The organism is Streptomyces sp. NPDC104106 (genome assembly GCF_055584345.1).
Map to the genome: position 1 here is coordinate 359,154 of NZ_JBVJMF010000005.1, position 57,051 is coordinate 416,204.

Annotated in this window: 51 protein-coding genes (1 of these 51 cut by a window edge); 23 read left to right on the forward strand and 28 right to left on the reverse strand. The window is 72.3% G+C overall.

Annotation, left to right across the window (positions count from 1 at the left end; translation table 11 throughout):
- Nucleotides 1–214 precede the first annotated feature (214 nt).
- Entirely contained in the window at nt 215–1,786 is a 1,572-nt protein-coding gene (locus tag ACZ60X_RS15245; protein ID WP_469598161.1) for a hypothetical protein, read from the forward strand.
- A 47-nt stretch (nt 1,787–1,833) separates the two neighbouring features.
- On the opposite strand, the gene ACZ60X_RS15250 is transcribed toward ACZ60X_RS15245, so the two are convergent.
- From ACZ60X_RS15250 to ACZ60X_RS15270, 5 genes are all read right to left on the reverse strand, one after another.
- Complete coding sequence (locus ACZ60X_RS15250) at nt 1,834–4,422, reverse strand: SpoIIE family protein phosphatase (protein ID WP_469598164.1); 2,589 nt, start codon at nt 4,420–4,422, stop codon at nt 1,834–1,836.
- A 354-nt stretch (nt 4,423–4,776) separates the two neighbouring features.
- Entirely contained in the window at nt 4,777–5,190 is a 414-nt protein-coding gene (locus ACZ60X_RS15255; protein ID WP_469598167.1) for an ATP-binding protein, read from the reverse strand.
- A 177-nt stretch (nt 5,191–5,367) separates the two neighbouring features.
- Nucleotides 5,368–5,805, reverse strand: a complete 438-nt coding sequence (locus ACZ60X_RS15260) for a (deoxy)nucleoside triphosphate pyrophosphohydrolase (RefSeq protein WP_469598170.1) — start codon at nt 5,803–5,805, stop codon at nt 5,368–5,370.
- A gap of 30 nt (nt 5,806–5,835) precedes the next feature.
- Nucleotides 5,836–6,036 (reverse strand): SPOR domain-containing protein, encoded by a 201-nt coding sequence (locus ACZ60X_RS15265; RefSeq protein ID WP_469598173.1) that lies wholly within the window; start codon nt 6,034–6,036, stop codon nt 5,836–5,838.
- A 431-nt stretch (nt 6,037–6,467) separates the two neighbouring features.
- The gene (locus tag ACZ60X_RS15270; RefSeq protein WP_469598176.1) at nt 6,468–7,220 is read right to left on the reverse strand and encodes a GntR family transcriptional regulator; all 753 of its coding nucleotides are present in this window, start codon (nt 7,218–7,220) and stop codon (nt 6,468–6,470) included.
- 379 nt (nt 7,221–7,599) lie between these two features.
- On the opposite strand from ACZ60X_RS15270, the gene ACZ60X_RS15275 reads away from it, so the two are divergent.
- A complete protein-coding gene (locus ACZ60X_RS15275; protein ID WP_469598178.1) occupies nt 7,600–8,820 on the forward strand; it encodes a serpin family protein in 1,221 nt (406 codons plus the stop codon).
- On the opposite strand, the gene ACZ60X_RS15280 is transcribed toward ACZ60X_RS15275, so the two are convergent.
- The gene (locus tag ACZ60X_RS15280) at nt 8,783–9,223 is read right to left on the reverse strand and encodes a MarR family winged helix-turn-helix transcriptional regulator (protein ID WP_469598435.1); all 441 of its coding nucleotides are present in this window, start codon (nt 9,221–9,223) and stop codon (nt 8,783–8,785) included. The two genes, ACZ60X_RS15275 and ACZ60X_RS15280, sit on opposite strands and share 38 nt — an antisense overlap.
- A 135-nt stretch (nt 9,224–9,358) precedes the next feature.
- Here ACZ60X_RS15280 and ACZ60X_RS15285 point away from each other — a divergent pair, with 135 nt between their 5' ends.
- Nucleotides 9,359–10,339, forward strand: a complete 981-nt coding sequence (locus tag ACZ60X_RS15285; protein WP_469598180.1) for an SMP-30/gluconolactonase/LRE family protein — start codon at nt 9,359–9,361, stop codon at nt 10,337–10,339.
- Nucleotides 10,340–10,379: 40 nt separating this feature from the next.
- Nucleotides 10,380–10,961 carry a Uma2 family endonuclease gene (locus tag ACZ60X_RS15290; protein WP_469598182.1) on the forward strand — a complete coding sequence of 194 codons (582 nt, stop codon included), beginning with the start codon at nt 10,380–10,382 and terminating at the stop codon, nt 10,959–10,961.
- Between the two features lie 84 nt (nt 10,962–11,045).
- On the opposite strand, the gene ychF is transcribed toward ACZ60X_RS15290, so the two are convergent.
- Nucleotides 11,046–12,134, reverse strand: coding sequence for a redox-regulated ATPase YchF (gene ychF / locus ACZ60X_RS15295; RefSeq protein WP_469598184.1), 1,089 nt, complete (start codon nt 12,132–12,134; stop codon nt 11,046–11,048).
- Between the two features lie 198 nt (nt 12,135–12,332).
- On the opposite strand from ychF, the gene ACZ60X_RS15300 reads away from it, so the two are divergent.
- On the forward strand, nt 12,333–12,872 hold the full coding sequence (locus ACZ60X_RS15300) for a DUF6542 domain-containing protein (protein WP_469598186.1): 540 nt from the start codon (nt 12,333–12,335) through the stop codon (nt 12,870–12,872).
- Between the two features lie 282 nt (nt 12,873–13,154).
- On the opposite strand, the gene ppgK is transcribed toward ACZ60X_RS15300, so the two are convergent.
- Together ppgK and ACZ60X_RS15310 are read right to left on the reverse strand one after the other, a co-directional pair.
- Nucleotides 13,155–13,913 (reverse strand): polyphosphate--glucose phosphotransferase, encoded by a 759-nt coding sequence (gene ppgK / locus ACZ60X_RS15305; protein ID WP_469598189.1) that lies wholly within the window; start codon nt 13,911–13,913, stop codon nt 13,155–13,157.
- Nucleotides 13,914–13,952: 39 nt separating this feature from the next.
- A complete protein-coding gene (locus ACZ60X_RS15310; protein WP_469598191.1) occupies nt 13,953–14,969 on the reverse strand; it encodes a 4-hydroxy-3-methylbut-2-enyl diphosphate reductase in 1,017 nt (338 codons plus the stop codon).
- Nucleotides 14,970–15,075: 106 nt separating this feature from the next.
- Here ACZ60X_RS15310 and ACZ60X_RS15315 point away from each other — a divergent pair, with 106 nt between their 5' ends.
- The 3 genes from ACZ60X_RS15315 to ACZ60X_RS15325 all read left to right on the forward strand — a co-directional run bounded on the left by ACZ60X_RS15315 (nt 15,076) and on the right by ACZ60X_RS15325 (nt 17,984).
- The gene (locus ACZ60X_RS15315) at nt 15,076–16,449 is read left to right on the forward strand and encodes an APC family permease (protein WP_469598193.1); all 1,374 of its coding nucleotides are present in this window, start codon (nt 15,076–15,078) and stop codon (nt 16,447–16,449) included.
- 81 nt (nt 16,450–16,530) lie between these two features.
- Nucleotides 16,531–17,739: an exodeoxyribonuclease VII large subunit gene (gene xseA, locus ACZ60X_RS15320; protein WP_469598195.1), complete on the forward strand. Its 1,209-nt coding sequence runs from the start codon at nt 16,531–16,533 to the stop codon at nt 17,737–17,739.
- Nucleotides 17,736–17,984: an exodeoxyribonuclease VII small subunit gene (locus tag ACZ60X_RS15325; RefSeq protein WP_469598197.1), complete on the forward strand. Its 249-nt coding sequence runs from the start codon at nt 17,736–17,738 to the stop codon at nt 17,982–17,984. Before xseA ends, ACZ60X_RS15325 begins: the two co-directional genes overlap by 4 nt.
- A 221-nt stretch (nt 17,985–18,205) precedes the next feature.
- On the opposite strand, the gene ACZ60X_RS15330 is transcribed toward ACZ60X_RS15325, so the two are convergent.
- Nucleotides 18,206–18,730, reverse strand: a complete 525-nt coding sequence (locus tag ACZ60X_RS15330; protein ID WP_469598199.1) for a DUF4245 domain-containing protein — start codon at nt 18,728–18,730, stop codon at nt 18,206–18,208.
- A gap of 127 nt (nt 18,731–18,857) precedes the next feature.
- Here ACZ60X_RS15330 and glpX point away from each other — a divergent pair, with 127 nt between their 5' ends.
- On the forward strand, nt 18,858–19,892 hold the full coding sequence (gene glpX / locus ACZ60X_RS15335; RefSeq protein WP_469598201.1) for a class II fructose-bisphosphatase: 1,035 nt from the start codon (nt 18,858–18,860) through the stop codon (nt 19,890–19,892).
- Between the two features lie 356 nt (nt 19,893–20,248).
- On the opposite strand, the gene ACZ60X_RS15340 is transcribed toward glpX, so the two are convergent.
- On the reverse strand, nt 20,249–20,626 hold the full coding sequence (locus tag ACZ60X_RS15340) for a WhiB family transcriptional regulator (protein ID WP_469598203.1): 378 nt from the start codon (nt 20,624–20,626) through the stop codon (nt 20,249–20,251).
- Nucleotides 20,627–20,800: 174 nt separating this feature from the next.
- Nucleotides 20,801–21,535 (reverse strand): DUF1707 SHOCT-like domain-containing protein, encoded by a 735-nt coding sequence (locus tag ACZ60X_RS15345; protein ID WP_469598206.1) that lies wholly within the window; start codon nt 21,533–21,535, stop codon nt 20,801–20,803.
- 168 nt (nt 21,536–21,703) lie between these two features.
- Here ACZ60X_RS15345 and ACZ60X_RS15350 point away from each other — a divergent pair, with 168 nt between their 5' ends.
- From ACZ60X_RS15350 to ACZ60X_RS15365, 4 genes are all read left to right on the forward strand, one after another.
- A complete protein-coding gene (locus ACZ60X_RS15350) occupies nt 21,704–23,374 on the forward strand; it encodes a fumarate hydratase (protein ID WP_469598208.1) in 1,671 nt (556 codons plus the stop codon).
- 109 nt (nt 23,375–23,483) lie between these two features.
- Complete coding sequence (locus ACZ60X_RS15355) at nt 23,484–24,869, forward strand: class II fumarate hydratase (RefSeq protein WP_469598211.1); 1,386 nt, start codon at nt 23,484–23,486, stop codon at nt 24,867–24,869.
- Between the two features lie 84 nt (nt 24,870–24,953).
- Nucleotides 24,954–25,643: a cytidylyl-2-hydroxypropylphosphonate hydrolase gene (gene fomD / locus ACZ60X_RS15360; protein WP_469598213.1), complete on the forward strand. Its 690-nt coding sequence runs from the start codon at nt 24,954–24,956 to the stop codon at nt 25,641–25,643.
- A 297-nt stretch (nt 25,644–25,940) separates the two neighbouring features.
- Nucleotides 25,941–28,181: a SpoIIE family protein phosphatase gene (locus ACZ60X_RS15365; RefSeq protein ID WP_469598216.1), complete on the forward strand. Its 2,241-nt coding sequence runs from the start codon at nt 25,941–25,943 to the stop codon at nt 28,179–28,181.
- 65 nt (nt 28,182–28,246) lie between these two features.
- Here the strand turns inward: ACZ60X_RS15365 and ACZ60X_RS15370 are convergent, their stop codons facing one another.
- Nucleotides 28,247–30,595, reverse strand: a complete 2,349-nt coding sequence (locus ACZ60X_RS15370) for a transglycosylase domain-containing protein (protein WP_469598219.1) — start codon at nt 30,593–30,595, stop codon at nt 28,247–28,249.
- A 255-nt stretch (nt 30,596–30,850) separates the two neighbouring features.
- On the opposite strand from ACZ60X_RS15370, the gene ACZ60X_RS15375 reads away from it, so the two are divergent.
- From ACZ60X_RS15375 to ACZ60X_RS15385, 3 genes are read left to right on the forward strand one after another with little or no spacing between them, the layout of a single operon-like run.
- Nucleotides 30,851–31,375, forward strand: a complete 525-nt coding sequence (locus tag ACZ60X_RS15375) for a PadR family transcriptional regulator (RefSeq protein WP_469598221.1) — start codon at nt 30,851–30,853, stop codon at nt 31,373–31,375.
- Nucleotides 31,372–32,061 carry an ABC transporter ATP-binding protein gene (locus ACZ60X_RS15380; RefSeq protein WP_469598223.1) on the forward strand — a complete coding sequence of 230 codons (690 nt, stop codon included), beginning with the start codon at nt 31,372–31,374 and terminating at the stop codon, nt 32,059–32,061. The genes ACZ60X_RS15375 and ACZ60X_RS15380 overlap by 4 nt, the downstream gene beginning before the upstream one ends.
- On the forward strand, nt 32,058–34,391 hold the full coding sequence (locus tag ACZ60X_RS15385; protein ID WP_469598226.1) for an FtsX-like permease family protein: 2,334 nt from the start codon (nt 32,058–32,060) through the stop codon (nt 34,389–34,391). The genes ACZ60X_RS15380 and ACZ60X_RS15385 overlap by 4 nt, the downstream gene beginning before the upstream one ends.
- 38 nt (nt 34,392–34,429) lie before the next feature.
- On the opposite strand, the gene ACZ60X_RS15390 is transcribed toward ACZ60X_RS15385, so the two are convergent.
- The gene (locus tag ACZ60X_RS15390) at nt 34,430–35,422 is read right to left on the reverse strand and encodes a LysR substrate-binding domain-containing protein (RefSeq protein WP_469598437.1); all 993 of its coding nucleotides are present in this window, start codon (nt 35,420–35,422) and stop codon (nt 34,430–34,432) included.
- Nucleotides 35,423–35,563: 141 nt separating this feature from the next.
- Between ACZ60X_RS15390 and ACZ60X_RS15395 the strand changes: the two genes are divergently transcribed.
- The 5 genes from ACZ60X_RS15395 to ACZ60X_RS15415 all read left to right on the forward strand — a co-directional run bounded on the left by ACZ60X_RS15395 (nt 35,564) and on the right by ACZ60X_RS15415 (nt 42,076).
- Nucleotides 35,564–36,118: a peroxiredoxin gene (locus tag ACZ60X_RS15395; RefSeq protein ID WP_469598229.1), complete on the forward strand. Its 555-nt coding sequence runs from the start codon at nt 35,564–35,566 to the stop codon at nt 36,116–36,118.
- Between the two features lie 3 nt (nt 36,119–36,121).
- The gene (locus tag ACZ60X_RS15400) at nt 36,122–36,664 is read left to right on the forward strand and encodes an alkyl hydroperoxide reductase (protein WP_469598230.1); all 543 of its coding nucleotides are present in this window, start codon (nt 36,122–36,124) and stop codon (nt 36,662–36,664) included.
- Between the two features lie 321 nt (nt 36,665–36,985).
- Nucleotides 36,986–37,528 carry a hypothetical protein gene (locus ACZ60X_RS15405; RefSeq protein ID WP_469598231.1) on the forward strand — a complete coding sequence of 181 codons (543 nt, stop codon included), beginning with the start codon at nt 36,986–36,988 and terminating at the stop codon, nt 37,526–37,528.
- A 176-nt stretch (nt 37,529–37,704) separates the two neighbouring features.
- Nucleotides 37,705–41,676, forward strand: coding sequence for an SGNH/GDSL hydrolase family protein (locus ACZ60X_RS15410; protein WP_469598232.1), 3,972 nt, complete (start codon nt 37,705–37,707; stop codon nt 41,674–41,676).
- A 76-nt stretch (nt 41,677–41,752) separates the two neighbouring features.
- On the forward strand, nt 41,753–42,076 hold the full coding sequence (locus tag ACZ60X_RS15415) for a hypothetical protein (protein WP_469598235.1): 324 nt from the start codon (nt 41,753–41,755) through the stop codon (nt 42,074–42,076).
- Here ACZ60X_RS15415 and ACZ60X_RS15420 read toward each other — a convergent pair.
- The 6 genes from ACZ60X_RS15420 to ACZ60X_RS15445 all read right to left on the reverse strand — a co-directional run bounded on the left by ACZ60X_RS15420 (nt 42,066) and on the right by ACZ60X_RS15445 (nt 50,111).
- Entirely contained in the window at nt 42,066–43,445 is a 1,380-nt protein-coding gene (locus ACZ60X_RS15420; RefSeq protein ID WP_469598240.1) for an AI-2E family transporter, read from the reverse strand. The genes ACZ60X_RS15415 and ACZ60X_RS15420 overlap by 11 nt on opposite strands.
- A 141-nt stretch (nt 43,446–43,586) precedes the next feature.
- Nucleotides 43,587–44,288: an aggregation-promoting factor C-terminal-like domain-containing protein gene (locus ACZ60X_RS15425; protein WP_469598242.1), complete on the reverse strand. Its 702-nt coding sequence runs from the start codon at nt 44,286–44,288 to the stop codon at nt 43,587–43,589.
- A 401-nt stretch (nt 44,289–44,689) separates the two neighbouring features.
- Nucleotides 44,690–46,015 (reverse strand): PhoH family protein, encoded by a 1,326-nt coding sequence (locus ACZ60X_RS15430; protein ID WP_469598245.1) that lies wholly within the window; start codon nt 46,013–46,015, stop codon nt 44,690–44,692.
- A gap of 371 nt (nt 46,016–46,386) precedes the next feature.
- Nucleotides 46,387–47,160: an isoprenyl transferase gene (locus tag ACZ60X_RS15435; protein ID WP_469598247.1), complete on the reverse strand. Its 774-nt coding sequence runs from the start codon at nt 47,158–47,160 to the stop codon at nt 46,387–46,389.
- A gap of 733 nt (nt 47,161–47,893) precedes the next feature.
- Nucleotides 47,894–48,676, reverse strand: a complete 783-nt coding sequence (locus tag ACZ60X_RS15440) for a methyltransferase domain-containing protein (RefSeq protein WP_469598250.1) — start codon at nt 48,674–48,676, stop codon at nt 47,894–47,896.
- A 424-nt stretch (nt 48,677–49,100) separates the two neighbouring features.
- Nucleotides 49,101–50,111 carry an LLM class flavin-dependent oxidoreductase gene (locus ACZ60X_RS15445; RefSeq protein ID WP_469598253.1) on the reverse strand — a complete coding sequence of 337 codons (1,011 nt, stop codon included), beginning with the start codon at nt 50,109–50,111 and terminating at the stop codon, nt 49,101–49,103.
- Between ACZ60X_RS15445 and ACZ60X_RS15450 the strand changes: the two genes are divergently transcribed.
- Complete coding sequence (locus ACZ60X_RS15450) at nt 50,082–50,456, forward strand: DUF192 domain-containing protein (protein WP_469598256.1); 375 nt, start codon at nt 50,082–50,084, stop codon at nt 50,454–50,456. The two genes, ACZ60X_RS15445 and ACZ60X_RS15450, sit on opposite strands and share 30 nt — an antisense overlap.
- 233 nt (nt 50,457–50,689) lie before the next feature.
- Here ACZ60X_RS15450 and ACZ60X_RS15455 read toward each other — a convergent pair whose 3' ends face one another.
- Entirely contained in the window at nt 50,690–51,082 is a 393-nt protein-coding gene (locus tag ACZ60X_RS15455) for a peptidoglycan-binding domain-containing protein (RefSeq protein ID WP_469598259.1), read from the reverse strand.
- Nucleotides 51,083–51,285: 203 nt separating this feature from the next.
- A complete protein-coding gene (locus tag ACZ60X_RS15460) occupies nt 51,286–52,410 on the reverse strand; it encodes a YeiH family protein (RefSeq protein WP_469598261.1) in 1,125 nt (374 codons plus the stop codon).
- A 95-nt stretch (nt 52,411–52,505) separates the two neighbouring features.
- On the opposite strand from ACZ60X_RS15460, the gene ACZ60X_RS15465 reads away from it, so the two are divergent.
- Nucleotides 52,506–53,471 carry a LysR family transcriptional regulator gene (locus tag ACZ60X_RS15465; RefSeq protein WP_469598263.1) on the forward strand — a complete coding sequence of 322 codons (966 nt, stop codon included), beginning with the start codon at nt 52,506–52,508 and terminating at the stop codon, nt 53,469–53,471.
- Nucleotides 53,472–53,678: 207 nt separating this feature from the next.
- Here the strand turns inward: ACZ60X_RS15465 and ACZ60X_RS15470 are convergent, their stop codons facing one another.
- The 6 genes from ACZ60X_RS15470 to ACZ60X_RS15495 form a co-directional block, all read right to left on the reverse strand.
- Complete coding sequence (locus ACZ60X_RS15470) at nt 53,679–54,290, reverse strand: OmpA family protein (protein ID WP_469598265.1); 612 nt, start codon at nt 54,288–54,290, stop codon at nt 53,679–53,681.
- 7 nt (nt 54,291–54,297) lie between these two features.
- A complete protein-coding gene (locus ACZ60X_RS15475; protein WP_469598267.1) occupies nt 54,298–54,882 on the reverse strand; it encodes a hypothetical protein in 585 nt (194 codons plus the stop codon).
- Nucleotides 54,883–54,926: 44 nt separating this feature from the next.
- Nucleotides 54,927–55,529 carry a pilus assembly protein TadG-related protein gene (locus ACZ60X_RS15480; protein ID WP_469598439.1) on the reverse strand — a complete coding sequence of 201 codons (603 nt, stop codon included), beginning with the start codon at nt 55,527–55,529 and terminating at the stop codon, nt 54,927–54,929.
- Nucleotides 55,526–55,723 (reverse strand): Flp family type IVb pilin, encoded by a 198-nt coding sequence (locus ACZ60X_RS15485; RefSeq protein WP_469598269.1) that lies wholly within the window; start codon nt 55,721–55,723, stop codon nt 55,526–55,528. Before ACZ60X_RS15485 ends, ACZ60X_RS15480 begins: the two co-directional genes overlap by 4 nt.
- Nucleotides 55,724–55,833: 110 nt before the next feature.
- A complete protein-coding gene (locus tag ACZ60X_RS15490) occupies nt 55,834–56,577 on the reverse strand; it encodes a response regulator (protein WP_469598272.1) in 744 nt (247 codons plus the stop codon).
- A protein-coding gene (locus ACZ60X_RS15495; protein WP_469598274.1) for a sensor histidine kinase crosses the window boundary here: on the reverse strand, nt 56,574–57,051 show its final stretch. The gene runs 965 nt beyond the window's last position; the window shows 478 of its 1,443 coding nt (coding positions 966–1,443); its start codon lies beyond the right edge, outside the window; it ends in the stop codon at nt 56,574–56,576. The genes ACZ60X_RS15490 and ACZ60X_RS15495 overlap by 4 nt, the downstream gene beginning before the upstream one ends.

Here is a 57,051-nt window from a genome sequence, read left to right on the forward strand (position 1 = left end):
TCACCAGGCGCCCGCGGACCAGCCGTATCGCCGGAGGCGGCCGGCTGGGGCGGCAGGGCGTCCTCCTCGCCGGGGGCGGTCGGCCGCTGCCGTCCGGCGGGCAGCCGTATGTGCCGCCCGGTCTCGCTGTCCATTTTCGGCCCCCTCTTCCCTGGTCCCCCGCCCGTATCCGTCCCGCTCGCGCGGTCGCCTACCTGCCCATACGCTCCGAAATGTGACGTCCTCCCTGATCCGGGGCCGGCCCCCGCGCGCCACCGCGCACATACGGGTGCGGGTGGCGCACGCCCTGCTGGGCGCCGTGGCCGGGGGCGGGTGGCTGGTGTTGCAGGTGATGACGGTCGCGGCGGGAGAACCGGTTCCCCTGGCGGCGGACGGGGCCGTCGCGACCGCCGCCGCGCCGCAGCAGGGCGGCACGTCCACGGCCGACCTCGTGCTGCCGCTCGTCGCCGGGGTCGCGGCGCTGGTGCTGGCCGGTTACGGCTGGCTGCGCCGCACGCAGCGCGCCCGCACCCGTACGACGCCGGGGATCGTCTCCGCCGCCCCCGCCGTGCCCACCGCGGCGGACGTCGAGCGCCAGGCCCGCACCGCGCTGGTCATGGCCGACGACTGCGTCCGTACGAGCAGGGAGGAACTCTCCTTCGTGCACCAGCGGTTGGCCCGCCCGGACATCGGGGTCTTCGCGCACGCGCTGCGGGCCGCCGAGACGGAGCTGTCGGCCGCGTGCGCGATCTGGCGGCGCTACGAGCAGGGGGTGCCCGCGGACCCGGCGGCCCGGCGGCAGGCGCTGGTCGGGGTGATCGGCCGGTGCGCGGAGGCGGGGCGCCGGCTGGACTCCGAGGCGGCGGAACTGGACCTGCTGCGCGGGCTGGAGGGGCCGGGGCTGCGCGAGGCGCTGGCGGCCGCGGAGGAACGCTTCCGGGAGCTGGCCGCGCGGACCGTCACCGCGCAGGAGACCCTGTCGGCGCTGCGCGACCGCTACGCGCGCGCCGCCGTCGCCCCGGTCACCGGCTACGTCGAACAGGCCAAGGACCGGCTGGTGTTCGCCACCGTGCGGCTCAACGAGGCCCGACAGAGCGCCGATCGGGACGACGGCGAGCGGGCCGCCCGGCAACTGCGCACGGCTGAGGGGGCCGTGGCGCAGGCCGGGGTCCTCATATCCGGGGTGGAACAGCTGGCCGCGCGGCTGCGGGAGGCGGCCGAGCTGCTGCCGGCCGCGCTGACCGGCACGGAGGCGGAGCTGGCGGCGGTCCGGCGGGAAGGCGGGCGCGCGTCGCTGACCAGCGGCGAGCTGCACGCCCGGCTGGCCCACGCGGACACCGTGCTGGCCGCCGTACGCGAGGAGCTGACGACGGGCCCGTACGACCCGCTGGACGCCCTGCGCCGGATCGCGCGGGCGGTGGAACGGCTGGACGACGGTCGCGAGGGCGTGGTGTCCGTGGCGGCCCTGCTGGTGGCGCGCTGCTCGGTGGCCGGGGCGGAGGAGTTCATCGGGGTGCACCGGGCGGCGGTGGGCCCGGAGGCCCGCGTACGGCTGGCGGAGGCGGTACGCGAGCTGGGCGCGGGGCGTGCGGGGGCGGCCGACACGGCGGCCCGGGAGGCCCGGGAACGGGCCGAACAGGACGTCCGCTCCCACGGCATCCCCTACCCCCCTGGCGCCGAAGCCGTTCCGGGCCTGGCGGGCGCGGTCCTGGGCGGCCTGCTGCTCGCGGAGGAGGACGACGCGGGCCCGCCGGCCGGCTACGGCGGCCCGGGGACCAGATCCCGCCGCCGCCTGCCCGAACCCTGACGGCCCCGCCCCGTACCCCGCTCACCGGTGGGCCTGGCCGCCCTCGGTCAGAAGAGGCTCAGCAGGGCTTCGGCCGGGTCGGTCAGGTCCGCTTCGCCGCCGGGCAGGGGAAGTTCGAACCACACCGTCTTGCCCCGGGGCGTCCGGCGCGAGCCCCATGCCGCGCTGAGCAGCCCCACCAGCTGCAGTCCCCGGCCGCCTTCGTCCGTGTCCCGGGCGCGCCGGCGCCGGGGCTGGACCAGGCCGGAGTCCCAGACCTCGCACACCAGTGTCCGGTCCAGCAGCAGCCGTAGCCTGATCTCCCCCTCGCCGTACCGCAGCGCGTTGGTGACCAGCTCGCTGACGAGCAGTTCCGTCGTGTCGACCAGCGCCTGAAGGTCCCAGCTCAGCAGCTGTCCGCGCGTGTACTCCCGCGCCCGCCCGACACTCTTCGGCTCGCGCGGCAGCGTCCAGTCCCCGACGGACTCGGCCGGCAGCCCCTGCACGCGCGCCATCAGCAGCGCGATGTCGTCCTCGCCGTGGTGCGTGTCGAGTGTGCTGAGGACGTGGTCGCACACGTCCTCCAGCTGCGGCGCCGGATCGCTGAGCGCGCCGACGAACGCGTGCAGCCCCTCGTCCAGGGGATGGTGACGCGACTCGACCAGTCCGTCCGTGTAGAGGGCGAGCAGGGCTCCCTCCGGGAGTTCCACCTCGACCTCCTCGAACGGCTCGCCGCCCACGCCGAGCGGCATGCCGGGCGGTACGTCCAGCATCAGCGCCTGCTCGCCGGGCTCGACCAGCACCGGTGGCAGATGGCCGGCGTTGGCGAACGTACAGCGTCTGGTGACCGAGTCGTACACCGCGTACACGCACGTCGCGAGGTACACCTCGGACAGGTCGGCGTCGCGCGGCTGGCGTGCCGTGCGGCCGGCCTGCTGCAGCCCGCCCGGTGTGCCGAGCCCCCGCGCGATCTCGTCCAGCGCCGAGAGCACCTCGGCCGGTTCGAGGTCCAGCAGCGCCAACGTCCGTACGGCGGTGCGCAGTTCACCCATGGCCACGGCCGCGCGCAGGCCGCGGCCCATGACGTCGCCGACCACCAACGCCGTACGGTGGCCGGGCAGTTCGATCACGTCGAACCAGTCGCCGCCCACCTCGGTCGCCGCGTTGCCGGGCAGGTAGCGGCAGGCGATGTCCAGCCCGGAGGCCTCAGGGTCGCCGGGCGGCAGCAGGGACCGTTGCAGTATCAGCGCCCGTTCGTGCTCCCGGCGGTACAGGCGCGCGTTGTCGATGCAGACCGCCGCGCGCGCGGCCAGCTCGACCGCCAGGTCCCGGTCCCGGTCGCCGAACGGCTCGCTGCCCTTGGTCCGGGCGAACTGCGCGAGTCCTACGACGGTGTCGTGCGCGACCATCGGCACGGCCAGCGTGGACTGCACGAGTCCGCCGTCCTCGGCCGGCACGTGCTGCGGCCGGGCGGTGCGCAGGGCGTCGGCGCAGGGCGAGGCGAAGGGGAAGTGGTGGACGGCGCCCAGCTCGACGCGTTCGCCGCTGACGCCGAGGGGGGCGCCGGAGACGGCGCTGGCGAAGGCGACGCGGCGCAGCTCGGCGCTGCCGTCGGCGCGGCCGGGCGGGGTCTCGTCGCCGGTCAGCAGCCCCTGGTAGAGGTCGACGGTGGCGAGGTCGCAGAAGCCCGGCACGACGACGTCGAGCAGTTCACGGGCGGTGGTCTCCAGGTCCAGCGAATTCCCTATGCGGGCGCCGGCCTCGTTGAGCAGGGCGAGGTTGCGCCGGGCGGCGGCGGCCTCGCGGGCGGCGGCCCGGCGGGCGGTGATGTCGGTGCCGAGCCAGGCGACGCCGATGGGCCGGCCGCTGCCGCCGTGCACCCGGTAGAGGTTGACCGACCAGTGCCGGCGCTCGGCGGAGTCCGGGACGTATCCCGTGACATGCATGTCCGTGATGGACTGCCCGGTCTCCAGCACCCGGCGCAGGGTGGCCGAAACCCGCTCCGCCTCGGGGCGCGGCAGATAGTCGTGAACTCCCTTGCCGCGGTGGTCGTCCGGGCTCCCGCCGAAGACGGAGGCGAACCGCTCGTTGGCCCTTCGGACCCTCAACTCGGTGTCGATCAACAGGAATCCGAACGGCGACTGGCCGAATATCGCCTGGGACGCGGCGAGGTCGGTCTCGATGCTGCGCAGTGTGCGGACGTCCACGACGATGCACACGGCGGCCTTCTCGCCCTCGGCGGTCCGGGTGGGCATGACGTAGACCTCGGCCAGCCCCTCCTCGCCGCGCGTGCCGTCGGGTCCGTCCGGCATGCGGAAGGGCACGACCCCGGTCCACTCGCGCCCGTCGAGGATCTCGGCCATCTTGCGCTGGCCGCGCTCGCGCAGGTCGGGGTCGACGAAGGCCTCTATGGGGTCCATGCCGACGGCGCGTTCGGCGGGGATGCCGAAGAGCTGCTCGGCACGCAGGCTCCACTGGTCGACCAGCCCGCCGGGACTGATGGAGAAGGACGCTACCCGGATGTAGTCGTAGATGGAACCGGGCGGACTGCTCTGCCACATGGCGTCGCCGGGCACCGCGGCGGCCTCCGCGGCCTGGTTCCTCGCGCCGTCCGACGGGTCCTCGGACTCCGTGGCCTTCGCTGGTATCTCGCTCACGCGAACCGTCCCCTCCAGCTCACCGCGTCCGGCACCGGTCACCGGGGGCGGCTGCCCGCAGTATCCAGCACTACGGCGCCGCACGACACGGTGTTCACGATCACAGCATGGTCCAGGTGCTTTTCGGACCAGTCCGTGACAACACTTCCACTCTTCTAACCAGGGAACACGCCGCCGAATCACACACCCGGGGAGGGGCTGCGCGCGCGGGGCGCACGCGGTGCGTCCCGAAGCCGCGCGTACTCCCCGCGCCCCCTGCGATGCTCCCCCGTCATCCGGCCCCGGCGGTCCTTCAGTCCCCCCGTCTCGTGCGGCCGCGACCCGTCGGACCGTCAGCCGCGGCCCGCCGTTCCGTCATCCTGGCAACGTCAGTTCGAACCAGACGGTCTTTCCGCTCACGCCGGGGCGCGTGCCCCAGCGCCGCGAGGACCCGGCGACCAGCTGCAGGCCGCGCCCGCCCTCGTCCTCGGGGTGCGCGACGCGTTCGCGCGGCAGCTCCGGGAGCGGGTCGGAGACCTCCACCAGCAGCGTCCCGGCGCCGTCGAGCCCGGCGGGGCGCACGAGTCGCACGCCGATGGGCCCGGTGGCGTGCCGCAGCGAGTTGGTCACCAACTCGCTGACCAGCAGCGCGGCCAGATCGGCGACGCAGTCGAGGTCCCAGCCGTGCAACTGGCCGCGGACCGCGGCGCGTGCGGTGCGCACGGCGCCGGCTTCCGCAGGAAAGGTCCACTCGGCGCAGTCACCATCGGTGTCGATCACGCCGATCACTTCCCAGGCCAGTGAGCTTCACCCATGTCCGGATTCGTGGGATTAATGGGCACATACCCGGTATCTGGCGGGCAGTACCGCGCGCCGGGGCGCACAGTGGCACGAACGGCGTACGCGGCGCCGCGCGGGCACCGTCATGGGCGTACGCGCGGTTCGGTGCATACCCGCGTACGCGGTTCAGCGCGCGGCGGCGCAGAGGTGGGGCGCGACCGCGCGCACGGCGGGGACGTCCTGGTCCAGCCAGGCGACGTCCCACAGCTCGCCAGGGGTCAGCCAGCGCAGTGCGTCATGGTCCTGCAGCGGCCGGGGCGCGGACGAGCCGGCGCGCAGGCGGGCGGTCCAGACACGCAGGACGTACGGCGCCCTGAGCGGCCACTCCCCCGGTACGCGCTCGACCGGCTCGGCGTCGACGCCGAGTTCCTCGCGCAGCTCGCGCACCAGGGCGTCCTCGGGGCGCTCGCCGGGCTCGACCTTGCCGCCGGGCAGCTCCCAGCGCCCGGCCAGATCGGCGGGCGCGCTGCGGCGTGCGGCGAGCAGCCGGCCGCCGTCGAGCAGGGCGGCTCCCACCACCACGATCCGGTCCGTACGGGGCGACAAGGGCGTGCTGGACGTCATGCGACGGAGCCTACGGCAGGCCGCCGGGGGTCAGTTGCGCGCGCCGTCCCCGTTCTGGCCGATGCGCTCGACCCAGTAGAGCTGTCGGTGGCCCCGGTCGTCGAGGCTGTCGGCGATCTTCTGGGCCTCGGCGCGCGTCGCGTACCGGCCCACGCGGTACCGATTGCCGTTGTCGTCCTGCCGTATCACGATCCAGGGCAGCGAGACCGTCCCCTCACTCACGGCCCCCACCGCCCCCGACACTCCGCGTCGCACCGCACCGCCCTCCCCCACTCTCGGCTGCGCTCGGGCGGGGGAACCCCCATCCCGCCCCGGGCTCCCGCCGAGCCCTGTCTAAGGAAACCGCAATCCGCATATGCCCGAGCGTACGCCCAACCTTTACGGAGCGAACACGGCTTTTCACAAAGAGGTACGCAACCAGCCAGAACACAGGGGGCGCACGCACGCGAATGCGCCGTCGTGAGAGCCGCGGTCGTGCGGCGGGGGAATATCCGAGTGACCCGTGACCACCTGGGAAAACGGCCGGATCGCGGCGGCGGGGCGCGGCCCGGAGCCGGGCGCGCGAGCAGTGGCCCGCTGCCACGGGGCGCCAAGGGTGTGCGCTACCTCACCCCGAGGGGCACGCACCCCGGCTCGGAAACCATTGCCGGCGAAGGCGCCGGTCACTTCACGGGCAGGTGGTACGCCACCCGGTACCGGTCGGCCGGGATCACCACGTCGGCGGTCTCCACGGGCCGGCCGGAGGCGTAGTAGGTGCGCTGGATGACCAGGACCACATGACCGGGGACACCGCCGAGCACATGCAGCTCCTCGGCGAGGCCGGGGCGGGCGCCGACCTCCTCGGTGACGTTGTCCACGATGACGTCGATGGCCCGCATGCGCTCGGCCACGCCCATCCCGCCGAGGGGCCCCTCCTCGGGCAGCATCACCGGGGTGCGGCCGGTCAGGGCGAGGGGCTCCCAGGAGGTGGAGAGCATCATCGGCTCACCGGCCTCCCGGAACAGGTACCGGGTGCGCATGACCCGGTCGCCGGCCTGGATCGCCAGCCGCTCGGCGATGGCGGCCCCGGCCCGGGCCTGCTCGCTGCTGGACTCCCAGGTGCCGCGCACGGAGGCGTCGGCCTGCTCCTGCCGGAAGGGCGTGGCGCCACCGGCCGGGCGGTATCCGGAGCGGGCCACCCGGCGGGGCACCGGCCGCTCGCGCACGTACGTCCCCGAGCCGGAGCGGCCCTCGACCAGGCCCTCGGCCATCAGCACCTTGCGGGCCTCCAGCGCGACGGTGTCCGAGACGCCGTACTCCTCGCGAATGCGGGCCTGGGAGGGCAGCCGGGTGTGGGGCGGCAGCGAACCGTCGACGATCTTCTTGCGGAGATCACCCGCGACGCGCAGGTAGGCCGGCTGCTCACCGAAAGTCACTGGCCGCTCCCATCAGGTTGTACAGACAGCAACAGCGTGGCAACGGTGGGTTGTGCCGTGCAAGTAAAGGCCAGAGAATCACTCGATGTGATGACATGCGGCACGGGCGGGCTTTACCCAGGCACTTTCTCCCCCGTATGACCGCGCTCACACCTGCGCCGGGCCGGCCCGTCACCGCCACGCGGGCGCGGGGCCGGGGCACCGGTACCGATACGGTGCCTCTGGCGGGGCGATCACGGAAGGCTTCGGGGCCGGGGCGGACACACACGGGGGCGCAATGACGACGACGGGCGAGGCCCTGACGTCGCGTCGGGTCGGTGCGCGGCCCGCCCGTGCGGTGAGGTGAACGACGCGTGGGAGAACGACGAGTGAGCGACGAGTGAGCAAGGTGAGCGCCGAGACGGTCCGCCGGGTGAACGGGCTGACCGCCCGCTGGGCGCAGGCCCTGCCCGAGGGAACGGTCTTCTCCACGCCCGGTGTCTGGCCCCTGCTGGCCTTCCTGGCCGACGGCGCGGCGGGCCCCGCGCGCGCGGAGCTGAGCGAGGCGCTGGGCGTGCCGGCCGGCCAGGCGGCCGGTGCCGCGCGGGAGTTGCTGGGAGCGCTCGTGTCGGTGTCCGGTCTGGACGCGGCGCTCGGCCTGTGGTCGCACCAGGGGCCGGCCCTGCGCGAGGCGTGGCGGGCCGGGCTGCCGGCCGGGACCTACGGGGTGTTCGGGGACGACCTGGTCACCGCGCAGGAGCGGCTGGACCGGTGGGCCGCCGAGCGCACCGGCGGGCTGGTCGAGCGCATGCCCGTGACGCTGACCCGGGACGCGCGGCTGGTGCTGGCCAGCGCCCTCGCACTGCGGACGACCTGGCGCCAGCCCTTCGACGAGCAGCCGCTGCGACCGGACGCGGGCCCGTGGCGGGGCCGTACGCTGCGCGGTCTGCACCGGCGCGGCCCGCGCCCGGACCGGGTGGGTGTGACGGGCACACCGGACGGCTTCGTCACGGCGCTGACGGTGCCGGGGGACAACGGCATCGACGTCCACCTGGTGCTCGGCGAGGAACGGATGTCCCCCGGTCAGGTCCTCGCGGCCGGCGTGGGCATCGTGGAGCGGGCGCTGCCGCTCACCGCCGGCGGCGCCCTGCCGCACGGCCATGTCGGGCCGGGCCTGTACGTGGAGCAGCAGCCGTCCGTCGCCCCGCAGCCGGTGTCGCTGGACGTGCGGACGGTGGCGTACGAGGTGCGCGCCGATCACGATCTGCTGGCGCTCGCCCCGCTGTTCGGGCTGACGACGGCGTCGGACCCGGATCACGGCCACTTCCCCGGGATCAGCGACGTCCCGCTCGCCGTCGGCCAGGCCCGCCAGTCGACGCTGGCCCAGTTCGGGGCGCTGGGCTTCAAGGCGGCGGCGGTGACGGCGGTCGCGGAGGTGTACGGCAGCGCACCCCCGCAGTACCGCTGCGAGTCGACGGTCGTCCGGGCCGTCTTCGACCGCCCCTTCGGCTTCCTCGCCGTCGACCGCGAGTCCCGGCTGGTGCTGGTGGCGGGCTGGGTGACGGAGCCGGCGCCGGAGCGGGTCACGAGCTTCCCGGGCGCTGTTCCTCCAGGACTCTGACGCAGCGGGCGAGCAGCCCGGTCAGCGTCTCGCGCTCGGCGTCGGTGAACTCCGCGCCCAGCGCCCGCTCGACGCGTACGGCGGCCGCGTCGGCCTCGGTCATGACGGCACGGCCCTCGTCGGTGAGCCGGGTCTCCAGGACGTTCTTGTGCCACTCGTGCGGACTGCGGGTGATCAGATCGCGGTCCTGGAGGTTCTTCAGGACCGTGTTCATGGTCGGCGGGGTGACCCCGCACAGCCGGGCCAGGGCGGCGGCCGAGATGCCCGGGTGCTCGTCGAGGTGGAGGAGCGCGGCGTACTGGGCGACGGTCAGCCCCGCCGGCTTCAGGACCGCCGACTTCGTCGCGGCGAGGGCCTGCTCGGCCCGCTTGAGATGGGAACCGAGGCGCTCGGACGCGGGCATGGAGGTCACCGGCCCAGATTAATGCCTGGTCGACGATGAAGCCTCTTACGCCAATTAATCCTCTCCCATTGATTAGATCTCTAATGTAGATTCGCCTCCGTCAGACCGTGAGCAACCGAACTGAGAGGCACTGCCGTGTCCCGTTCGTTCCACCGCCGTACCTTCCTGACCGCCGCGGCCGCCGGGGCCCTGGCGGTGGCGGCGCCGAAGGCGGTCGCCGCCCCCGCCGGTCCCCGCGTCTCCACCGCCTTCACGCTGCCCGACGACCGGGCCTACCCCGAGGGCATCGCGCTCGACCCGCGCACGGGCGACGCGTACGTCGGCTCCTTCACGACCGGCGCGGTCTACCGGGCCGCCGCCGGCAGCCGCGCGGCCGAGGTCTTCCTGCCGGCCGGCGCCGACGGCCGTACGACGGCCAACGGCCTGAAGGCCGACCGCGCCGGCCGCCTGTGGGTGATCGACCACACCACCGGCATCGATGTCTACGACCTGCGCGACCGCTCCCTGCTGACCCGCTTCGCGGTGCCGCAGGGCGAGACGCGCTTCCTGAACGACCTCGTGATCACCGCGGACGGCACGGTGTACGCCACCGACAGCGTGCGCCCCGTGGTCTACCGGATCACGCCCGCCGAGGTGAGCCGAGGCGCCCGCGTGCCCCTCACCGCCGCCTACGACCTGAGCGGGGCGGTCCCTGTCCACTCGCCGGACGCCTACACCCTGAACGGCATCGCCGCCGACCCCACCGGTCGCCTGCTGTTCGTGGTCGACATGACCGGCGGCGGCCTGTACCGGGTCGACGTCCGTGACGGCGCGGTACGGCAAGTCGCCCTGCACGGCGGCGACATGAAGCACGGCGACGGCCTGCTGCTGTCCCACCGCACCCTGTGGGCCGCCCAGAACGCGACCGACACCCTCAGCCGCTGGCACCTGTCCCCGGACGGCACCGAGGCCCGCCTCGTCCGCACCCTGACCACCCCGGACCTCCAGATCCCCACCACCCTGGCCCGCACCCCCCACGGCCTCCTCGTCGTCCGCTCCCAGTTCGACAAGGGCGGCCCCATGGGACCGGGGGTGCCGACCCCGCCGTTCACGGTGGCGCGGGTGACGGGGATGTGATCTCGTGGCCCGGCCCCGGCCCGGTCGCTACGGTTGAGCCATGGCCGCACTGCCCGACTGGATGCGCCCGCCGCGCGAGGAGGGCTGGCTCGCGGAGGACCTGGACCGCCTCCCCGAGGCTCCCCGCCACACCGAGCTGATCGACGGAGCGCTTGTCTTCGTGGTGTCGCCGCAGCGAGCCTGGCACGGCCGCCTCATCACCGCCCTGACCACTTCACTCATGCGGCAGGCACCCGCAGGCTTCGAGGTCGAGCGGGAGATGACCATCCGGCTCGATACCCGCAACCGCCCTGAGCCGGACCTGCTCCTGGCCACGATTCCCTACGATCCCGACCGCACGGCATACGCACCGGAGGACGTCCAGCTCGTCATCGAGGTCGTCTCCCCCGAGTCCGCCCACCGTGACCGCACGGTCAAGGTCCGCAAGTACGCCGAGGCCGGCATCCCGCACTACTGGTGCATCGAGGAGGATCGCGGCGCCCCCGTCGTCCACGTCCACGAACTGGACGAACCGCCCCGCGCCTACGTGGCCGCCGGCGTCTTCCGCGGCACCCTGAAGCGCCCGGTGCCCTTCGAGATCGCCCTCGACCTCGACAAGCTCCTCCCCCGGCAGAACACGTGACGAAAGGGGCCGGCCCCGACACGGGCCCGGCCCCTTCTCACGCTTACCGCCCGTACGGCGACCCGTCGGTCAGACGCCGATCGGTCAGACGTTGAAGCGGAACTCCACCACGTCCCCGTCCCGCATCACGTAGTCCTTGCCCTCCATGCGGGCCTTGCCCTTGGCGCGGGCCTCGGCCACGGAGCCGGTTTCGACCAGGTCGTCGAAGGAGATGACCTCGGCCTTGATGAAGCCCTTCTGGAAGTCGGTGTGGATCACGCCGGCCGCCTCGGGAGCCGTGGCGCCCTTCTTGATCGTCCAGGCGCGCGACTCCTTGGGGCCGGCGGTCAGGTAGGTCTGCAGGCCGAGGGTGTCGAAGCCGACGCGGGCGAGGGTGGCGAGGCCGGGTTCCTCCTGGCCCACGGACTGCAGGAGCTCCAGGGCCTCCTCCTCGTCCAGCTCCGCGAGGTCCGCCTCCAGCTTGGCGTTGAGGAAGATCGCCTCGGCGGGGGCGACGAGGGCGCGCTGCTCGTCCTTGAAGGCCTCGTCCGTCAGCTCGTCCTCGTCGACGTTGAAGACGTAGAGGAAGGGCTTCGTGGTGAGCAGGTGCAGGTCGTGGAGGGGTGCCGCGCGCTCCGTGCCCTGGACGATCCCGTGGGAGAAGAGGGTGTCACCCTTCTCCAGGATCTCCTTGGCCTCCTCGACCGCCTTGACCTTCGGCGCGACGTCCTTCTTGATCCGCGACTCCTTCTGGAGCCGGGGCAGGACCTTCTCGATCGTCTGCAGGTCGGCGAGGATCAGCTCGGTGTTGATCGTCTCGATGTCGTCCTTCGGCGAGACCTTGCCGTCGACGTGGACGACGTTCTCGTCCTTGAAGGCCCGGATGACCTGGCAGATCGCGTCCGACTCGCGGATGTTCGCGAGGAACTTGTTGCCGAGGCCCTCGCCCTCGGAGGCACCGCGCACGATGCCGGCGATGTCGACGAAGTCGACCGTGGCCGGGAGGATGCGCTCGGAGCCGAAGATCGAGGCCAGCTTGGCCAGCCGGCCGTCGGGCACCCCGACCACGCCGACGTTCGGCTCGATCGTGGCGAACGGGTAGTTGGCCGCCAGCACGTCGTTCTTGGTCAGGGCGTTGAACAGGGTCGACTTGCCGACATTGGGCAGGCCGACGATTCCGATCGTGAGCGACACGTTGCGACTTCCCGTTGATGAGTGGGCGGTGAGTGGGCCAGGGGGCGGTGCCAGGGGCCGGAGACCGACACTGACCGATCCACCAGTTTACGGCGTCCCCGCCCTCCGCCTCCCGGGAGCGTCGGACGCCCGGCCAAGCTGCGCCCAACGGCGTGTCTGATGGCCGATTCAGCACATAAACAGACCTAAGTTGGTCCAGTGGAGCAACACGGATCGCGACCCCCGAACGACGGACCGCGACGCGGCACGCCGCCGCACGCGCAGCTGCCCCCGCAGGCCCGCCGCCGGCCCGCGTCCGGGGCGGAACGCGGCGCGCGGCAGGCCCGGGTCGCCCGCCCGACCCCCTCGGGCCCCCGGCTGCCGAACCCCCGGCTCACCGGGCTCGGCAGCGGGCTGTTCTGCACGGTCGTGATGTTCCTGCTCGGCTGCCTGGTCCAGCTGCTGTTCGGCGCGTCCATGACGGCGTACGCCGTGCTGTTCCTGCCGGTGTGCGTGCTGACCGCGCTGTGGGTGCGCGACGGGGATGTGCTGACCGCCCCCGTCGTCCTGCCGATCGCGTTCACCGTCGGGCTGCTCCCGGTCGCCGACGGCAAGGGCGGGCTGCTCGCCCGGCTGATGGGGGTGTTCACCGGCCTCGCCACGCAGGCCGGCTGGCTGTACGGGGGGACGCTCGTCGCCGGGGTGGTCGTGCTCGTACGGCGCGTGCGGTGGGTACGGCGGCGCCGGCGCAGAGCCTGAGCGACCGAGCCCCTGAACACGAGCCCCGAGCCACCGGACCAGGGCCGCCCACTCGGCCCCGAACGGGCCGGCCCCCGCCCCGCTGGGCAGCCGGCCCGGCAGCCCTGGGCCGGCCCCCGCGTCGACGGGACCCCCGGCTGCGAGCCCTGACCGAACGGCCGACCACCCAAGGCCCGCTCTTCCGGTACCCGGTGCCCACGGCTCTCCTGAGCACCAGGCCCTCGGCGGCCGTTTCCACCGGGCCCCCGCTCCGGCGCACCGGCTCGCTCTCCGCTCCTGCGCTCAGGCCTCCGGCACCCCCTGCTCCGCCGCTCTCATCGCCGCCCCCACGATCCCCGCGTTGTTCTGCAGCTGGGCGGGGACGATCTCGGCTCTGATGCCGTCGATGAAGTGCAGGAACTTGTCCGCCTTGCGGCTGACGCCGCCGCCGATGATGAACAGCTCGGGCGAGAAGAGCATCTCCACATGCGCCAGGTACTTCCGGACGCGACGCGCCCAGTGCTCCCAGCTGAGGTCGCCGTCCTCCTTGGCCTTGCTGGAGGCGCGCTTCTCGGCGTCGTGGCCGTTCAGCTCCAGGTGGCCCAGCTCGGTGTTCGGCACGAGGACGCCGTCCACGAAGACGGCGCTGCCGATGCCCGTGCCGAACGTGAGCAGGACGACCGTGCCCTTGCGGTCGCGGCCGGCGCCGAAGCGCATCTCGGCGACGCCCGCCGCGTCCGCGTCGTTGACCACCGTCACCGGCAGACCGCCCAGCCGGCCGCCGAACAGCACGCGCGCGTCCGTGTCGATCCAGGTCTTGTCGACGTTCGCCGCCGTACGGACCACGGCGCCGCCCGTGACCACCCCGGGGAAGGTCAGGCCGACCGGGCCCGTCCAGCCGAAGTGGTCCACGACCTGCTTGACCCCGTCGGCCACGCCGTCCGGAGTCGCCGGATGCGGGGTGAGCACCTTGTGGCGCTCCAGCGCCAGGTCACCCTTGTCGAGGTCCACAGGGGCGCCCTTGATCCCGGATCCGCCGATGTCCACGCCGAAGATCTGCATGGCACCACGTTACGACGGGCCACTGACAGTCACGCCCGGTCAGGCCTCGGCCGCACCGCTCCCGCCGCGCTCGGCGACCAGGGCGGTCGCCTCTTCGCGCAGATCACGGCGGAGTTCCTTGGGCAGCGAGAAGGTGATGGACTCCTCGGCCGCCCTCACCAGCTCCACGTCGCCGTAGCCGCGCCCGGCGAGCCACTCCAGCACCTGCTCGACCAGCACCTCGGGCACGGAGGCGCCGGAGGTGACGCCGACGGTCGTCACGCCCTCCAGCCAGGACTCGTCGATCTCGTCGGCGAAGTCCACGAGGTAGGCGTCGCGGGCACCGGCCAGCTTCGCGACCTCGACCAGCCGCTTGGAGTTGGAGGAGTTGCGCGAGCCGACGACGATGACCAGTTCCGCCTCGGCGCCCATCTGCTTCACGGCGAGCTGGCGGTTCTGCGTGGCGTAGCAGATGTCGTCGCTGGGCGGCGAGACGAGCCCGGGGAACTTGGTCTTCAGGGCGTCGACGGTCTCCATGGTCTCGTCGACGGAGAGGGTCGTCTGGGACAGCCAGACGACCTTCGACGGGTCACGGACCTCGACCTTGGCGACGTCCTCGGGGCCGTCCACGAGCTGGATGTGGTCGGGGGCCTCACCGGAGGTGCCGATGACCTCCTCGTGCCCCTCGTGGCCGATCAGGAGGATGTCGTAGTCCTCCTTGGCGTACCGGACGGCCTCCTTGTGGACCTTGGTGACCAGTGGGCAGGTGGCGTCGATGGTGGCGAGCCGGCCCCGCGCGGCCTCCTCGTGCACGACCGGGGCGACGCCGTGGGCCGAGAACATCACGATGTTGCCGGGCGGCACCTCCTCGGTCCGCTCGACGAAGACCGCGCCCTTGTTCTCCAGGGTCTGCACGACGTACTTGTTGTGGACGATCTCGTGCCGGACGTAGATCGGCGCCCCGTACTGTTCGAGGGCCTTCTCGACGGCGATCACGGCGCGGTCCACACCCGCGCAGTAACCACGAGGTGCGGCGAGCAGGACACGGCGGCCAGTCGAAGAGGTCATGCGTCCCATCGTAAAGCCCGTGTCCGGCCGTCCACGGCGGCGTGCGAGCGCGCTCGGCCGCGTTCGGGTGCGCGGGGATCGCGTGCCCGCCGCCGTGCGGGGAAGACTGGTGGGCATGTCCGACACCGGGACGACGGCCGCCTCCACCGACGAGCGGCACCGGCTGCGGCGCAGCCTCGGCTTCCGGGACCTGGTGGTCTACGGGCTGCTGTTCATCGCCCCCATGGCGCCGGTGGGCGTGTTCGGCACGCTGGACGCCCGCTCGCACGGCGCGGTCGCGCTGGTGTACGTGGTGGCGACGGTGGCCATGGGGTTCACCGCCTTCAGTTACGCGCAGATGGTGCGGGTCGTGCCGCAGGCGGGCTCGGTGTTCGCCTACGCGCGCGTGGGGCTCGGACGAGGGGCCGGGTTCGTCGCGGGCTGGATGGCCATGCTGGACTACGTCCTCATCCCGGCCGTCGCCTACCTCTTCTCCGGCATCGCGATGAACGCGCTGGTCCCCGAGGTGTCCCGCTGGGTGTGGACGGCGCTCGCGGTCGTCGTCACGACCCTGCTGAACCTGTGGGGCGTACGGGCCGCCGCGCGCGTGGGCTTCCTCGTGCTGGCGCTGGAGATCGTCGTCCTGGTGGTGTTCGTGGTGGCGGCGGTCGTCGTCCTGGCACGGGACGGGGCGACGCGGCCACCGCTGTCACCGCTGTCGGGCGACGGCACGCAGGGCCCGTTCGTGTTGTCCGCGGTGATCGGCGCGGTGTCCGTCGCCGTGCTGTCGTACCTGGGCTTCGACGCGATCGCGGCGTTCGCCGAGGAGGTCACGGGCGGCTCGGCGAAGGTGGCGCGGGCGCTGCTGTTCTGTCTGGCGCTGGCCGGTGTGCTGTTCGTGGCGCAGACGTACCTGGTGGCGCTGCTGGAGCCGACGACGTCGGCGCGGCTGGCCGCCGACCCCGCCCTGCAGGGCTCCGCCTTCTACGACGCCGTCGACGCCTCCGTCGGGCGCTGGCTGCACGACCTGGTGGCCGCGAGCAAGGCGATCGGGGCGGCGTTCGCCGCGCTGGCGGGGCAGGCGGCCGCGGGTCGGCTGCTCTTCGCGATGGGCCGGGACCGGCGTCTGCCGCGCGCGTTGTCGCGCACGGCAGGCGGGGTGCCGCGGGTCGCCCTGCTGTGCGCCGCGGTGATCACGCTCCTGGCGGCGGGCTGGGCGGCCCGGCGCGCCGACGGTCTGGACAAGCTGGTCTCGGTGGTCGACATCGGCGCGCTGACCGCCTTCACGCTGCTGCACGCGAGCGTGGTGGGCCGTTTCGCGTTGCGGCGACCGGGCCGGGAGCCGGTGAGCTGGTGGCGGCATGTGCTGGTGCCGGTGGTGGGGGCGGCGATCACGGTCGCGGTGATCGTGGAGGCGAGCGGGGTGGCCCAGGTGGTGGGCGGGGTGTGGCTGGTGATCGGGCTGCTGGTGCTGGCGGGGCAGCGGGGGCGGACCGGCGTTCCCGCGTAGCCGCCTCGCGGCGGCCCGCACCCCTTCCCGCGAACGGCGCTTCGCGGCCCGGTGTCGGAGGGGACCGTTACTCTCGACCGCATGGCTGCCCGCACCTCTCCCGAAGCCCCCCTGCCCGTCGGCGAGGTCTCCCGGCTCATCGGGGGGTGGATCGACCGGCTCGGCGCGGTGTGGGTCGAGGGGCAGATCACCCAGTTGTCGCGGCGGCCGGGCGCCGGAGTCGTGTTCCTGACGCTGCGGGACCCGTCGTACGACATCTCCGTGAGCGTGACCTGTTACCGGCAGGTGTTCGACGCCGTCGCCGACGTGGTCGGGGAGGGGGCCCGCGTCGTCGTCCTGGCCAAGCCGGAGTGGTACGCCCCGCGGGGCCAGCTGTCCCTGCGCGCCGCCGAGATCAGGCCGGTCGGCGTCGGGGAGCTGCTGGCCCGGCTGGAGCAGCTGAAGAAGGCGCTCGCGGCCGAGGGCCTGTTCGCGCCGGAGCGCAAGAAGCCGCTGCCCTTTCTGCCGCAGCTGATCGGGCTGGTCTGCGGGCGCGCCTCCGCCGCGGAGCGGGACGTGCTGGAGAACGCCCGGCATCGCTGGCCCGCCGTCCGCTTCGAGGTGCGCAACGTCCCTGTGCAGGGGGTGCACGCGGTGCCGCAGGTCGTGCAGGCCGTCAAGGAGCTGGACGAGGTCGCGGAGGTCGACGTGATCATCGTCGCGCGCGGCGGCGGCAGCGTGGAGGACCTGCTGCCCTTCTCGGACGAGCAGCTGGTGCGGGCGGTCGCGCAGTGCCGTACGCCCGTCGTCTCGGCCATCGGGCACGAACCCGACACCCCGCTGCTGGACTACGTCGCGGACCTGCGCGCGTCCACCCCGACCGACGCGGCGAAGAAGGTCGTGCCGGACGTGGGCGAGGAGCTGGAGCGGGTGCGGATGCTGCGCGACCGGGCCCGGCGGTGCGCGCACGCGTACCTGGAGCGGGAGGAGCGCGGGCTGGCGCATGCGCTGGCCAGGCCCGCCATGGAGGATCCGCACCGGGTGATCGACGAGCGCGCGGACCATGTCGCGTCGCTGGCCGAGCGGTCCCGGCGCTGCCTGGGGCATCTGCTGGACCGCGCGGACTCGGAGCTGACGCACACACGCGCGCGCGTGGTGGCCCTCTCCCCCGCGGCCACGCTCCGGCGCGGCTACGCGGTGCTCCAGAAGGCCGACGGGCACGTGGTGCGCGATCCGGGCGAGGTGACGGGCGGCGAGGCGCTGCGGGCCCGTGTGGCCGAGGGTGAATTCACAGTGAAGGTGGGCGAATGACGGACAAGGTGGAAGAGGCGCTCTCCTACGAGCAGGCGCGGGACGAGCTGATCGAGGTCGTACGGCGCCTGGAGGCGGGCGGTACGTCGCTGGAGGAGTCCCTGGCGCTGTGGGAGCGCGGCGAGGAGCTGGCGAAGGTGTGCCGGCGCTGGCTGGAGGGGGCGCGGGCCCGGCTGGACGCGGCACTCGCCGAGGAGGAGGGGGAGGAGCCCTCAGCCGACGGCGCGGCGGAGGGCTCCGCGTAGGGGCGAGCGGCCCCGGCGCGGGGGCGGATATGCACGAGGGGCGTCAAGCCTCTCGTTCCTGACCGTTCCCGGGGCCGGGCCGTACGAGCCTGCTCACCTTCCCGCAGGCCAGGACACCCCTCTGAGGATCGCTGGCATCGGCAAGCCGGACCCGGACGCCTGGTACCCGCGCTCGCCGCGCGGCGTACGAGGACGTCGTCGGTGCGCGGGGACCGGGCAGGTCACGTGGTCTTCAGCGCCGCCGCCATCTTCGCCATCTCGTCGAAGGACGCCGTACCGGCCACGACCGTCGTGGAGCCGTGCGTGCCGTCCAGGACGAGGGCGTTGTAGCGGCCGCCGGTGTAGCGGGTCCAGGTGCGGCCGCCGATCGTCTCGGTCTGCTTCGTCGCGGACGCGCCCTGGCTGGCGTCGTCGATGAAGTCGGCGGGCTTCTGCGTGGACTGTTCCAGCTGCACGTACTGGCCGTCGGGGGTCTGGTAGCCCAGGTGCCAGCGCTGCTTGTCGGCGTCGTAACGCACCGAGGTCGCCTTCCACGTGCCCGGCAGCCCCTCGGGCGCCGCGACCGGGTAGCTCGCCGCGCGGCGGGCGCCGACCAGCTCGACCCGGTAGTCGACCCGCTTGAGGTCGGGAGCGTGGTCGTCGTGCGGGATCGAGAGGAAGTACACGACCAGCGCCGCCACGCCCACCACGGCCAGCGAGAGGATCATGTCCCGGGCCGTCTTCTGCTTGCCTTTGGAACCTGCCACGCCCTCTATCGTCGCAGGTGCCCCATGCGCTCATCCGTGGGGCCCCCTGCTCATTTTGTCTGCCTAACGATAGAGTCGTGGCCAACACCCTCATCCGGCCGTCGTCGTATCAGAAAGGTGCGCTCCGATGACCGAAAATCATCATCTTCCGTCCGAGCTCGATGTTCCCTCCGAGGCTCCCGACCGCAACCTCGCCCTGGAACTCGTCCGGGTGACCGAAGCCGCCGCCATGGCCGCGGGCCGCTGGGTGGGGCGTGGCGACAAGAACGGCGCCGACGGTGCCGCGGTGCGGGCCATGCGGACCCTCGTGTCCACCGTGTCGATGAACGGCGTGGTCGTCATCGGCGAGGGCGAGAAGGACGAGGCGCCGATGCTCTTCAACGGGGAGCACGTCGGCGACGGCACCGGCCCCGAGGTCGACATCGCGGTCGACCCGATCGACGGCACCACGCTGACGGCCAAGGGCATGCCGAACGCGATCGCCGTCCTCGCCGCCGCCGAACGCGGCGCCATGTTCGACCCGTCCGCGGTGTTCTACATGGACAAGCTGGTCACCGGCCCCGAGGCCGCGGACTTCGTCGACATCAACGCGCCCGTCGCCGTGAACATCCGGCGCATCGCCAAGGCCAAGCGGTCCACGCCCGAGGACGTCACCGTCGTCATCCTCGACAGGCCGCGGCACGAGGGCCTGATCAAGGAGGTCCGGGAGGCCGGTGCGCGCATCAAGCTGATCTCCGACGGCGATGTCGCGGGCTCGGTCTACGCGCTGCGCGAGGGCACCGGCGTCGACCTGCTGCTCGGCATCGGCGGCACGCCGGAGGGCATCATCTCGGCCTGCGCCGTGAAGTGCCTCGGCGGCACGATCCAGGGCAAGCTGTGGCCGAAGGACGACGCGGAGCGGCAGCGGGCGATCGACGCCGGGCACGATCTGGACCGCGTGCTGACGACGGACGACCTGGTCTCGGGCGAGAACGTGTTCTTCGTCGCGACCGGGATCACCGACGGCGAGCTGCTGCGGGGTGTGCGGTACCGGTCGGAGACCGCGCTGACCGAGTCGATCGTGATGCGGTCGAAGTCCGGGACCGTGCGCAGGATCGACTCCGAGCACCGGCTGAGCAAGCTGCGGGCGTACAGCGCGATCGACTTCGACAAGGCCAAGTAGGTCCGGGACGCGGGGGCGCCCGCTCGAAGGGCGGCCCTGCGCGTCCATCGGCGCGTGCGGATCGTCCGTGCCGGCCGCGCAGTTCCCCACGGGGCGCCCGCTCGAAAGGCGGGCCTGCGCGTCCATCGGCGCGTGCGGATCGTCCGTGCCGGCCGCGCAGTTCCCCTCGCCCCCTCCGCAGCACCCCGCGACACAGCCGTACGGCGGGCACAGCCGGCGGGGCCCTCCGGGCCGTCGGCAGCCTGCCGGCCCGGCGGCGGTCTCCCGCCGGCCGGCACAGCTCGGCGTCGCCGCCACGGCCCGCCCACGCGGCGCACCGCGCGGCGAACACAGCCCGGTGCGGGTGGGCGCTCCCGCTAGCCCGCCATCCGGTTCGCCGCTGTCACCCTCGCCGCCTTCTTCAACTCCATCTCCCTGCGCCGGCGCCTCGCCAGGACCACGCGGCGCTCGGCCGCCGTGAGACCGCCCCAGACGCCGTAGGGCTCGGGCTGCAGCAGGGCGTGTTCGCGGCACTCGACCATCACCGGACAGCGGGCGCACACGCGCTTGGCCGCCTCCTCGCGGGACAGCCGAGCCGCGGTCGGCTCCTTCGACGGCGCGAAGAACAGCCCGGCCTCGTCGCGCCGGCACACCGCCTCCGTGTGCCATGGTGCGTCTTGATCCCTGTCTCGCACGGGCACCCGCTGGGCCGGAACGGCAGCTACCTGCAGGGACGAATGCGGCGGTTGCAGCACGGTCTACTCCTGACGACGGCTTCGCGAGCGAGAGACGATGCAGCAAGGCCTACCCGCTGTGCGCGCGCCTATGCACTGCGTTTCCAACCGCGGGCGCACGACGGCTCGTTCGCGCCCCCGGGGTCGCGGTGCCGACGGACCGACCCGTTCCGCTTAGCGGCGGATTCGCGGCCGTCAACGGTCCAGGTGTTTGCGCAGCTTCCTGTCGACCTTGTCCTGGATCCGCTCCAGCTTGCGGTCGACCCTGCTCTGCACCCGGTCCAGGATGTCGCCGATGCGCTTGCCGCGCCTGGGGCGCGCCTCCACGTTGCCGAGGACGGCCCAGCCGTCGACGTAGACGACCGGGGCGTCGGGCTCGACCGAGTCCAGCGTGTCCACCTCGAAGTTGCCGAGGACGCCGCCGCCGGTGCCGCGCAGCGACACGTTCTCCGGGACGCGGATCTGGACGTCGCCGAAGACCGAGACCGCCTTGATGACGACCTGCTGGTACTCGAAGATCGCCTCACTGAGGTCGATCTCGACGCTGCCGAATACCGAGTACGCGTGCAGCCGGCGCCCGGCGCGCCAGCGGCCGCGGCGCACGGCGCTGCTGAAGACGGCGACCACGTTGGCGTCCGCCTCGGGGGGTATCGCGCCCGGGGCCGGACGGGGCGGGACGGGTGTGTAGGCGGGGGCGGCCGGCTGCTGGTGGGCGGCGGGCAGGTCCCGGATGAAGACCTCCAGCTCGCCCACCGTCTTGGCGTGCAGCACGCCCTCGACGCGCTCGGCGTGCTCGTCGGCGGTCAGCCGGCCCTCGGCGAGGGCCTCGCGCAGGATGTCGGCGACCCGGTCGCGGTCGGCGTCCGAGGCGCGCAGTTCGGTGACGCCCGGTGCGGCGTCCTGGGTACGGGCGGGCTTCTGAAGGTCCACGCACAGCAGCGTACCGAAACGCGATAGATCGCGACTAGGGGTGTGGATGACGTGCGTGTCGCGGACTGAGCCTTACCTCACAGGTTCGCCGTCGGCGGCAGGTTCTACGCTGGTGAGGCCCGCCGGCGTCGGCGGGCCGCCGTCCGTCACAGTGAGGAATGGGCTGAGATGCCTGAGTTCGCGTACACCGATCTGCTCCCCCAGGGAGAGGACACCACCCCGTACCGGCTGGTGACCTCCGAGGGCGTGTCCACCGTCGAGGGACCGGACGGGCGGACGTTCCTCACGGTGGAGCCGGAGGCGCTGCGCAAGCTGGCCGAGGAGGCCATCCACGACATCCAGCACTACCTGCGCCCGGCCCACCTGGCCCAGCTGCGCCGCATCATCGACGACCCCGAGGCCTCGAACAACGACAAGTTCGTGGCGCTCGACCTGCTGAAGAACGCGAACATCGCGGCGGCGGGCGTGCTGCCGATGTGCCAGGACACCGGCACGGCGATCGTCATGGGCAAGCGCGGGCAGAACGTCCTCACGCGGGGCCGCGACGAGGAGGCCCTCAGCCGCGGCATCTACGACGCCTACACCAAGCTCAACCTGCGCTACTCGCAGATGGCTCCGCTCACCATGTGGGAGGAGAAGAACACCGGCTCCAACCTCCCGGCCCAGATCGAGCTGTACGCGACCGACGGCGGCGCCTACAAGTTCCTGTTCATGGCCAAGGGCGGCGGCTCGGCCAACAAGTCGTTCCTCTACCAGGAGACGAAGGCCGTCCTGAACGAGGCCTCCATGATGAAGTTCCTGGAGGAGAAGATCCGTTCGCTCGGAACGGCCGCCTGCCCGCCGTACCACCTGGCGATCGTCGTCGGCGGCACGAGCGCCGAGTACGCGCTGAAGACCGCGAAGTACGCCTCCGCGCACTACCTGGACGAGATCCCGGCGCAGGGCTCGGAGCTGGGCCACGGCTTCCGGGACAAGGAGCTGGAGCAGAAGGTCTTCGAGCTGACCCAGAAGATCGGCATCGGCGCGCAGTTCGGCGGCAAGTACTTCTGCCACGACGTGCGCGTGGTGCGGCTGCCGCGGCACGGCGCGTCCTGCCCGGTCGCGATCGCCGTCTCCTGCTCCGCCGACCGCCAGGCCGTCGCGAAGATCACCGCCGAGGGTGTCTTCCTGGAGCAGCTGGAGACCGACCCGGCGCGGTTCCTGCCGGAGACGACGGACGAGCACCTCGACGAGTCCTCCGACGTCGTCAAGATCGACCTCAACCAGCCGATGGACACGATCCTCGCCGAGCTGACCAAGTACCCGGTCAAGACCCGGCTGTCACTGACCGGCCCGCTGGTCGTGGCCCGTGACATCGCGCACGCCAAGATCAAGGAGCGGCTGGACGCGGGCGAGGAGATGCCGCAGTACCTGAAGGACCACCCGGTGTACTACGCGGGTCCGGCCAAGACCCCCGAGGGGTACGCCTCCGGATCCTTCGGTCCGACGACGGCCGGCCGCATGGACTCCTACGTGGAGCAGTTCCAGGCGGCGGGCGGCTCGAAGGTGACGCTCGCGAAGGGAAACCGGTCCAAGCAGGTCACCGACGCGTGCAACGCCCACGGCGGCTTCTACCTCGGCTCCATCGGCGGCCCCGCCGCCCGCCTCGCCCAGGACTGCATCAAGAAGGTCGAGGTCCTGGAGTACGAGGAGCTGGGCATGGAGGCCGTCTGGAAGATCGAGGTCGAGGACTTCCCGGCGTTCATCGTGGTGGACGACAAGGGCAACGACTTCTTCCAGGATCCCGCGCCCCAGCCGACGTTCACGACGATCCCGGTCCGCGGCCCCGGTCTCGCCTAGTCCCCGGCGCCCCGACAGGTCCAGGGGGTGCCTCCCCCTGGACCCCGCCCGCTCCCCCACCCGGCCCAGCCCCCGGAACAACCCCGCGCCCGCGACCGCTGTACCCGGCATGAGCGAATATCGCATCGAGCACGACTCCATGGGCGAGGTCAGGGTCCCGGCGCACGCCAAGTGGCGGGCGCAGACGCAGCGGGCGGTGGAGAACTTCCCGGTCTCCGGGCAGCGGATCGAGCGGGCGCACATCGAGGCCCTGGCACGGATCAAGGCGGCGGCCGCGAAGGTGAACGCCGGGCTCGGAGTGCTGGACGAGGACATCGCCGAGGCCATCCAGGAGGCGGCGCGGGAGGTCGCCGAGGGCAGGTGGGACGAGCACTTCCCCGTGGACGTGTTCCAGACGGGCTCCGGGACCTCGTCCAACATGAACACCAACGAGGTCATCGCGACGCTCGCGAGCGAGCGGCTCGGCCGGGCCGTCCACCCCAACGACCACGTCAACGCCTCGCAGTCCTCCAACGACGTGTTCCCCTCGTCCCTCCACATCGCCGCCACCGCCGCCGTCACCCACGACCTGATCCCGGCGCTGGAGCACCTCGCCGCCTCGCTGGCGCGCAAGAGCGAGGAGTTCGCCGACGTGGTGAAGTCCGGGCGGACGCATCTGATGGACGCCACGCCCGTGACGCTGGGGCAGGAGTTCGGCGGGTACGCCGCCCAGGTGCGCTACGGGGTCGAGCGGCTGCGGGCCTCCCTGCCCCGGCTCGCCGAGCTGCCACTGGGCGGCACCGCCGTCGGCACCGGGATCAACACTCCGCCCGGCTTCCCCGCCGCCGTCATCGCGGAGGTCGCCCGGGTCACCGGGCTGCCGCTCACCGAGGCGCGCGACCACTTCGAGGCGCAGGGGGCCCGGGACGGGATCGTGGAGACCAGCGGGCAGTTGAGGACCATCGCCGTCGGACTGACCAAGATCGCCAACGATCTGCGGTGGATGGCGTCGGGGCCGAGGACCGGGCTCGCCGAGATCCGGCTGCCGGACCTGCAGCCCGGCTCGTCCATCATGCCGGGCAAGGTCAACCCGGTCGTGCCGGAAGCCGTGTTGATGGTCGCCGCACAGGTCATCGGCAACGACACCACCATCACCACCGCGGGTGCCGCCGGGAACTTCGAGCTGAACGTGATGCTCCCCGTCATCGCCAAGAACGTGCTGGAGTCCGTCCGGCTGCTCGCCAATGTGTCGCGGCTGCTCGCCGACCGGACCGTCGACGGCATCACCGCCGACCGGGAACGCGCCCGTGAGTACGCCGAGTCGTCGCCGTCCGTGGTCACCCCGCTCAACAAGTACATCGGCTACGAGGAGGCCGCGAAGGTCGCCAAGAAGTCCCTCGCCGAGCGGAAGACCATCCGGGAGGTCGTCCTGGAGAACGGCTACGTCGAGCGCGGTGATCTGACGCGGGAACAGCTCGACGAGGCGCTGGATGTCCTGCGGATGACGCACCCGTAACGGCCGGCGAACCTTTGCGGCCGGCGGCGCACATCGGTGGCCGGCACCGCGGCGGTGTGTGTCCGCGGCACCTAATATCTGTGCATGACGGACGTTGGAGCGATGACGAGCACGGCAGCGGGACCCGCGCGTTACTGGGCCCCGGGGACCCCGATCCTGTGGCGCTACCGGGAGAACGCCGGCGAGCACTTCCACATCGCGCGCCCCGTCACCGTGGTACGCGACGACGCGGACCTGCTCGCCGTCTGGCTGGCCCCCGGCACCGAGTGCATGAAGCCGGTCCTCGCCGACGGCACGCCGGTGCACGAGGAGCCGCTGCGGACCCGCTACACCAAACCGCGCGCGGTGCAGCGGGACCGCTGGTTCGGCACCGGTGTGCTCAAGCTCGCCCAGCCCGGCCGGCCCTGGTCGGTGTGGCTGTTCTGGGAGCCGGGCTGGAGGTTCAAGAACTGGTACGTCAACCTGGAGCAGCCGCTGGCCCGTTGGACGGGCGGGGTGGACTCCGAGGACTACTTCCTCGACGTCTCCGTGCACCCGGACCGCAGCTGGCACTGGCGCGACGAGGACGAGTTCGCGCAGGCCCGGCGGGACGGGCTGATGGACGCGCGGACGGCGCGGCGGGTGCGGGCGGCGGGCCGGGAGGCGGTCGAGGTCATCGAATCCTGGGGACCGCCGTTCTCGGACGGCTGGCAGCACTGGCGCCCGGACCCGTCCTGGGCGGTACCGTCTCTCCCCGAGGACTGGGACCGTACGCCCGCGCACGTGTCCTCATGAGACCCTTGAAGCGCCCCCGGGCAAGAAACGTAGGATCGTCCTCCGCAAGGGCGCATGCAAGCAACTGACGGAGCATGGGCGAGGCTTGACCGATCGTCACCGAGGGGGGCGGCAGGACGTGAGCGAGGGGCAGCAGGGCACCATCACCGCCGGCCCGCCAGGACACGCCGGTGGCGCGGAAACAACACCTGAGCACGCGGGAATTCCGTTCCTGGGGCACGTATTGCGGGTATCGGGACTTCTGCGGGACCGACTGCGCGCCCGGCGCGCAGCCCCGGACGGATGGATGCGACACGCGTGACGGAGCAGCCCACCTCCTTCGAGCGCCCCCAGGGCGCCGACCCCGCGGAGGCCCGCGGGGCGCTCCTGCGTACCCACAAGGCCCCCGGCACCTCGGCCTTACCGGTGCAGGGCCGGCCCGACGGGGCACCGGCCGCCGCGGGGCCGGCCGCGTCCTGCGGCAGCGCAAGGGCTGGCGGCACAGGAAGGGACGGCACGGGGACCCAGCCCCCGGTCGGCAAGGGGAAGGAGCCCCCAGTCAACGGCCCCGAGCACTCCCAGCCCGCCACCACCGACGACGTGGGGGCACCTCCCGCGCATGGGGATCCCCCCGCGCGAGCGAAGCCGAGCGTGGAGGAGAAGCCGAGCGTGGGGGAGAAGCCGAGCGTGGGGGACAAGCCGAGCCTCGGGGGGCACCGCCCCCGCCCCGCGCCGGACGCCATTCCGCCGCAGCCCGGGGCCGAGCAGGAGCGGACGCCGGGCGGCCAGGAGCGCCGTACCGGACGCGGACTGCCGCCGGGACGGCCGATGCCCATGCGCCGGGACGGCGACCGGCTGCGGTTCGTGGGCGCGGCGACCCGGCGCATCGCGCGCGGCCTGGATCTGGACGAGATCGTGATGGGGCTGTGCCGGGCCACCGTGCCGACGTTCTCGGACGCGATCCTGGTGTATCTGCGCGACCCGCTGCCGGTCGGCGACGAGCGGCCCACCGGTCCGGTGGTGCTGCGGCTGCGGCGCAGCGACCGGATCCCGGAGGAGCGGGACACCGAAGGTGTGCTGCTGCCGCCCGCCTTCGACCCGGAGCCCGAGCCGAGCGCGCTGGCCGAGCTGTCCGCGCTGACCACAGAGCTGTGCGAGGTGCGCCCCGGCGGCGCCCTGAACGAGGTGCTGCGCGGGGTGCGGCCGGTGTTCGCGGAGGCGCCCGCCGCCCGGGCCGCGCTGCCGGAACTGCTCGGCCCGGGCGGCGAGGGGCTCGTGCCGTCCGGGCAGCACGCGATCCTCGCCCCGCTGCGCGGCCGGCGCCGGGTGATCGGCGCGGCCCTGTTCCTGCGCCGACCGGAGCGGCTCCCGTTCGAGGCGGACGACCTGCTGGTGGCCGCCCAGCTGGCCACGCACAGCGCGCTCGGCATCGACAAGGCGGTGCTGTACGGCCGGGAGGCCTACATCGCCGACGAGCTGCAGCGCACCATGCTGCCCGAGACCCTGCCCCGGCCGACCGGGGTGCGGCTCGCCTCCCGGTATCTGCCGGCGGCCGAGACCGCGCGGGTGGGCGGTGACTGGTACGACGCGATCCCGCTGCCGGGCAGCCGGGTGGCGCTGGTCGTCGGCGATGTGATGGGCCACTCCATGACCTCGGCGGCGATCATGGGCCAGCTGCGCACGACCGCGCAGACGCTGGCGGGGCTGGACCTGCCGCCGCAGGAGGTGCTGCACCACCTGGACGAGCAGGCGCAGCGGCTCGGCACGGACCGCATGGCTACCTGTCTGTACGCCGTCTACGACCCGGTCAGGCACCGCATCACGATCGCCAACGCCGGCCATCCGCCGCCCGTGCTGCTGCACCTGGGCGGGCGGGCCGAGGTGCTGCGGGTGCCGCCGGGCGCGCCGATCGGCGTCGGCGGGGTGGACTTCGAGGCGGTGGAGCTGGACGCGCCCGCCGGTGCCACGCTGCTGCTGTACACCGACGGCCTGGTGGAGTCCCGGCTGCGGGACGTGTGGACCGGTATAGAGCAGCTGCGCGAGAAGCTGGCCGCGACCGCCCGGTTGACCGGTGCGGACCATCCGCCGCCGCTGGAAGCCCTGTGCGACGAGGTGCTGGACATGCTCGGGCCGGGCGACCGGGACGACGACATCGCGCTGCTCGCGGCCCGCTTCGACGGGATCGCGCCGAGCGATGTGGCGTACTGGCGGCTGGAGCCGGACGAGACGGCCCCCGGCCAGGCCCGTCGGCTGGCCCGCCGCGCGCTGGCGCGCTGGGACCTGGAGGACCTGACGGATTCGGTGGAGCTGCTGGTCAGCGAGGTCGTGACGAACGCCGTACGGTACGCGTCGCGGCCGGTGACGCTGCGGCTGCTGCGCACGGACGTGCTGCGCTGCGAGGTGGGCGACGACGTGCCGCAGTTGCCGCGCCTGCGCCAGGCCCGCGCCACGGACGAGGGCGGGCGCGGTCTGTACCTGGTCAACAGGCTGGCCCGGCGCTGGGGCGCGACCCGGCTGAGCATCGGCAAGGTGGTGTGGTTCGAGCTGAACCGGGGTTAGGCGCGGGGCGGGAGACGTGCGAAGGGCGCCCGGGGAGTTCCCGGGCGCCCTTCGCGCTCGTACTGCTACTGGCCGAGGTTCTGGCCGCCGCCCGGATCGAGCGGGTTCTGGGGCGTGGTGCCGCCGGTCGGCGTCTGTGTCGGCGTCTGGGTGGGGGTCTGCGTCGGCGTCTGCGTGGGCGTCTGCGTCGGCGGCTTGGTGGTCGGCGTCCGCGTCGGGGGCGTGGACGTCGGCGCCTTGCTGGTCGGCGTCTGCGACGGCGTGCTGGACGGCGTCGAGGAGGGGGTGGGCGTGTAGGACGGCTGGACGGCCGCGCCCTGGGTGGTGTCCAGCTCGAACTTGCTGACGTCGCCCATCGCGCCGAAGGTGTACGCGGCCCAGATCTGCGCCGGGTAGCCGCCGCCGTTGATGCGGCCGCCGCCCTTGGTGATGAGGCCCGTGGCACCGGTCAGCGACACCTGTGCGTGGGACGTCGGGTCCTCGCCGAACAGGCCGACGGAGGTGACCAGGCCGGGTGTGTAGCCGGTGAACCAGGCCGACTTGTTGTTGTCGGACGTACCCGTCTTGCCGGCGACCTGCTGGCCGTTGCGCTCCGGGTTGCTCGCCACCGACCCCTGGGCCGTGCCGTCGTCGACCACGCCGGTGAGCACCGAGGTGACGGTGTCGGCGGCGGTCCGGCTGATCACCTGGTCGCCGATCGGGTCCGGGAGGTTGACGGTGCGGTCCTTGTGCTCGGCGGACTTGATGATCGCCGGGGTGACCTTCTTGCCGTGGTTGTCGAGGGTGGCGTAGATGCCGGCCATCTCCAGCGGGCTCGCGCCCATGGAGCCCAGCGTCTGCGCGGGGACCGCCTCCATGCCCTTGGTGTCCATGCCGAGCTTGCCGGCGGTGGCCATCACCTTGTCCATGCCCACGTCGACGCCCATCTGCGCGAAGACGGAGTTGACGGACTGGTTCATGGCCGTCTGGACGGTGATGGGCCCGAAGTCCGCGTTGTCCTCGTTGGGCGGGCCGAAGCCGACCTTGCTGCCGTGGTCCACGACCTGGCGGCCGCTGGTGCCGTCGTAGATCGTGTTCGCGGTGATCGGCTGGCCGCTCTGCGTCGTGGCGCCCTGGTCCACGGCGGCGGCCAGGATCACCGGCTTGAAGGTGGAGGCGGGCTGGTAGTCACGGCGGGTGGCGTTGTTGGTGTAGTGCTTGAAGTAGTCCGCGCCGCCGTACATGGCGAGGACCCTGCCCGTCTTCGGGTCGACGGAGACGGCACCGGGCTGGACGGCACCGTCGACCGAGCGCCTCTTGGGGTTGAGCTTGCTGGTCAGCTGCTCCGTGACGGCCTGCTCCAGGCGGCGCTGCTTCGTCCGGTCGATGTTGAGCGTGATCGTCCAGCCGCCCTTGCGTACCAGCGCCTCGGCGTCCCCGAGGCTGCCGGCGTCGCCCTGGGCGACCAGCTGCTTCTCCAGCGCCACGTTGGCCGCGTCCACCAGGTAGCCGGTCTGGCCCTGCATACCGGGCGCCGCCTTGGGCGCCTTGGGCACCGGGAACTTCATGGCCTGGCGCTTGGCCGGATCCAGCCAGTGCTGCTTGACCATGTTGTCCAGGACGTAGTTCCAGCGGGCCATCGCGAGCTGCTTGCCCGTGTCGGTGGCGATGCCCCAGTCGTACTGGTTCGGCGCCTGGAGCAGTGCCGCGAGGTAGGCGCCCTCCTGGACCGTGAGGTTCTTGGCGTCCTTGTGGTAGTAGGCCTGCGCCGCTGCCTGGATGCCGTAGGCGCCGCGGCCGTAGTAGCTGGTGTTGATGTAGCCCGCGAGGATGTAGTCCTTGGACTTCTGGCGGTCCAGCTTCAGCGAGATGACCAGTTCCTTCAGCTTGCGCGTGACGGTCTGGTTCTGGTCCAGGTAGTAGTTCTTGACGTACTGCTGGGTGATCGTCGAGCCGCCCTGCGTGCCGCGTCCCATGACGGTGTTGAGGATGCCGCGGGCGGTGCCCCTCAGGTCGACGCCGGAGTCCGAGTAGAAGGTCTTGTTCTCGGCGGCGACGAAGGTGCGCTGGACGTCCTTGGGGACCTCGGCGAGGTCGACGCTCTCCCGGTTCAGCTGGCCGGTGCGGGCGAGGAGCGTGCCGTCGCTGTACTTGTAGATGTTGCTCTGCAGCTGGGCGGCGGCGTTGCCCGCCGGGATGTTGATCGTCATGTACAGCGCGATGAAGGCGCCGATGACGAGCAGCAGGAAGCCGAAGAGGGTCCCGAGGATCTTCTTCCAGGTGAAGAGCCGGCGTATTCGGCCCTTGGGGCGCTTGCCGCCGGCCGGGGCGGACGGTGAACCGGTGGCGGGCGCCGTGGGCGCGGAGCGGCGGCGCCTGGGCGCCGCGCGGTGGCCGCCGCGCTGCCGCGCTCGTCTCTCTTCCGCTCGTCCCATGGGTCCCTACGCTCCACATCCGTCTCGGGGGTCAGCTCCGAAAGCTAACACCCCCCTATATGACAAAGGACGCCCGATCCGCTCTTTTGCGGACGTGACAATCAGCACCCGCCCCAAGGGAACCGACGGTTCTGGAGCGTCCAGGGTTGCTTCCCGTTGCCGAAAGTTGCCCCACGCGACGCGCCGGCCACGGCAGAGCGGGAGGCGGGCCGGCCGTATACACCGCACGTATACACCGTGTGTAGAGTGCTCGGCATGTCCATCGGTCACACCCTCCTAGGACTCCTGGAGTCCGGCCCGCGCCACGGCTACGACCTGAAGCGGGCCTTCGACGAGAAGTTCGGTCAGGACCGGCCGCTCCACTACGGCCAGGTCTACTCCACGATGTCCCGGCTGCTGAAGCACGGCCTCGTCGAGGTCGACGGGATCGAGGCGGGCGGCGGCCCCGAGCGCAAGCGGTACGCCATCACCGACGCCGGCATCACCGACGTCGAGCGCTGGCTCGGCACACCGGAGAAGCCCGAGGAGTACCTGCAGTCGACCCTGTACACCAAGGTCGTCCTCGCGCTGCTGACCCACCGCGACGCGGCCGCCGTCCTCGACGCCCAGCGCGCCGAGCACCTGCGCAGCATGCGGATCCTGACCGACCGCAAGCGCAAGGGCGACCTCGCCGACCAGCTGATCTGCGACCACGCGCTGTTCCATCTGGAGGCCGACCTGCGCTGGCTGGAGCTGACCGCGGCGCGCCTGGACAAGCTCAGCGAGACGGTGGCCCGATGAGCGCGCCCGCCGGTTCCCTGCTGACCGCCGACGACCTGCGCAAGACCTACGGCCCGACGGTCGCGCTCGACGGCGCCGGGTTCTCCATCCACCCCGGCGAGGTCGTCGCCGTCATGGGGCCCTCCGGCTCCGGCAAGTCGACACTGCTGCACTGCCTCGCCGGCATCGTGCCGCCGGACTCCGGGTCCATCGTCTACGACGGCCGGGAGCTGTCCGGCATGGGCGACGCCGAGCGCAGCGCCCTGCGCCGCTCGGAGTTCGGGTTCGTCTTCCAGTTCGGCCGGCTGGTGCCCGAGTTGACCTGCGCCGAGAACGTGGCCCTCCCGCTCCGGCTGAACGGCGTCTCCCGCAAGGCGGCCGAGAAGGCCGCGCTCGGCTGGATGGAGCGCCTGGAGGTGGACGACCTGAAGGGCAAACGGCCCGGCGAGGTCTCCGGCGGCCAGGGCCAGCGGGTCGCGGTGGCGCGGGCGCTGGTCACCGGGCCCCGGGTGGTCTTCGCCGACGAGCCCACCGGCGCGCTCGACTCCCTCAACGGCGAGCGCGTGATGGAGCTGCTGACCGACGCGGCCCGCTCCACCAGCGCCGCCGTCGTCCTCGTCACGCACGAGGCCCGGGTGGCCGCCTACTCGGACCGGGAGATCGTCGTACGCGACGGCAGGTCCCGGGACATGGAGCGGATCGTATGAGCGTGCGTTCATGGAGCCGGGACCTGGCGATGGGGGTCAGGTTCGCCTTCACGGGCGGGCGCGAGGGCCATGTCCGGGTGTTGCTGACGGCCGTCGGCGTCGGGCTCGGCGTGGCCCTGCTCCTGCTGACCGCCGCGATCCCGGGCGCTTTGTCGGCACGGCACGACCGCGACGACGCCCGTACGGACTACACCTACGGCCCGCGGCGGGCGAAGGCCGCGAACACCCTGGTGATCTCCGACGCCGACACGACGTACCGCGGCAAGGGCGTGCGCGGCCGGCTGGTGGAACCGGAGGGGCCGCGGGCGCCGGTCGCACCGGGACTGTCGTCCTATCCGGCGCCGGGTGAGATGGCCGTCTCGCCCGCGCTGGGGGAACTGCTCGGCTCGGCCGGCGGCAGGCTGCTGCGCGAGCGGCTGCCGTACCGGATCGTCGGGACCATCGGCGAGAGCGGACTCATCGGCTCGCGCGAACTCGCCTACTACGCCGGAGCGACGGACCTGGCTCCGCGCATCGACGGGTGGCGGACGGCCCGGATCACCGCGTTCGGGCGTGTGGCGGCGACGCCGGACCGGATGGACCCGGTCCTGATCCTGCTGGTGCTGGTCGTCTTCGTGGTGCTGCTGATGCCGGTCGCCGTGTTCATCGCCACGGCCGTGCGGTTCGGCGGCGAACGGCGCGACCGCAGGCTGGCCGCGCTGCGGCTGGTGGGCTCCGACACCCGGATGACCCGCCGGATCGCGGCCGGCGAGGCGCTCGCCGGATCCCTCGTCGGCCTGGTCTTCGGCACCGTCTTCTTCCTGACCGGCCGTCAGCTCGCGGGCTCGGTCGAGGTCATGGACATCAGCGTGTTCCCCAGCTACCTGAACCCCTCCCCCGCGCTGGCCGCGCTGGTCGCGGTCGCCGTGCCGGCGGCGGCGGTGCTGGTCACCCTGTTCGCGCTGCGCGGGGTGGTGATCGAGCCGCTCGGCGTGGTCCGTACGGCGCGGCCCACGCGCCGCCGGCTGTGGTGGCGGCTGCTGCTGCCGCTGGGCGGGCTGGCGTGCCTCGCACCGATGATCGGGCAGGGCCGCGGCAACGGCGACTTCAACCAGTACCTGGTGACCGGCGGCGTCCTGCTGCTGCTCGTCGGCGTGACCACACTGCTGCCGTGGGTCGTCGAGGCGGTGGTGAACCGGCTCGTGGGCGGCTCGGTGTCCTGGCAACTGGCGGTGCGGCGACTGCAGTTGACCAGCGGTTCGGCGGCCCGCACGGTGAACGGCATCGCGGTCGCGGTGGCCGGGGCGATCGCGCTGCAGATGCTGTTCGCGGGCGTCCAGGGCGACTACACCAAGAACACCGGGCGCGATCCCGGCCGGGTCCAGATGCAGGTCGCGCTCTCCCGTGGCACCGACTTCGTGCCCACGGCCGGCCGCTTCTCCGCCACGCCGGGGGTACGCAAGGCGGTCGCGCTGGGCAGCACCGAACTGGGCGACCGGGACTGGGGGCGCGGCCCCGACAGCACGGCACTTCTGACCGTGGGCAGTTGCGAGGCGCTGCACGAGGTCGCCCGGCTGCCGTCCTGCCGGAACGGGGACGCCTTCCTGGCGCGGGGCGGCGCCAACGACGCCGCCGTGGGCGCGCTCGTGCGCCCTGGCCGCACGCTCCACCTCGACACGGTCGAAGGCGTCGGCCCCGGCCCGGACGTGCCCTGGCGGGTGCCGGGCGGTCTGCGGCCGGTCCGCGCGCTCCCCGGCCCGAACGGGGCCCCGGACAGCGCCGTGCTGCTGACCCCGGGAGCCAGCCCCGACCGGGTGAGCCGCCTGCTGAACCCGGCGGTGTACCTCACGCTCGACCGGTCGGTACCGGACGCCGCCGAGTACGTCCGCAACACGGCCGCGCGGATCGACCCGCTGGCGGACGCCACCGTCTGGTCGGCGACCGAGGAGTCGAAGAAGTTCACGTCCATCCGCACCGGGCTGCTCGTCGGCGCCTTCTGCGTGCTGATCCTGATCGGCACGAGCCTGCTGGTCTCCCAGCTGGAGCAGCTGCGCGAGCGCAGGAAACTGCTGTCGTCGCTGGTCGCCTTCGGCACCCGGCGGCGCACCCTGAGCCTGTCGGTGCTGTGGCAGACGGCGATCCCGATCGCGCTGGGGCTGCTGCTGGCCCTGGCCGTGGGGCTGACGCTGGGCACGGTGCTGCTGAGAATGGTCGGCGCGACGGTCGGCGTGGACTGGCCGAGCGTGCTGACGATGACCGGCGCGGGCGCGGCGGTGGTCCTGGCGGTGACCCTGCTGAGCCTGCCGCCGCTGCTGCGGCTGATGCGGCCGGACGGGCTGCGGACGGAGTAGCCCCGGCGGCGCCGCGGGGAACGGCCCTGCCCGCGGGGCTACTCCAGGACCCGCACCGGCAACGACCGCAGCGCCGTGCGCAGCGCGGCGGCCAGCTCCTCGTACTCCGCGGAGCGCGCCGCGCCCGCCCGCATGGCGAAGGCGACCCGGCGGCTGGGCGCGGGCTCGGCGAAGGACCCGGTGAGGAGCTGGCTGCTGCGGGCGGTCTCCAGCTTCAGCGCCGTCCGCGGCAGCAACGTACAGCCGAGGCCGCCGGCGACGAGCTGGACGAGGGTGGACAGACCGGCGGCGGTCGTGGTGACCGGGGCGCCCTCTCGTCGCCCACCACCACCCCCGACCGAGGGGCTTCGCCCCGCCCCCTTGAATCCCAGACCGGCCTCGCGGCAGATGTCGAGTGCCTGGTCGCGCAGGCAGTGCCCCTCGTCCAGGAGCAGCAGGTTCAGCTCCTTGAGCGCCTCGCGCGGGATGCCCTCGCGCCCGCCGAGCCAGTGGTCGAGCGGGGTGACGAGCACGAAGTCCTCGTCGAACAGCGGGAGTTCGACCACGCCGGGCACACCGAGCGGCACGGCCAGCAACAGCAGGTCCAGCCGGCCGGAGTTCAGGCCCTCCAGCAGGCTCGCGGTCTGCTCCTCGTGCACCTGCAGGTCGAGCTGCGGATAGCGGTCGTGCACGAGCCGCAGCACGGCCGGCAGCAGATACGGCGCGACGGTGGGGATCACGCCGAGGCGCAGGGCTCCGGTGAACGGCGCCCGGACCGCCTCGGCCTCCTCCAGCAGCGCGCCGACCGCCTCCAGCACCGCCCTCGCCCGCACCGCGAGCCGCTCACCGGCGGGCGAGAGCAGCACCTTGCGCGTCGTACGCTCGAGGAGCGTCACCCCGAGGGACTCCTCCAGCGCCGAGACCGCCCCGGACAGCGCGGGCTGGCTCATCCCGATCGCGGCGGCCGCGTCCCGGAAGTGCAGGTGCTCGGCGACGGCGGCGAACGCCCGCAGCTGGGCGAGACTGGGCTGTCTCCGCTTGCCGTTACTGATGGTCACTGATAACTACCTCCGATCAACACGACCGAGTGTAGCTATTTCACTAATCAATGCACCCTGTGCCACCATCGACAGCGTCCAACCCACACGGGAAAAGCCCCCAAAAGGGGTATTTCTTCGCTGCAAGGAGAGCAAGTGCTCACTGTCGGTGACAAGTTCCCCGAGTTCGAACTGACCGCCTGCGTCTCGCTGGAGAAGGGCAAGGAGTTCGAGCAGATCCACCACAAGTCCTACGAGGGCAAGTGGCTGGTCGTGTTCGCATGGCCGAAGGACTTCACCTTCGTCTGCCCGACCGAGATCGCCGCGTTCGGGAAGCTGAACGACGAGTTCGCCGACCGAGACGCCCAGATCCTCGGCTTCTCCGGTGACTCCGAGTTCGTCCACCACGCCTGGCGCAAGGACCACCCGGACCTGACCGACCTGCCGTTCCCGATGATGGCGGACTCCAAGCACGAGCTGATGCGCGACCTCGGCATCGAGGGCGAGGACGGCTTCGCGCAGCGCGCCGTCTTCGTCGTCGACCCGAACCGCGAGATCCAGTTCACCATGGTCACCGCCGGTTCCGTGGGCCGTAACCCCAAGGAGGTCCTGCGGGTCCTGGACGCCCTCCAGACGGACGAGCTGTGCCCGTGCAACTGGAACAAGGGCGAGGACACCCTGGACCCGGTCGCGCTGCTGGCCGGTGAGTGACCCATGTCGCTCGACTCGCTGAAGTCCCGCGTCCCGGACTACGCCAAGGACCTGAAGCTCAACCTGGGCTCGGTCATCGGCAACTCCGACCTGCCGCAGCAGCAGCTGTGGGGCACTGTGCTGGCGACCGCCATCGCCTCCCGGTCCCCGATCGTGCTGCGTGAGCTGGAGCCGGAGGCGAAGGCGAACCTCACGCCGGAGGCGTACACGGCCGCCAAGTCGGCCGCCGCGATCATGGCGATGAACAACGTCTTCTACCGGACGCGCCACCTGCTGTCCGACCACGAGTACGGCACCCTGCGCGCGGGCCTGCGGATGAACGTCATCGGCAACCCGGGCGTGGAGAAGGCCGACTTCGAGCTGTGGTCGTTCGCGGTCTCCGCGATCAACGGCTGCGGCATGTGCCTGGACTCGCACGAGCAGGTGCTGCGCAAGGCCGGCGTGGAGCGCGACGTGATCCAGGAGGCGTTCAAGATCGCCTCGGTGGTCCAGGCCGTGGGCGTCACGCTGGAGGCGGAGGCGGTACTGGCCGAACCGGCCGAGTAACCGACCGCCGCACCACCCTCCTCGGCCCCGCCGGGCTTCGGCCCGGCGGGGCCGAGTTCCGTGTATGGGGGTGACGTGTACCACTCACGGCGAGACCTCGCCGGGGCAGCCCGTGACCGCGATGTCGGCCGATTGCCCGATTCACCGCTCTTGCCGGGAAGTTCCGTACACACAGCGTCATAGCGGAAGTTCCTTGTCCGCTTCGCCGTCGCATACCTGATCGACAGTTCGAGCGGCCGTCTGGTTGGCTCCCCCTCGACCACTTCCAGCCACCGGACCCTGTCCGGTGGCTGTCTGAACGTTTTCCAGGGGGACAAGACCATGTCCGTACACAGCCATGTCTCGGCGAGGACCGCGCTCGCGGCGGCCGCAGCGGGTCTGGGCATCCTCGGCGTGACCGCTCCGCAGGTCGCCGCCGCCGACCGGCCGGTGCCCAGCATCTCGGCCAAGGCCGACCAGCACACCCGGGCGATCGCGGCGGCGCGTCCCACCGCCGCCGCGGCCGGCGCGACCGTCTGCGGCGCCGGATACAGCCTCTACAACGCGCAGCAGCTGCCCGACGCCCGGCGCTTCGCGACGCTCTTCGTCTACGTCAAGGGGAACAACCCCGCGAGCAGCGACGCCCCGACGTGCGCCATCCTCGACAACAACACGGGCGGCAAGAAGTGGATGAAGATCAAGCTCTGCTCGAACTACATCGCGGACGGCTGCGCGAGTGACGCGGGCGTCTACTCCGAGTACGCCGGGCCCGTCTACCGCAGCCGCGGCGGCTGCGGCGAGGTCACGTCGCTGATGAGCGGCACCACCTCCAGCTCCACCCCCCTGATCGTCAACAACGTCCAGGGCACCACGGCCTGCGACTAGCAGACGTCGCACGAACGTGACACGGGACTCCACGCGCCGCACGCGTGGAGTCCCGCCTTCTTGATCTCATCTGGCTCCCGCCCGCTCCCCGGCACTGACCAGCCCTGAGCGGGGCGCACAGCCGTGCCCGGACGAAAGGGCCGGAGAGCCACTCACCACACAACGGGGAGAGTGCTTTGCGCTCCAAGAGACGAACTCGCGCGCCCCTGGTGGCCCTTGTGGCCTGCGCCGCCGTGACCGGCGGTCTGCTCCAGGCGGCGCCCGCCGGCGCCGTACCCAGACCGGACGCCGCCGCCCGCCCCGGCACCCCGTCGGCGCCCGCCGGCCGGGTGCAGAACCCGGACGGGAAACTCGGCAAGGGCTGGCGCGACAGCGCCGACCGCGCCGTCACCGCCGCCGCCGACGCGGACGGTCTGCGCCTGCTCGTCGCCGACAGCGACACGGCGTACACCTGGAAGACCGCCGCGCTGCTGTCCGAGCCGGGCATGCCGGCGGACTCGTGGATCGGCAACCAGTGCCTGATGGACCGCGCGCACGCGGCCGTCGTCTACGCGCCGCGCGCCTTCACCAACAAGCCCGACCTGATGCAGGGCGGCGCCTTCGCCGCCGTCGTCGACCTGACGACCGGCAAGGTGACGAAGCTGCCCTTCACCGCGTCGCTGGCCTCCTTCGACCCGTCCTGCAACACCACCACCCACCAGGCCGCGTTCACCGGCTTTCGGGACATGAACGACCCCGAGCACACCCGCACCCGCGTGATCACCGTGGACGTGTCCGGGAAGACCACGGGCACGGTGGCGGCCAAGGGCGAACTGACGAGTGCCGTACCGGTGAAGGACGGCACGGTCGCCGCGCTCGGCAGCCGTCTGGTCCACCTCGACCGCGCCGGCGCCGTGAAGAACCTCGCGACCGCGCACGGCGCGCCGTTCGACATCCGGCCCGCCGCCGACGGCCGCATCGCCTACGTCGAGCGCACGGGCGACGCCACGGCGAACGCCGAGCTGTTCACCGGCCGGGGCAGGCCGAAGGGCATCGCCTCGGGCCGGCTCGGCGACCTCGACCTCACGCAGGGCGACGCGGGCCGGGTCTTCCTCACCGGGCACCCCAAGGGCGCCCCCGCCACCGCGGGAACCGGCGTCACCCGCCTCGACGCCCCGGCCGGTACCGACGTGTCCTCCCAGGGCCGCCTCGCGATCGACCCGGTGCTCACCGCCGGGGTGCGGGCCGGCCTCACGCGCATCGGGAACGCGGGCAAGGGCTTCACGAAGTCCGAGGAACCCGCCCCGCGCCCCGCGGCGCCCGGCACCGTTGGTGACCAGCCCCTGACGGTCACCAGCACCGCCACCGCCACCGGGACCAGGCTGACGCAGAGCGTGCGCCAGGACGCCGGCGACGGCTCGGGGAACGACCCCTCCCCGGTCCTCGCCCCCCGGCACACCGTGAAACCCGCGTTGGTCTCCAACCCGCCCACGGACGACGACCGTTGGTGCGCCGTGTCGCGCAACGACGTCAAGGTGCAGGCGCTGCAGCCGACCTCGAACCAGGTCGAGTGGGCCGTGGACATGGCCATCCGGGGCGACCTGAGCGCGAGTTACATCCGGCAGGGCGGCTACCGCGACCAGGCGGGCCTCGGCACCGTCGACCCGCAGGCGCTGTTCCCGCTGCCGAAGCTGGCGGGCGGCGGCCGCATCCCGGCCAACGTGCTCCTCGGCATCATGGCGCAGGAGTCCAACCTGTGGCAGGCCGAGGGCGGCTCGATCCCCGGGCAGATGGGCAACCCGCTGGCCGCCGTCGACGGCTACTACGGCCACAAGGCCGAGCCCAGCGACCCGGCCGCCTACTGGCAGATCAACTGGGACAAGTCCGACTGCGGCTACGGCGTCGGCCAGGTGACCGACGGCATGCGGCTGGCCGGCCACGAGAAGCCGGGCGAGACCAGCCTGTCCCCCGGCCTGCAGAAGCTCGTCGCCATCGACTACGCGACGAACGTCGCCGCCTCCCTGAAGATCCTGGCCGACAAGTGGAACGAGGTCCACCGGCCCGGCCAGACGATCACCGTCAACAACGACGACTCGTCGATGGTGGAGAACTGGTTCACCGCCGTCTGGAACTACAACCTCGGCTTCAACCCGCCCTCGCAGGCCTCCCAGCACTCCGGCCACTGGGGCCTGGGCTGGTACAACAACCCGGCCAACCCGATCTACGCCAAGGGCTGGGGCCACCCGTTCATGAACACCGACGTGGACGGACCGGCGGCGAACAAGGACGCGGCCCATCCGCAGGACTGGCCGTACGAGGAGAAGGTGATGGGCTGGGCCGCCTGGTCCATCGACACCGGCTACTCCTACGCCACCTCCGGCCGCCAGGACTGGCCGGGCGAGTCCGGTTTCGCCTCGGCCGGCTTCCGGCCCGCCTGGTGGACCCTGCCCGCCCAGCGCATCGCCGTACAGCCGCCGCTGGACGCGTTCTGCAACTCCAGGAACAACTGCGACCCCAACACGCCGCCGAAGTGCCCGGACGCCGAGTGCTACGCGCAGTACTGGTGGAACCAGCCCAACGTCACCTGGAAGGCCGACTGCGCCACCAGTTGCGGCCACGAGAGCCTGAAGTACCAGTCCCTGGTGCAGGAGCCGGGGCGCGGCTACCGTCTCCAGACCGGCACCCCGGTGTGCTCCGGCGCCCCGGCCGGGTCCAAGGTCGTCGCCTCGGTGCCGGACGGGACACCGACCTGGAGCGATCAGAGCGGCTGTGCGACGATCCACTCCGCAGGAAGTTTCCAGTTCAAGTTCAACCCGGGTACGGAAGGCCGGTACGAAGCGAAGGCCGATCTGCACTCGGTGGGCGGCGGCTACGGCGGCCACTACTGGTACACCCACACCCGCGACGCCGGCCACTACGGCGGTGACGGCGGCTACATGACCATCGACGGCACCTGGACGCTCGGCCAGGGCCTGAACTGGGCGCGTGTCCTGGTCCAGCTGCCCGACACCGGCGCCCAGACCCGGCAGGCCACCTACACCGTGCTCGGCTCGGACAGCACGAGCCGCCAGCGCGTCGTGCTCCAGCGCGCCGGCGGATGGGTCAGCCTGGGCGCGTTCCACTTCAACGGCACCCCGCAGGTCGAGCTGTCGAACACCACCAAGGACGGAACCGCCGACGAGGACATCGCCTGGGGCGCGGTCGCCTTCCAGCCGCTGCCCGGCAAGCCGGCCGACTCCGTCGTCGCGATGGGCGACTCCTACTCCTCGGGTGAGGGCGCCAGCGCGCCGGGCGGCGGTGACTTCTACCCGGAGACCGACCACTACGAGAAGAACAACGACAAGGCGTGGGACAGCTGCCACCGCTCCACGCAGGCCTGGTCGCGGCAGGCCCGCCTGCCGGGCGAGTCCGCCTCCGTCGGGACCCTGGCCGACGCCCTCGACCCGAAGATGGACTACCACTTCGTCGCCTGCTCCGGAGCGCGCACCTACAACATGCTCCGCGACGGCCAGAACAGCGAGGTCGCGCAGATCGACACGGGCTACCTCGACAACAACACCACTCTGGTCACGCTGTCGGTCGGCGGCAACGACGCCCGGTTCACGGACGTGTTCAACCAGTGTGTGTGGAAGGCCGGTCTGGACCTGTGCCAGGACTCCTCGATCGGCAACAAGGACCCGGACACGGGCAAGGACCTGCCCGGGGACACCGGACCGCTCAAGGACTGGGCGCCGAAGTGGCTGCACGACCAGGTACGGCCGCGCATCGTGAACGTCCTCAACGAGATCCACAAGCGCGCCGGGCAGGCCCGGATCGTGCTCATGGGCTACCCGCGGCTGCTGTCCGCCGGCGGGCAGTGCATCCCCGGCATCGGCACCGAGGAGGCCCCCTGGCTGAACTCGGTCGCGGACACCCTCGACGAGGAGATGAAGGGCGCCGCCGCGGACGCGGGAACCCAGTCCGGCGCGAACGTGGTCTTCGCCGACCCGCGCGCCGAGTTCGACGGCAAGACCGTGTGCGGTGACCCGGAGGACGTGAACGGCATCGTCAAGACCGGTCTGTCCAAGGCGGACAACACCGGCGTCCTCGAGGTCGGCATGGCGTCCTTCCACCCGAAGATCGCCGGCGCGCGCCTGTACGCGAACGTGCTGGAGAGCACCCTCAAGTAAGGACCCGACGAGAACGGTGGGGCCTGAGTACGCGTACTCAGGCCCCACCCGTCATCAACGAAAGAGACTTGCCGCCATGAGTGACCATTCCCCCTCCCGCCGCGGTACGGGCGAGGACGTGCTCTTCGCGGTCCTGCTGTGGGTGCTCGACGCGATCGCCGGGATCGTCGTCCTGCTGACCGCCCTGGGGACGACCGACTTCAACATGTTCGAGCCGGACCGGAACGCGTCCGTGACGCCGGTCTTCGCCTGGGTGGCGGGGTTCGCGGCGGTGGTGCTGCTCTCGGCGGTCGGCCTGTACCGGCGGGGCTACCGGGCGAGCGTGGCGGCCCAGGTCGTGGCCGGCGCCGCGACCCTGGCATTCTGCGCCGCCGGACTCGGCGGGCACCTCACCCTGTGACCGGCTGGGCGTCCTCGTCCGCGGTGGCCGCCACCGGCTCCGCCGCGGGCGGGGGCGCCGCCTCGGCCCCGGCACCGGGCTCGGCCTCGGGGTCCGCTCCGGCCGTCTCCCGCTCGCGCAGTTCCTCCGCGTACTGCCGCAGATATCCCACCACCGTGTTGGTCACCGCCACCAGCGGTACGGCGACGACGGCGCCGCCGATGCCGGCCACCATGCCGCCGGCCGCGACCGTGAGGACGACCGCGAGCGGGTGGACGCGGACCGCGCGGCCGAGGATGAACGGCTGCAGGACGTGGCCCTCGATCTGCTGGACGGCGAGGACCACCACCAGGGTCATGACCGCGGTGAAGACGCCCTGGGTGACCAGGGCCACGATCACCGCCAGCGCCCCGGAGGCGACCGCGCCGACGAGCGGGATGAACGAGAACAGGAAGATGAACACGGCCAGCGGCACGGCCATGGGCACGTTCAGGAAGTAGATGCCGATGCCGATGAAGGTGGCGTCGATGAGGGCGACGAGGACCGTGCCGCGGACGTACGCGGTCAGGGTGCGCCAGGCGCGCGGGCCGGCGCCGGCCACGCCCGGGCGGGCGGCGGCGGGCACGAGCTTCAGGAACCACTCCCAGATGCGCTTGCCGTCGTAGAGCAGGAACAGCGTCGAGAAGAACACCAGCAGCAGGCCGGTGAGGAAGTCGACGATGACCTGGACGCCCTCCAGACCGAAGGACGTTATCTGGTCGGTGTTGGCGCCGATCGCCTCCCGCAGGTTCTTGGCGATCTGGTTGATCTGCTTGTCGGTGACGTGGAAGGGGCTCTTCAGCAGCCAGTTGCGCAGGTCGTCGATGCCGGACTGGATCTGGCTGGAGAGGGTGTCGGTGTTCTCCATGACCTGCCAGGTCACGAACCAGCCCATCAGCCCTATGACGACGAAGCCGCTGATGGCGGTGAGCGCGGTGGCGATGCCGCGCGGCACCCCGCGGCGGGTGAGCCGGGCGACCGTCGGCTGCAGCAGCGCGGTGACGAGCAGGGCGATGACGAAGGCGAACACCACCAGCTGCACCGAGCTGATGACCTGGATCAGGACCCAGACCGTGCCGGCGAGGACCAGCAGCCGCCAGCCCGCCTCGGCGGCGACGCGCACACCCCACGGGACGGCCTGGGCCGGATCGGGCCGGGGCCCGGCCGGCGGGGCGGGCTTACGGACGGGGGGCGGGGGGTCGGCTACGGCGGCCGGAGCGGGAGCGGGACGTCCGGGCGCGGCGAGCGGGTCGCTGTCCTGCTCGACCTCGGCGCGGCGCTCGTCCAGGCGCTCGCTCATCTCGGTGAGACCGGCACCGAGCTTGCCGAGCCACCCTGGCACTCGCGACATGATCCGACCTCTTCCCCCGCGTCCCCGCGTGTTCGCCACCTCTCCTCCCCCTGGAGGTATCCGGATAGACCGTACAGGGCGAAAGCCCCTCCCCTGAGGACGGGGAGGGGCTTCGCGAGGTTGAGAGCCGCGGCCGGGCTTTCAGTAGTTGCCGTTCGCCTGCCAGTACGACCAGGCATCACAGGGGCTGCCGTACCGCTCGTTCATGTAGCTCAGGCCCCACTTGATCTGCGTGGCCGGGTTGGTCCGCCAGTCGGCGCCCGCGGACGCCATCTTGCCGGCGGGCAGCGCCTGCACGAGGCCGTAGGCGCCGGAGGAGGCGTTGACCGCCTGGTAGTTCCAGGTGGACTCGTGGTCCACGATGTTGCTGAAGCACTGGAACTGGCCGGCCGGCACGATCTGCCGTGCGATGGCCTGGACCTGCGCCACCGTGTACGAGGACTGCACGGGGAAGATGCCGTCGCCGCCGCCGTCGGAGCTGCGGCTGGCCGCCGCCTTCGTCTGCTCGCGCTGCTTGGCGTCGTCCGCCGCCTTCTGGGCGGCCGCCTTCTTCGCGTACGCGGTCTCGGCGGCTGCCTTGCGGGCCGCCTCCTCGGCGTCCTTCTTGGCGGTGGCGTCCGCGGCGATGGCCTGGGCGTCGGCCTGCTGCGTCAGGGACGCGGACTGGACCTGGGCCTGCTGACCCGCGGGTATGTCCGCGAGGAGCGTGGTGTCGGCTGCCGTCGCCTCGGCGTCGTTGTTGTTCTGCGCGACGCTGCCCGAGGCAACTCCGACGACGCTTCCGACGGCGGTGACCGCGGTGGCCGAGGCCACTGCGAATCCCCGGACCGAAATCCGGCTCACACGGTTTCCTTCCAGCATCGCCCGCTTCGGTGACCCTGGCGGACGCAATCGTGCCCCTGACACTGGCCTCCCAACTGCGGGGTCACGGGAGGCACGGGCCCGGTGGGCGACTCCCCCTTCGGGAAGCGGCCGCATGGTGCTCGGGCGGCATACGACGAACTCTATGGAGTTGGTGGTGCTTCTGTGGTGCTGTACCGCTGGGGGTACAGGTGTGTCGTATGCGGGGCCTGACAGGACTGAGACTCTGCCGTAACTCAACGCCGAGTGGCAATTCCGAGTTGCGTGTGAAAGCTCACATCTCGTTTGGCCCCTGGGATTTCCGGAAAGCTCCACATGCCGAGGCGCCGCCCGGCTAGGCTCTTGGCCTTTGCCGGACGGCGCCAATACCCGTGCGGGAGGGGTCAGATGTGGCCGTCCTCCAGCATTTCGGTCACAAGTGCCGCGATCTGGGACCTCTCGGACCGCGTCAGGGTGACGTGGGCGAAGAGGGGATGTCCCTTCAGCTTCTCCACCACGGCGACCACGCCGTCGTAGCGACCGACCCGCAGATTGTCCCTTTGTGCCACATCATGGGTCAGAACGACCCGGGAGTTGGCGCCGATCCGGGACAGAACGGTCAGCAGGACGTTCCGCTCCAGCGACTGCGCCTCGTCCACGATCACGAACGCGTCGTGCAGCGAGCGGCCCCGGATGTGGGTGAGCGGGAGCACCTCCAGCATGCCGCGCGCGGTGACCTCCTCGATGACCTCGCGGCTGGTGACCGCCGAGAGGGTGTCGAAGACGGCCTGCGCCCACGGGCTCATCTTCTCCGCCTCGGTGCCGGGCAGATAGCCCAACTCCTGGCCGCCGACGGCGTACAGCGGCCGGAAGACCATCACCTTCTGGTGCTGACGGCGCTCCAGGACCGCCTCCAGGCCGGCGCACAGCGCCAGCGCCGACTTGCCGGTGCCGGCCCGGCCGCCCATCGAGACGATGCCCACGTCCGGGTCGAGCAGCAGGTCGAGCGCGATGCGCTGCTCGGCGCTGCGGCCCTTGATGCCGAACGCCTCACGGTCGCCGCGCACCAGGCGGACGTTGCCCTCCGCACTGATGCGGCCGAGCGCCTTGCCGCGCTCGGAGTGGATGGTCAGTCCGGTGTGCACCGGCAGCTCGGCGGCCTCCGGCACGTACAGCCGCCCTTCCTCGAAGAGGACGTCCACCTGCTCACCGGCCAGGGTGAGTTCGGACATGCCCGTCCAGCCGGAGTTCTCCGTGATGGCCAGCTCGGCCCGGTACTCCTCGGCGAGCAGGCCCACGGACGACGCCTTGATCCGCAGCGGCAGGTCCTTCGACACGACGGTGACGTCGTACCCCTCGGCCTGCAGGTTGCGGGCCACCGCGAGGATGCGGGAGTCGTTGTCCCCCAGGCGGTAGCCGGTGGGCAGCACGCTGGGGTCCGAGTGGTTGAGCTCGACACGGATCGTCCCGCCGAGTTCCCCGATCGGGATGGGGGCGTCGAGGCGGCCGCTCTTCACCCGGTAGTCGTCCAGCAGGCGCAGGGCCTGGCGGGCGAAGTAGCCGAGCTCGGGATGGTGCCGCTTGGCCTCCAGCTCCGTGACCACGACGATCGGGAGCACGACCTCGTGCTCGTCGAAGCGGGTCAGGGCGTTCGGGTCGGCCAGCAGGACGCTGGTGTCGAGAACATAGGTGCGCCGGTCTGGCTTGTGGCGCTTTGTGCTGGTCACCACGGAAGGACGTACCCCCTCGGATGAGGTCGGGGAGCGACGAGGTGGAAACAGGACCGGGAGGGTACGTCCAGTGCGGCCGGTCCCTGGCCCGCGCGCAGGGCGGGCCGGATACCGGCCCTCCGCGGCTGCTTCCGCGCGGTGACCGCGCGGTCGGGCTGGTGCAAAGGGCCTCCCGGGCGGACGGCCCCGTGCCGCCCGCTGAGATCCGACGCCCGTGGTTCGGGTGTCGACCTGTCTGGCTTATGCCCTCGAACATGCGCCGCCATGCAAATGCGGCCAACAGCGCGCCGGTGAACTCCTTGTGACATCCCCACGAACCGGCGCGCACGGCGACGCCCCGTCACCGGGCGGCGACGGGGCGTGCGGCGGGCTCAGCCGCCGTAACGGCGGTGACGTGCGGCGTAGTCGCGCAGGGCGCGCAGGAAGTCGACCTTGCGGAAGGCCGGCCAGAAGACCTCGCAGAAGTAGTACTCGGAGTGGGCGGTCTGCCAGAGCATGAATCCGGACAGCCGCTGTTCGCCGCTGGTGCGGATGACGAGGTCCGGGTCGGGCTGGTCGCTGGTGTAGAGGTGACGGCCGATCATGTCGATGTCGACGGAGTCGGCGAGGTCCTCCATCGGCACACCGCGGTCGTGCGCGTCGAGCAGCATGGAGCGCACGGCGTCGGCGATCTCCTGCCGGCCGCCGTAGCCGATGGCCACGTTGACCACTATTCCGTCGATGTGGGCGGTGGCCTCCTCGGCCTCCTTCAGTGTGTGCTGCATCCCGCTCGGCAGCAGGTCGAGCGCGCCCACATGGTGCACGCGCCAGCGGCCGTCGGCGGCGAGGCTGCGCACGACGTCCTCGATGATGCCGAGCAGGGGGACCAGTTCCTCCTGCGGACGGTCGAAGTTGTCCGTGGACAGCAGCCAGAGGGTGACGACTTCGACGTCGGTCTCGGTGCACCAGCCGAGGAACTCCTCGATCTTGTCGGCACCGGCCCGGTGGCCGTGGACGGTGGTCGAGCCGGACGCCTTCGCCCAGCGGCGGTTGCCGTCCATGATGACGCCGATGTGCTTGGGCACCTGAGCGTGGTCCAGGTGGCCTTCCACCCGGCGTGCGTAGAGCCTGACGAGCAGGCTGCGCAGGGTGTCGCGCAGGTTCACGTGGCCCTCCGGGGGATTGGCGGGGGTGAGCAGGTGCCGGAGCCGTGCGGCGCCTGAGCCGTTGAGCCTACCGCTGCTCGGGGCCTGGTACCGGCTCGGGGTTTGGGGGGCGGGGGGTTCGTCCGGTTCGCCGTCGGATGCGGGCCGGGGGCGCTTTCCGCGGCCTTTGAGTGGGGACGCGCGGCCCGCGCCGAGCGGTTCCGGAGTCGGGGCCACGAAAAAACGGGCCGGTCCGTGGGGGGGAGACGGACCGGCCCGAGGGGGGGTTTCCACCATAACCCTTCGTAAGGGATGGTGGGTGCATCGGCGTGCAACAACTACTCTCCGAAATCGCCCGGCGACGCCCCGATGGCCGCGGAAGGCCCGATTCAGGGGTGCCTCATGGCCGATTCACAGCGGAATCCCCGGGAGAACCGGTCGGAAGCGAGCCGATTCGGAAGAGTTCGTAAGGTTTGGGCCATATTGGGGACTGTGCGGCGAGTTGGTTGCAGGTCCCCCCGACGGGCTACCCGGCCCGTGAACGGCGTCTTGACGCCTCCGTCAGCCGCGGCGGACGGGGATCGAACGGGCCCACAGCACCGCGCAGCCCCCTCCACTGCGCGGTACCGGCCGCGCAGCTTTGCTCACGCGAATTACCCTTGGTCTGAACTTACGTGACCGGTGAGGCGGATGTGAACCCGAGCGGATAACAATGTGGAAACCCCGGGGAGGCACGGCCTGACCGAGGATGGATTCATCCCGCCCTGCGGGCGTCGAAGAGGTGCCGGGAGCTGTGCGCCACGAACGAACCCTCGCGCTCGATCCGCTCGTGCAGCGCGCGGAGTTGGGGCTCGTACGCCTCCACCGTGAAGTCCGGGACCATCCAGACCACCTTGCGCAGGAAGTGGACGACCGCGGCGATGTCGTGGAACTCCGTCCGCAGCCGCTCGGTCCGCAGTCCGACGACCTCCAGCCCCGCCGCCTCCGCCGCGGCCCGCTCCCGCTCGGGGTCCCGGCCGGCCCGCACCTCTGCGGACTGCGGCCCGAGGAAGAACTCAACGAGTTCGAAGACGCTGGCCGGTCCGACGTGCTGGGCGAAGTACGTGCCGCCGGGACGCAGCACCCGCGCGATCTCCGCCCAGTGCGGGCGCACCGGATGCCGGCTCAGGCACAGGTCGAAGGCCTCGTCGGCGAACGGCAGCGGCGCCTGGTCCGGGGCGGCGACGACCACCACGCCGCGCGGCCGCAGCAGCGCCGTGGCCTTGGCGACATTCGGCGGCCAGCCCTCGGTCGCGGCGACCAGCACCGGGCGGTCCGGCTCGGCCCGGCCCAGGGCGAAGTCCAGCACCTCGCCGCCGCCGGTCTGGATGGCCAGCGCCGCCCGCGCCCGGGCCAGCCGCTCCCCCGCCGACCCGGCGTACCCCCACGAGGGCCGCTGTTCGGTGGCCCGCCCCCCGAACCACGAGAAGTCCCACCCCTCGGTCGGTACGGCGGCCCCCTCCGCCACGAGATCCTCGAAGGAACGCTCCGCTGCCATGCCCCCATGCTCGCAGCCCGCGGCCGGCCCCGCCTGCGGTTTTCCTCGCTCCGCCGGCCCGCCGGTGCCCACGTGGCTCACCGGCCGGCATCTCGCAGTTCGGGACCGGCCGGCGCGTACGCCGCCTCGACGGTCGGGACGTCGAGCAGTCCGGCGGCCGGCAGCCGCCGGCCCGCGGTGCTCCCTCCGGCCGGTACCGCGCCTCCCGCACCTCCGCCGGCAACCCCCCGAACCGCGAGGGGCCGCAGTGTCGCCGCCCGCGGGACCCGCTCAAAGGGGGCACGGACGGCGCGCGGCACATGCGCGTGCGTCAAGCGCGCCGCCGCACAACAGGCAGGGTTCCAGGGTGGGGTGCAGAATCCCGCCCGGGTCGTACAACACGGCTCCCACGGGAGGCGGGGAAGGCAGGCGGGTCGGGGGGCGGTCATGGGCGGGGGGCGCGCGGGACCAGGGGGCGGACCTCCTCGGCGGTGAAGCGTACGAAGGCCTCGGGGTCGGGTTCGTCGGCGGTCGGCTGGAGGACGACCGTGTCGGCGCCGGCCTCGACGAGGCGCCGTACGGCCTCGGCCACGGCGGCCGCGTCGCCCGCGGCGCCGAGGCCGGGCACCGACTCCAGCCCCGCGGCGGCGAGTTCGGCCCGCAGCCGGGACCCGGCACCGGCTCCCGTCGCGGTCAGCAGATAGACGACGACCTGGTGCGGTTCGCCGGCGCGCCCGGCCTCGCGCTGCCCCTCCTCGATGAGCCGCCGCGCCTGTCGTACGCCGTCCGGCGGGGTCGCGGAGGTGAGGAGGGTGCCGTCCGACCTGGCGCCGGAAAGGCGGAGGGTGCGGGGGCCGGTGGCGCCGGTGAGGACGGGCACCGGCCGCGGCGGCGGCCAGTCGAGGGCGACGTCGTCCAGGGACACGTACCGCCCCCGCACGGTGAGCCGTTCGCCGCGCAGAAGGGCGCGCAGGGCGTCGAGGTGCTCGCCGAGGAGGGTGAGCGGGGAGGCGGCGCGAGCGCCGACCTGGCCCATCCAGTCCTGCACGCCGTGCCCGACGACGACGGTGGCGCGGCCGGGGAACATCCGGTGCAGGGAGGCGGTCTCCATGGCGGTGAGGGCCGCGTTCCGGAGCGGGACGGGCAGCAGCCCGACCCCGACACGCATCCGCTCGGTCCAGGCGAGTGCCGCGGCGGCGGTCGAGACGCCGCCCTCCAGGAAGCAGTCCTCCCACAGCCACAGCTCGTCGAGCCCCGCCTCCTCCGCGGCCGTTGCGACGGCGCGCAGCCGCTCGGGGGGAAGCTGGGGGCGGAACACGGCACCGAGTTCAGTCATGTCGGCCTTCCTAGTGGGGAGGAAGTGAATCGGCAACGTGTTTAGGCATCGGCCCTGTTGGGGGCGGCGAGCGGGAGGACGGGCGGGGAGATGGGACGCACACGCTGGCGGGACGGACACGGCACACTGATCGTGCAGGCCCCACCGGGCGGGACGGACACGGCCGTACCGCTGGAGATCGCCGCCTCCTACCGCGCCCGGACGAAGGGTCTGCTCGGCCGGGACGCGGTCGGCGGGGCGATGCTGCTGTCGCCGGCGAGCGGGGTGCACACGTTCGGGATGCGCATCCCGATCGACGTCGCCTACCTGGACCGCCACCTGACCGTCCTCGCCGTCCGCACCATGCCCCCCGGCCGCCTGGGCCTGCCCCGCCCGCGCGCCCGGCACGTGCTGGAAGCGGAGGCGGGGACGATGGCGGGGTGGGGGGTACGGGCGGGGGTGCGGGTGAGTGTCGAGCCGGGGTAACCGCGCGGACCCGGCGCGGTGCCGTTCGGCGACCAGGGCGAAGACGTTGAGTTCGCCCCGGCGGCCCACGGTGACCGCGGTCGGCGTGGCGGACCGGTGGGTGGGCGGGCCCTGGTCTTCCAGCGCCTCGGCATCGAGTGGGCGCGGTCGTGTGGTCCTCGACATGCACGTGCCCCTGGGTCTGCGGCCGGCGGTGGGGCGGGGACGCCGGGTCCCCGCCCCGAGTCAGCCGGTCACCAGCCCTTCGGCGTGGGCAGGTACGTGAAGCAGTAGTGGTGACCGCCGTAGTACTGATCGCCGTGGGTCAGCAGTGCCTTGCCGGTGGCCGGGCCGACGATGCCGTCGGCCTTGAGGCCGACCTCGCCCTGGAACCACTTGATCCACGACTCGGTGAGCGGGCCGAACGCGCCGTCCTCCTGTTCGGCGTTGGAGTAACCCAGCGCGTGCGCGTAGTCGTTCATCAGGTGCTGGGCACACCACACGCCGTGGGCGTTGTTGGGGTAGCCCGGGCCGATGTAGGACGCGGAGGTCGACGCGCTGGCGCTGCCCGCCAGGGCCGTGGTCGCGGCGAGTGCCGCGCCCGCGGCCACGAGACCGGCCCTGACGGCAAGTGACGTGAGAGTCATGCTTTCTCCCCGTATAGGACGTCGCAGCCGGTCGGTCACCCCGCTGCGATGGGATGTCCGGGACACTACGCGCGGCACCGGGCGCCGGGCGTCCCACGGCTGGGGGAAGTCGCCGTAAACCTGGGACGTAGGAGACGGCGGAGGGTAAACCCTCGTGGCAGAGCCGGGTCGTCTCGGCGGGGAGGCCGCCTGGCGCGCGAAGGTCACAGGTGCCGGGCCAGGAACTGCACGGCCAGGCTGGTGGCGGACACCACCAGCCACAGGCAGCCCCCGAGCAGCAGGGGTGCGGGGCCGGTACGGCGCAGTCTGGAGGGTTCGGTGGACAGCCCGATCGCGGACAGCGCGACGGTGATCAGGAAGACGGCGAGCGTGCCGAGCGGGCCGTGGGCGCCGGGCGGGACGAGGCCGGCCGTGTTCGCGGCCGCGAGGACGAGGAAGCCGAGGAGGAACCACGGCACCAGTCGGCCGACGCGCACCGGGCCGGCCGGGGCCTGCCCGGAACCCGCCGGGCCGCCGTCGGCCGGCGCGTACGCCGTCCGCGCGCGGCGGCGGGCGAGGGCGGCGAGGCCCAGGCAGACGGGGATGATCAGCAGCGTGCGGGCCAGCTTGACCACCACCGCGTAGTCGGCCGCCGGACCGCCGTAGGTGGTGGCGGCGGCGACCACCGACGACATGTCGTTGACCGCGGTGCCGGCGAACAGGCCGAAGGCGTGCTGCCCCATGCCCAGCAGATGCCCGAGGACGGGGAAGGTCAGCACCGCGGCGACGTTGAAGACGAAGATCGTGGAGACGGCGTAGGCCACCTCCGCCTCGGCCGCGCCGATGACCGGCGTGACCGCGGCGATCGCTGAGGCACCGCAGATGCCGGTGCCCACCCCGATCAGGGTGCGCAGGTCGCCGACGACACCGAGGCGCCGTCCGATCCCGTACGCCGCCGCCAGGCAGACCGCGAGGGTCACGAGCATCACCGGCAGCGAGCCGGCACCGACCCGCAGCACCTGGCCCAGGGACAGCTGGGCGCCCAGGACGACCACCGCGGCCTGGAGCACTCCCCGCCCGGCGAAGGCGATGCCGGGCCGCAGCCGGTCGCCGGGGCGCACGGCGACCGCCACCAGCACCCCGAGCACGATCGCGCACACCGGCCCGCCGACGACGGGGACCAGCCGGCCCAGCGCGGCCGCGACGAGGGCGACCCCGACGGCGAGGCCCAACCCCGGGAGCGGGACGACGAGGGCGGCGCCGGGCCGGCGGGCGGTGGCGGGCCTTCGGGCGGTGGCGGCGCGGGGCGGCTGGGTGGTCCCTGACCGGGAGAGGCTGACGTCCTTCATGATCACCACTCTGTGCGGCCCCGGCGCCGTGCTGTAGCCCCCGATCGAGCACCAGCTCATAGCGTGTCCGTATGACCCGCCCATACGCTGGCGCTGTGACCGATTCCCCCGCGCCGGATCCCCGTCTCGCCTCCCCTCCCCTGCGCGCCCCCGACCTGGAGTCCTTGCGGCTCCTCGTCCTCGTGGCCGACCTGGGGAGCCTCGGCCGGGCGGCCGAGCGGCTGCGGATCTCCCAGCCGTCCGCCAGCCGCCGGATGTCCACGATGGAACGCGGGCTGGGACTGGTGCTGGTCGACCGGACCCGCCGCGGCTCCCGGCTGACGCTCGCCGGCCAGGTCGTCGCCGGACACGCCCGGCGGGTCCTGGACGACCTGGACGAGCTGCTCACCGGGGCGGCCGAGCTGCGTGACCGGCGGGAGGCCGAACTGCGCGTCGCGGCGAGCCTGACCATCGCGGAGTACCTGCTGCCCGCCTGGATCAGCGAGCTGCGCGGCCGCAGGCCGGAGCTGTACATCGGGCTGCAGGTGACCAACAGCGAGCACGTGCCCGAGCTGGTCGAGTCGGGCGCGGCCGACATCGGGTTCATCGAGGGGCCGCGCCTGTCCCGTGTGATGTCCACCCGGCAGGTGGCCGAGGACCGGCTCGTGGTCGTGGTCGACCCCGGTCACCCGTGGGCGCGGCGACGCGAGCCCTTGTCGGCGCAGGAGCTGGCCCGTGCGCCGCTGGTGCTGCGCGAGAGCGGTTCCGGCACGCGGCAGACCCTGGACCGCGCCCTGCACCTGGCCGGCTGTGAACGCGTCCGGCCCCTGGTGGAACTCGGCTCGACGGCCGCCGTGCGCGGCGCGGTGATCGCCGGCACCGGGCCGTCCGTCCTGAGTGAGCTGGCCGTCCGCGGGGACATCGCGGAGGGCCGGCTGATCGGCGTGGACGTCGCGGGCGTCGACCTCACACGCGACCTGCGCGCGGTCTGGCCGACGGGGCGGCGCCTGGTGGGCCCGGCGGCGGAACTCGTCACGGTGGCCCGCCGGGTGGTCGGCAGAGAACGGCCGCCCCGACCGTAGGGCCCCACGGAACGGCGATGCCGGCCTCGCCGCGCCCCCGGGGCACCGGCTCTCGCCGAGGGCGGGGAGCCTCTCGTGCGGGAATCCGGGCAGCACCCGCGGCTTCGCCGGCGCCCGTGCCCCGCCACGCACCGCCCATCGGTTCAACGCCCCGGCGGCCCTGGGCCGAGGGGAGACGGCTCATGGCCGGGGAGCCCCGGCCCAACCCTAGGAGGTGCGGGGGAAGGACACCTCCACGCGGCGGTTCTTCCGGCGGCCCTCCTCGGTGGAGTTGTCGGCGATCGGGAACTGCTCGCCGTAACCACGGACTTCGAAGGTGACGTTCGGGTCGTTCAGGTCCTGGTCCAGGACGGCCTGGACGGCGTTCGCACGCTGCCTGGACAGGATGTCGCCGTGGGCGGAGGAGCCGAGGTTGTCGGTGAAGCCGAAGACCCTGACCTGGGTCGCGTTCTGCTTCTTGATCTCCTCGGCGATGGTGGCGATCCGGGCCTTGGCGTCGTCGCCGAGCTTGGCGCTGTCCTTGCCGAACAGCACCTCCGCCTGGAGCGCGAAGGTCACGTCCGCGTTGGTGTCCTCGCGGCGTTCGTCCCCGCTCTGGTCCTCCACGACCGACTTGATGTCCAGCACCTTGGGGGCGGCGAGGGTGGCGCCCTCGGGGAGCTTGAGGTTCGGGGAGGTCGGGTCGATCCTGACCGGCGCGGAGGCGGAGGGCGCGGTGTCGGGGGGCTGGCTGGGGCCGGTGCCGTCGGCCCGGGCCGGGATGGCGGAGAGGAGGAGGGCGGCCACGGAGAGGGTGAGTGTGAGGCGGGTGGTGGTCACTGGCGCGTCACCCGGAGATCTTGATGGTGGCGGAGGAGAAGGTCGGCAGCTGGAACTCCACCGCGGAGGTGTTCGCGGGCGGTGCCGGGAACTGCATGAACACCGCCAGGGTGGCGCCGGCCTGGAGCGTCGTGAATCCGGTGGTGGTCAGCGGGCGGCCGTCGGTGTCCCGCAGCACGTAGTACCGCTTCTTGCCCTGCGCGTCGACCAGGGTGGCACCGCCCAGGGACTTGCCGTTCTTGATGATCTCGGTCTCGTTGCCACTCAGGGCGGACGGGATCACCACGATCTGCGAGCCGTCGTTCTTCATCGTGCCGTTGACGGTGAGGAATCCGCCCGAGTCCCGTTGTGCGGAGGTGATCTGGAGATCCAGTCCGTCCGATCCCCTCACCTCGGCAAGCGGCTGCTCCGACTGCCCCTCCTGGGCACTGGGGCCTGCCCCGCCCGACCGGGAGACGGACGGCGAGCTGTTCGGCTTCTTGTCGTCACCGCCGCCGCTGCCCCCACAACCGGCCACACCGACGGCCAGACCAGCCACGAGAGCCCATGCGACCATCCCCCTGCGGGCCTTCGCAGTGAACCGAATGCTCATCGCTCCGCTTCCTTCAATCAATCATCGATCGGTTGTCGGTCGGCTCAGCCGGCCAGATGGACGTCGAAGAGGTCTTCCGGCTTCGGCAGCCCCGACGGATCACCGCCGGCCTTGAGATGCCAGACCTTGGCCTTGCAGGTGAGGTCGGGCAGATTCGCGCCTTTGCCGCCCGCGTCGGGGAGCTTGAACGGGCAGAGGGGTTCGATCTCGGCGATGGCGTGCGCCGTCGACTTGACGTTCTCGGTCCCGGGGACGACGGACCGGCCGACGGACTTGTTCGTCTGCACGTCGGCCCGGTACTTCAGGGACTCCGGGGAGAAGCAGGCACTCAGCCGGGCGTCGTTCTGCGTGGCGAGTGCCGCGGCCCGCCCGCACGGGGCGGTCGGGTCGGCGATCGGCGACGTGCCGTCGAGGATGTTCTGCCACTTCGTCGGGTCCAGCAGGACCTTCAGCCACGCCTCCGTGAGCTGGTGGCGCGTGTTCTGGGCCGCGGCGAGGGCCGCCGCGTCCGCGGCCGTCTGGGCGCCGCCGCGGTTCACGGAGGCCTGGCCGACCGCGAGGTACGCCAGAGCGAGAAAGAGCAGGCCCGCCACCACCGTGAGGTAGATGGGGAAGGCCTGCCCCGCGTCGCCGTGTGGAGAGATCAGCCGCCGGTGACCTGGGAGATCTTCCTCGTGATCGCGTCGAAGATCGTCTGCCCGATGCTCGTACCGGTGATCGCCAGCACGATCGCCACGACCACCGCGATGATGCCGAGGTACTCCACCGCGGTCTGCCCCCGGTCGCTGCGGGCTGCGCGGGTCTGCAGGTACGCGACGGTGGTGTTGAACCATTTGCTCACGGCTGTCCCCTCCGGCTTCGCCTCCGATCCGGGCACCGTACGGCCGCACGCGGCGGCCGCCACAGGGTCCCGGGGCCCAACCCCAGGCCCATTCGCCGCCGTTGCCCATGTCACGCCACCCCCAGCCACTTCGCCGCGGCCTGGGACCTGGTGGTGGAGTGGAGCTTGGCGAAGATGCGGTTGATGTGGTTCTTGACCGTCTTCTCGCTGATGAAGCAGGCGGCGGCGATCTGCTGGTTGGTCATGCCGGACGCGATGAGGTCCATGATCTCCGCCTCCCTCACGCTCAGCCGGTACCGGGACCGCGACGACTGTCCCACAGATGGTTGCACATGCGAAAGCTGTCGGGTTGCACTTTCCCGTAAAATAGGGGGTGGTTGGGGATCCGTGTGTGCAGGTGCATTTGATCTGAGGGTTTCCAGCAACGCCTTCGCCGCCCCCGGCGTCACATGCGGCCGCCCCTCCCGCACATCCCGTACGGCCCGGACCAACTGCTCCGTGGTGAACTCGCCGTGCACCAGATAGCCCCCGGCGCCCAGCCGCAACGCCTCCCGCACGGTCTGCGTCTCATGGCTGTAGGTGAGCATCATGACGGGCGCCAGCCGCACCAGGTGCGGCAGCGCGGAGATCCCGTCGACTCCCGGCATCCGGACGTCGAGGAGGATGACGTCCGGGCGGTGCCGCAGCGCCGCCTCGTACGCCTCGCGGCCGTCCGCCGCCTCCGCCACCACGGCGGTGTCCGTCCGGCCGGACAGCAGAGCCGTCAGGCCCGCCCGGACCACGGGGTTGTCGTCGGCCACCAGCAACCGCAGCGGCGGCGGGGCGCCGGCCTCGCGCGACGGGAAGGGGTTCATCGGTGCCTCCTCTCGGGCCCGGCCACGACGGGCAGGTGTAGCTCCACGCGCACCTCCGTGCCCCGTTCGCGGCCGCCCCTGCCGATCCGGATCCGGGCGCCCGCCTGCGCCGCCCGCTCCACCATGCCGAGCAGGCCGAAGTGACCGCGGGCGCGGAGCCGGTCCAGCGTGGTGCCGGGCGGCAGACCCCGGCCGTCGTCGAGGACGGACAGGCGCAGCAGGTCGCCGTGGACCGCCGCACGGACCTCCACGTGCGCCGCGGACGCGTGCCGGTCAGCGTTCTCCAGCGCCTCCGCCGCGATGGCGAGGAGGTGGCGGGCCAGGGGGGCGGGCAGGGGCGGATCGTCACCGGTGGGGAGCGAGCACGTCACCCTGAGACCCGTACGGGCCGCGAAGTCATCGGTGTACGACCGCAGTTCGGACCACGGGGACCACACGGGCGCGTCCGCCCCGTCGTACGGCACCGCTTCCCGC

What these genes read in the sequence shown, in the direction of transcription:
- ACZ60X_RS15260 (WP_469598170.1), bottom strand. Translation starts at nt 5,805, where the DNA reads ATGACGTCCAGCACGCCCTTGTCGCCCCGTACGGACCGGATCGTGGTG.
- ACZ60X_RS15280 (WP_469598435.1), bottom strand. Translation starts at nt 9,223, where the DNA reads ATGCCCGCGTCCGAGCGCCTCGGTTCCCATCTCAAGCGGGCCGAGCAG.
- ACZ60X_RS15290 (WP_469598182.1), top strand. Translation starts at nt 10,380, where the DNA reads ATGGCCGCACTGCCCGACTGGATGCGCCCGCCGCGCGAGGAGGGCTGG.
- ppgK (WP_469598189.1), bottom strand. Translation starts at nt 13,913, where the DNA reads ATGCAGATCTTCGGCGTGGACATCGGCGGATCCGGGATCAAGGGCGCC.
- ACZ60X_RS15310 (WP_469598191.1), bottom strand. Translation starts at nt 14,969, where the DNA reads ATGGGACGCATGACCTCTTCGACTGGCCGCCGTGTCCTGCTCGCCGCA.
- ACZ60X_RS15315 (WP_469598193.1), top strand. Translation starts at nt 15,076, where the DNA reads ATGTCCGACACCGGGACGACGGCCGCCTCCACCGACGAGCGGCACCGG.
- xseA (WP_469598195.1), top strand. Translation starts at nt 16,531, where the DNA reads ATGGCTGCCCGCACCTCTCCCGAAGCCCCCCTGCCCGTCGGCGAGGTC.
- ACZ60X_RS15325 (WP_469598197.1), top strand. Translation starts at nt 17,736, where the DNA reads ATGACGGACAAGGTGGAAGAGGCGCTCTCCTACGAGCAGGCGCGGGAC.
- glpX (WP_469598201.1), top strand. Translation starts at nt 18,858, where the DNA reads ATGACCGAAAATCATCATCTTCCGTCCGAGCTCGATGTTCCCTCCGAG.
- ACZ60X_RS15350 (WP_469598208.1), top strand. Translation starts at nt 21,704, where the DNA reads ATGCCTGAGTTCGCGTACACCGATCTGCTCCCCCAGGGAGAGGACACC.
- ACZ60X_RS15355 (WP_469598211.1), top strand. Translation starts at nt 23,484, where the DNA reads ATGAGCGAATATCGCATCGAGCACGACTCCATGGGCGAGGTCAGGGTC.
- fomD (WP_469598213.1), top strand. Translation starts at nt 24,954, where the DNA reads ATGACGGACGTTGGAGCGATGACGAGCACGGCAGCGGGACCCGCGCGT.
- ACZ60X_RS15370 (WP_469598219.1), bottom strand. Translation starts at nt 30,595, where the DNA reads ATGGGACGAGCGGAAGAGAGACGAGCGCGGCAGCGCGGCGGCCACCGC.
- ACZ60X_RS15375 (WP_469598221.1), top strand. Translation starts at nt 30,851, where the DNA reads ATGTCCATCGGTCACACCCTCCTAGGACTCCTGGAGTCCGGCCCGCGC.
- ACZ60X_RS15380 (WP_469598223.1), top strand. Translation starts at nt 31,372, where the DNA reads ATGAGCGCGCCCGCCGGTTCCCTGCTGACCGCCGACGACCTGCGCAAG.
- ACZ60X_RS15385 (WP_469598226.1), top strand. Translation starts at nt 32,058, where the DNA reads ATGAGCGTGCGTTCATGGAGCCGGGACCTGGCGATGGGGGTCAGGTTC.
- ACZ60X_RS15400 (WP_469598230.1), top strand. Translation starts at nt 36,122, where the DNA reads ATGTCGCTCGACTCGCTGAAGTCCCGCGTCCCGGACTACGCCAAGGAC.
- ACZ60X_RS15405 (WP_469598231.1), top strand. Translation starts at nt 36,986, where the DNA reads ATGTCCGTACACAGCCATGTCTCGGCGAGGACCGCGCTCGCGGCGGCC.
- ACZ60X_RS15415 (WP_469598235.1), top strand. Translation starts at nt 41,753, where the DNA reads ATGAGTGACCATTCCCCCTCCCGCCGCGGTACGGGCGAGGACGTGCTC.
- ACZ60X_RS15420 (WP_469598240.1), bottom strand. Translation starts at nt 43,445, where the DNA reads ATGTCGCGAGTGCCAGGGTGGCTCGGCAAGCTCGGTGCCGGTCTCACC.
- ACZ60X_RS15440 (WP_469598250.1), bottom strand. Translation starts at nt 48,676, where the DNA reads ATGGCAGCGGAGCGTTCCTTCGAGGATCTCGTGGCGGAGGGGGCCGCC.
- ACZ60X_RS15450 (WP_469598256.1), top strand. Translation starts at nt 50,082, where the DNA reads ATGGGACGCACACGCTGGCGGGACGGACACGGCACACTGATCGTGCAG.
- ACZ60X_RS15455 (WP_469598259.1), bottom strand. Translation starts at nt 51,082, where the DNA reads ATGACTCTCACGTCACTTGCCGTCAGGGCCGGTCTCGTGGCCGCGGGC.
- ACZ60X_RS15460 (WP_469598261.1), bottom strand. Translation starts at nt 52,410, where the DNA reads ATGAAGGACGTCAGCCTCTCCCGGTCAGGGACCACCCAGCCGCCCCGC.
- ACZ60X_RS15475 (WP_469598267.1), bottom strand. Translation starts at nt 54,882, where the DNA reads ATGAGCATTCGGTTCACTGCGAAGGCCCGCAGGGGGATGGTCGCATGG.
- ACZ60X_RS15490 (WP_469598272.1), bottom strand. Translation starts at nt 56,577, where the DNA reads ATGAACCCCTTCCCGTCGCGCGAGGCCGGCGCCCCGCCGCCGCTGCGG.